This window comes from Leptospira terpstrae serovar Hualin str. LT 11-33 = ATCC 700639 (assembly GCF_000332495.1).
Classification (GTDB): domain Bacteria; phylum Spirochaetota; class Leptospiria; order Leptospirales; family Leptospiraceae; genus Leptospira_A; species Leptospira_A terpstrae.
On sequence record NZ_AOGW02000002.1, the window covers coordinates 173,015 to 230,685 of the forward strand.

The 57,671-nt window shown below is 38.0% G+C and carries 54 protein-coding genes and 1 tRNA gene (1 of these 55 cut by a window edge); 25 read left to right on the plus strand and 30 right to left on the minus strand.

The annotated features are described in order from the left end of the window. The first annotated feature begins 68 nt into the window (after window positions 1-68). From LEP1GSC203_RS00940 to LEP1GSC203_RS19900, 5 genes are read left to right on the plus strand one after another with little or no spacing between them, the layout of a single operon-like run. Window positions 69-1,919 (plus strand): adenylate/guanylate cyclase domain-containing protein, encoded by a 1,851-nt coding sequence (locus tag LEP1GSC203_RS00940; RefSeq protein ID WP_039936822.1) that lies wholly within the window; start codon window positions 69-71, stop codon window positions 1,917-1,919. After that, on the plus strand, window positions 1,916-3,820 hold the full coding sequence (locus tag LEP1GSC203_RS00945) for a FecR family protein (RefSeq protein ID WP_002971681.1): 1,905 nt from the start codon (window positions 1,916-1,918) through the stop codon (window positions 3,818-3,820). Before LEP1GSC203_RS00940 ends, LEP1GSC203_RS00945 begins: the two co-directional genes overlap by 4 nt. Beyond that, window positions 3,817-4,857: a hypothetical protein gene (locus LEP1GSC203_RS00950; protein WP_002971741.1), complete on the plus strand. Its 1,041-nt coding sequence runs from the start codon at window positions 3,817-3,819 to the stop codon at window positions 4,855-4,857. Before LEP1GSC203_RS00945 ends, LEP1GSC203_RS00950 begins: the two co-directional genes overlap by 4 nt. A 52-nt stretch (window positions 4,858-4,909) precedes the next feature. Next, on the plus strand, window positions 4,910-5,116 hold the full coding sequence (locus LEP1GSC203_RS19895; protein WP_232225698.1) for a hypothetical protein: 207 nt from the start codon (window positions 4,910-4,912) through the stop codon (window positions 5,114-5,116). 27 nt (window positions 5,117-5,143) lie between these two features. Then, complete coding sequence (locus tag LEP1GSC203_RS19900) at window positions 5,144-5,506, plus strand: hypothetical protein (RefSeq protein ID WP_002971676.1); 363 nt, start codon at window positions 5,144-5,146, stop codon at window positions 5,504-5,506. On the opposite strand, the gene LEP1GSC203_RS00960 is transcribed toward LEP1GSC203_RS19900, so the two are convergent. Genes LEP1GSC203_RS00960 through LEP1GSC203_RS00970 form a run of 3 tightly spaced genes read right to left on the minus strand, consistent with a single transcriptional unit; the run spans window position 5,479 to window position 8,566 of the window. After that, the gene (locus LEP1GSC203_RS00960) at window positions 5,479-6,576 is read right to left on the minus strand and encodes a DUF1574 domain-containing protein (protein ID WP_002971898.1); all 1,098 of its coding nucleotides are present in this window, start codon (window positions 6,574-6,576) and stop codon (window positions 5,479-5,481) included. The two genes, LEP1GSC203_RS19900 and LEP1GSC203_RS00960, sit on opposite strands and share 28 nt — an antisense overlap. A gap of 9 nt (window positions 6,577-6,585) precedes the next feature. Next, window positions 6,586-8,064 (minus strand): MBOAT family O-acyltransferase, encoded by a 1,479-nt coding sequence (locus LEP1GSC203_RS00965; RefSeq protein WP_039936825.1) that lies wholly within the window; start codon window positions 8,062-8,064, stop codon window positions 6,586-6,588. A gap of 1 nt (window position 8,065) precedes the next feature. Continuing rightward, the gene (locus LEP1GSC203_RS00970; RefSeq protein WP_269570661.1) at window positions 8,066-8,566 is read right to left on the minus strand and encodes an NYN domain-containing protein; all 501 of its coding nucleotides are present in this window, start codon (window positions 8,564-8,566) and stop codon (window positions 8,066-8,068) included. A gap of 51 nt (window positions 8,567-8,617) precedes the next feature. Here LEP1GSC203_RS00970 and LEP1GSC203_RS00975 point away from each other — a divergent pair, with 51 nt between their 5' ends. Together LEP1GSC203_RS00975 and LEP1GSC203_RS00980 are read left to right on the plus strand one after the other, a co-directional pair. Then, window positions 8,618-9,370: an SDR family NAD(P)-dependent oxidoreductase gene (locus tag LEP1GSC203_RS00975; protein ID WP_002971609.1), complete on the plus strand. Its 753-nt coding sequence runs from the start codon at window positions 8,618-8,620 to the stop codon at window positions 9,368-9,370. Between the two features lies 1 nt (window position 9,371). Continuing rightward, on the plus strand, window positions 9,372-10,817 hold the full coding sequence (locus LEP1GSC203_RS00980) for an FAD-binding oxidoreductase (RefSeq protein ID WP_002971842.1): 1,446 nt from the start codon (window positions 9,372-9,374) through the stop codon (window positions 10,815-10,817). Between the two features lie 131 nt (window positions 10,818-10,948). Here the strand turns inward: LEP1GSC203_RS00980 and LEP1GSC203_RS00985 are convergent, their stop codons facing one another. Genes LEP1GSC203_RS00985 through LEP1GSC203_RS01015 form a run of 7 tightly spaced genes read right to left on the minus strand, consistent with a single transcriptional unit; the run spans window position 10,949 to window position 17,215 of the window. Further along, complete coding sequence (locus tag LEP1GSC203_RS00985; protein WP_002971754.1) at window positions 10,949-12,085, minus strand: LptF/LptG family permease; 1,137 nt, start codon at window positions 12,083-12,085, stop codon at window positions 10,949-10,951. Further along, on the minus strand, window positions 12,082-13,365 hold the full coding sequence (locus tag LEP1GSC203_RS00990) for a PP2C family protein-serine/threonine phosphatase (RefSeq protein WP_002971917.1): 1,284 nt from the start codon (window positions 13,363-13,365) through the stop codon (window positions 12,082-12,084). Before LEP1GSC203_RS00990 ends, LEP1GSC203_RS00985 begins: the two co-directional genes overlap by 4 nt. Further along, window positions 13,362-13,787 (minus strand): acyl-CoA thioesterase, encoded by a 426-nt coding sequence (locus LEP1GSC203_RS00995; RefSeq protein WP_002971844.1) that lies wholly within the window; start codon window positions 13,785-13,787, stop codon window positions 13,362-13,364. The genes LEP1GSC203_RS00990 and LEP1GSC203_RS00995 overlap by 4 nt, the downstream gene beginning before the upstream one ends. A 6-nt stretch (window positions 13,788-13,793) precedes the next feature. After that, window positions 13,794-15,914: a penicillin-binding protein 1C gene (pbpC, locus tag LEP1GSC203_RS01000; protein WP_002971691.1), complete on the minus strand. Its 2,121-nt coding sequence runs from the start codon at window positions 15,912-15,914 to the stop codon at window positions 13,794-13,796. Then, window positions 15,892-16,506, minus strand: coding sequence for an RsmD family RNA methyltransferase (locus LEP1GSC203_RS01005; RefSeq protein ID WP_002971853.1), 615 nt, complete (start codon window positions 16,504-16,506; stop codon window positions 15,892-15,894). The genes pbpC and LEP1GSC203_RS01005 overlap by 23 nt, the downstream gene beginning before the upstream one ends. Further along, window positions 16,507-17,034, minus strand: a complete 528-nt coding sequence (locus tag LEP1GSC203_RS01010; RefSeq protein ID WP_039936828.1) for a hypothetical protein — start codon at window positions 17,032-17,034, stop codon at window positions 16,507-16,509. A gap of 1 nt (window position 17,035) precedes the next feature. Next, window positions 17,036-17,215, minus strand: coding sequence for a hypothetical protein (locus LEP1GSC203_RS01015; RefSeq protein ID WP_002971819.1), 180 nt, complete (start codon window positions 17,213-17,215; stop codon window positions 17,036-17,038). Window positions 17,216-17,372: 157 nt separating this feature from the next. On the opposite strand from LEP1GSC203_RS01015, the gene LEP1GSC203_RS01020 reads away from it, so the two are divergent. From LEP1GSC203_RS01020 to LEP1GSC203_RS01040, 5 genes are all read left to right on the plus strand, one after another. Further along, a complete protein-coding gene (locus LEP1GSC203_RS01020; protein WP_002971877.1) occupies window positions 17,373-18,302 on the plus strand; it encodes a hypothetical protein in 930 nt (309 codons plus the stop codon). Then, window positions 18,299-18,649 carry a hypothetical protein gene (locus LEP1GSC203_RS01025; RefSeq protein WP_002971767.1) on the plus strand — a complete coding sequence of 117 codons (351 nt, stop codon included), beginning with the start codon at window positions 18,299-18,301 and terminating at the stop codon, window positions 18,647-18,649. The genes LEP1GSC203_RS01020 and LEP1GSC203_RS01025 overlap by 4 nt, the downstream gene beginning before the upstream one ends. Further along, complete coding sequence (locus LEP1GSC203_RS01030; RefSeq protein WP_002971562.1) at window positions 18,642-19,055, plus strand: SufE family protein; 414 nt, start codon at window positions 18,642-18,644, stop codon at window positions 19,053-19,055. Before LEP1GSC203_RS01025 ends, LEP1GSC203_RS01030 begins: the two co-directional genes overlap by 8 nt. 73 nt (window positions 19,056-19,128) lie before the next feature. Beyond that, the gene (locus tag LEP1GSC203_RS01035) at window positions 19,129-20,313 is read left to right on the plus strand and encodes a serine hydrolase domain-containing protein (RefSeq protein WP_002971760.1); all 1,185 of its coding nucleotides are present in this window, start codon (window positions 19,129-19,131) and stop codon (window positions 20,311-20,313) included. A 4-nt stretch (window positions 20,314-20,317) separates the two neighbouring features. Continuing rightward, the gene (locus LEP1GSC203_RS01040; RefSeq protein WP_002971566.1) at window positions 20,318-20,629 is read left to right on the plus strand and encodes a hypothetical protein; all 312 of its coding nucleotides are present in this window, start codon (window positions 20,318-20,320) and stop codon (window positions 20,627-20,629) included. 3 nt (window positions 20,630-20,632) lie between these two features. Here the strand turns inward: LEP1GSC203_RS01040 and LEP1GSC203_RS01045 are convergent, their stop codons facing one another. Genes LEP1GSC203_RS01045 through LEP1GSC203_RS01055 form a run of 3 tightly spaced genes read right to left on the minus strand, consistent with a single transcriptional unit; the run spans window position 20,633 to window position 23,727 of the window. Beyond that, window positions 20,633-21,550: an energy transducer TonB gene (locus LEP1GSC203_RS01045; RefSeq protein WP_002971706.1), complete on the minus strand. Its 918-nt coding sequence runs from the start codon at window positions 21,548-21,550 to the stop codon at window positions 20,633-20,635. Next, the gene (gene ruvB, locus LEP1GSC203_RS01050) at window positions 21,531-22,556 is read right to left on the minus strand and encodes a Holliday junction branch migration DNA helicase RuvB (protein WP_002971864.1); all 1,026 of its coding nucleotides are present in this window, start codon (window positions 22,554-22,556) and stop codon (window positions 21,531-21,533) included. Before ruvB ends, LEP1GSC203_RS01045 begins: the two co-directional genes overlap by 20 nt. Window position 22,557: 1 nt before the next feature. Next, window positions 22,558-23,727 (minus strand): trypsin-like peptidase domain-containing protein, encoded by a 1,170-nt coding sequence (locus tag LEP1GSC203_RS01055; protein WP_039936830.1) that lies wholly within the window; start codon window positions 23,725-23,727, stop codon window positions 22,558-22,560. Window positions 23,728-23,850: 123 nt separating this feature from the next. Here LEP1GSC203_RS01055 and LEP1GSC203_RS01060 point away from each other — a divergent pair, with 123 nt between their 5' ends. Then, the gene (locus tag LEP1GSC203_RS01060; RefSeq protein WP_002971825.1) at window positions 23,851-24,408 is read left to right on the plus strand and encodes a DJ-1 family glyoxalase III; all 558 of its coding nucleotides are present in this window, start codon (window positions 23,851-23,853) and stop codon (window positions 24,406-24,408) included. 7 nt (window positions 24,409-24,415) lie between these two features. Here the strand turns inward: LEP1GSC203_RS01060 and LEP1GSC203_RS01065 are convergent, their stop codons facing one another. The 8 genes from LEP1GSC203_RS01065 to rpsT form a co-directional block, all read right to left on the minus strand. After that, window positions 24,416-24,772: an STAS domain-containing protein gene (locus tag LEP1GSC203_RS01065; protein ID WP_002971888.1), complete on the minus strand. Its 357-nt coding sequence runs from the start codon at window positions 24,770-24,772 to the stop codon at window positions 24,416-24,418. 43 nt (window positions 24,773-24,815) lie between these two features. Further along, window positions 24,816-26,417, minus strand: coding sequence for a carboxyl transferase domain-containing protein (locus LEP1GSC203_RS01070; protein WP_002971723.1), 1,602 nt, complete (start codon window positions 26,415-26,417; stop codon window positions 24,816-24,818). A gap of 1 nt (window position 26,418) precedes the next feature. Further along, on the minus strand, window positions 26,419-27,324 hold the full coding sequence (locus LEP1GSC203_RS01075) for an alpha/beta fold hydrolase (RefSeq protein WP_002971644.1): 906 nt from the start codon (window positions 27,322-27,324) through the stop codon (window positions 26,419-26,421). A gap of 2 nt (window positions 27,325-27,326) precedes the next feature. Further along, entirely contained in the window at window positions 27,327-28,358 is a 1,032-nt protein-coding gene (locus tag LEP1GSC203_RS01080) for a GlmU family protein (RefSeq protein ID WP_002971821.1), read from the minus strand. Window positions 28,359-28,361: 3 nt separating this feature from the next. Continuing rightward, window positions 28,362-30,197, minus strand: coding sequence for a glutamine--fructose-6-phosphate transaminase (isomerizing) (glmS, locus tag LEP1GSC203_RS01085; protein WP_002971728.1), 1,836 nt, complete (start codon window positions 30,195-30,197; stop codon window positions 28,362-28,364). Next, a complete protein-coding gene (gene glmM / locus LEP1GSC203_RS01090) occupies window positions 30,182-31,558 on the minus strand; it encodes a phosphoglucosamine mutase (RefSeq protein ID WP_002971894.1) in 1,377 nt (458 codons plus the stop codon). Before glmM ends, glmS begins: the two co-directional genes overlap by 16 nt. A gap of 104 nt (window positions 31,559-31,662) precedes the next feature. Beyond that, window positions 31,663-31,735: transfer RNA gene (locus LEP1GSC203_RS01095), tRNA-Val, on the minus strand. Between the two features lie 103 nt (window positions 31,736-31,838). Beyond that, entirely contained in the window at window positions 31,839-32,114 is a 276-nt protein-coding gene (gene rpsT, locus LEP1GSC203_RS01100) for a 30S ribosomal protein S20 (RefSeq protein ID WP_002971623.1), read from the minus strand. Between the two features lie 34 nt (window positions 32,115-32,148). Between rpsT and LEP1GSC203_RS01105 the strand changes: the two genes are divergently transcribed. From LEP1GSC203_RS01105 to LEP1GSC203_RS01120, 4 genes are read left to right on the plus strand one after another with little or no spacing between them, the layout of a single operon-like run. After that, window positions 32,149-32,520, plus strand: coding sequence for a hypothetical protein (locus LEP1GSC203_RS01105; protein WP_232225704.1), 372 nt, complete (start codon window positions 32,149-32,151; stop codon window positions 32,518-32,520). Then, a complete protein-coding gene (locus LEP1GSC203_RS01110) occupies window positions 32,517-33,644 on the plus strand; it encodes an LIC_10450 family protein (protein ID WP_002971923.1) in 1,128 nt (375 codons plus the stop codon). Before LEP1GSC203_RS01105 ends, LEP1GSC203_RS01110 begins: the two co-directional genes overlap by 4 nt. Further along, window positions 33,641-34,435 carry a hypothetical protein gene (locus LEP1GSC203_RS01115; RefSeq protein ID WP_002971705.1) on the plus strand — a complete coding sequence of 265 codons (795 nt, stop codon included), beginning with the start codon at window positions 33,641-33,643 and terminating at the stop codon, window positions 34,433-34,435. The genes LEP1GSC203_RS01110 and LEP1GSC203_RS01115 overlap by 4 nt, the downstream gene beginning before the upstream one ends. A gap of 15 nt (window positions 34,436-34,450) precedes the next feature. Beyond that, window positions 34,451-35,980 carry a thiolase family protein gene (locus LEP1GSC203_RS01120; protein WP_002971860.1) on the plus strand — a complete coding sequence of 510 codons (1,530 nt, stop codon included), beginning with the start codon at window positions 34,451-34,453 and terminating at the stop codon, window positions 35,978-35,980. 96 nt (window positions 35,981-36,076) lie between these two features. Here LEP1GSC203_RS01120 and pheS read toward each other — a convergent pair whose 3' ends face one another. The 7 genes from pheS to LEP1GSC203_RS01155 are packed head-to-tail and all read right to left on the minus strand — an operon-like array spanning window position 36,077 to window position 43,708. Beyond that, window positions 36,077-37,102, minus strand: a complete 1,026-nt coding sequence (pheS, locus tag LEP1GSC203_RS01125) for a phenylalanine--tRNA ligase subunit alpha (protein WP_002971852.1) — start codon at window positions 37,100-37,102, stop codon at window positions 36,077-36,079. After that, window positions 37,099-38,493, minus strand: a complete 1,395-nt coding sequence (locus LEP1GSC203_RS01130) for a UDP-N-acetylmuramate--L-alanine ligase (protein WP_002971896.1) — start codon at window positions 38,491-38,493, stop codon at window positions 37,099-37,101. The genes pheS and LEP1GSC203_RS01130 overlap by 4 nt, the downstream gene beginning before the upstream one ends. Then, window positions 38,490-39,104 carry a hypothetical protein gene (locus LEP1GSC203_RS01135; RefSeq protein WP_002971734.1) on the minus strand — a complete coding sequence of 205 codons (615 nt, stop codon included), beginning with the start codon at window positions 39,102-39,104 and terminating at the stop codon, window positions 38,490-38,492. Before LEP1GSC203_RS01135 ends, LEP1GSC203_RS01130 begins: the two co-directional genes overlap by 4 nt. A 1-nt stretch (window position 39,105) precedes the next feature. Beyond that, the gene (locus tag LEP1GSC203_RS01140) at window positions 39,106-40,179 is read right to left on the minus strand and encodes a hypothetical protein (RefSeq protein WP_002971587.1); all 1,074 of its coding nucleotides are present in this window, start codon (window positions 40,177-40,179) and stop codon (window positions 39,106-39,108) included. Beyond that, window positions 40,176-42,047 carry a motility-associated ABC transporter substrate-binding family protein gene (locus LEP1GSC203_RS01145; protein WP_002971809.1) on the minus strand — a complete coding sequence of 624 codons (1,872 nt, stop codon included), beginning with the start codon at window positions 42,045-42,047 and terminating at the stop codon, window positions 40,176-40,178. Before LEP1GSC203_RS01145 ends, LEP1GSC203_RS01140 begins: the two co-directional genes overlap by 4 nt. Window positions 42,048-42,050: 3 nt before the next feature. Then, window positions 42,051-42,782: an ABC transporter permease gene (locus LEP1GSC203_RS01150; protein ID WP_002971699.1), complete on the minus strand. Its 732-nt coding sequence runs from the start codon at window positions 42,780-42,782 to the stop codon at window positions 42,051-42,053. Beyond that, complete coding sequence (locus LEP1GSC203_RS01155) at window positions 42,779-43,708, minus strand: ABC transporter ATP-binding protein (protein WP_002971884.1); 930 nt, start codon at window positions 43,706-43,708, stop codon at window positions 42,779-42,781. The genes LEP1GSC203_RS01150 and LEP1GSC203_RS01155 overlap by 4 nt, the downstream gene beginning before the upstream one ends. A gap of 32 nt (window positions 43,709-43,740) precedes the next feature. Here LEP1GSC203_RS01155 and LEP1GSC203_RS01160 point away from each other — a divergent pair, with 32 nt between their 5' ends. Together LEP1GSC203_RS01160 and LEP1GSC203_RS01165 are read left to right on the plus strand one after the other, a co-directional pair. After that, window positions 43,741-45,252 carry a PAS domain-containing sensor histidine kinase gene (locus LEP1GSC203_RS01160; protein ID WP_002971714.1) on the plus strand — a complete coding sequence of 504 codons (1,512 nt, stop codon included), beginning with the start codon at window positions 43,741-43,743 and terminating at the stop codon, window positions 45,250-45,252. Beyond that, window positions 45,249-45,647 (plus strand): response regulator, encoded by a 399-nt coding sequence (locus LEP1GSC203_RS01165; RefSeq protein ID WP_002971897.1) that lies wholly within the window; start codon window positions 45,249-45,251, stop codon window positions 45,645-45,647. Before LEP1GSC203_RS01160 ends, LEP1GSC203_RS01165 begins: the two co-directional genes overlap by 4 nt. A 3-nt stretch (window positions 45,648-45,650) precedes the next feature. On the opposite strand, the gene LEP1GSC203_RS01170 is transcribed toward LEP1GSC203_RS01165, so the two are convergent. Continuing rightward, window positions 45,651-46,652 carry an adenosine kinase gene (locus LEP1GSC203_RS01170; protein WP_039936836.1) on the minus strand — a complete coding sequence of 334 codons (1,002 nt, stop codon included), beginning with the start codon at window positions 46,650-46,652 and terminating at the stop codon, window positions 45,651-45,653. Between the two features lie 82 nt (window positions 46,653-46,734). Here LEP1GSC203_RS01170 and LEP1GSC203_RS01175 point away from each other — a divergent pair, with 82 nt between their 5' ends. The 5 genes from LEP1GSC203_RS01175 (at window position 46,735) to LEP1GSC203_RS01195 (ending at window position 54,270) form a co-directional block, all read left to right on the plus strand. Beyond that, the gene (locus LEP1GSC203_RS01175; protein ID WP_002971633.1) at window positions 46,735-48,804 is read left to right on the plus strand and encodes a TonB-dependent receptor; all 2,070 of its coding nucleotides are present in this window, start codon (window positions 46,735-46,737) and stop codon (window positions 48,802-48,804) included. 173 nt (window positions 48,805-48,977) lie between these two features. Next, on the plus strand, window positions 48,978-50,138 hold the full coding sequence (locus tag LEP1GSC203_RS01180; RefSeq protein ID WP_002971762.1) for a hypothetical protein: 1,161 nt from the start codon (window positions 48,978-48,980) through the stop codon (window positions 50,136-50,138). A 35-nt stretch (window positions 50,139-50,173) separates the two neighbouring features. Then, window positions 50,174-51,826: a 2,3-bisphosphoglycerate-independent phosphoglycerate mutase gene (gene gpmI / locus LEP1GSC203_RS01185; RefSeq protein ID WP_002971564.1), complete on the plus strand. Its 1,653-nt coding sequence runs from the start codon at window positions 50,174-50,176 to the stop codon at window positions 51,824-51,826. A 15-nt stretch (window positions 51,827-51,841) separates the two neighbouring features. Then, on the plus strand, window positions 51,842-53,890 hold the full coding sequence (locus LEP1GSC203_RS01190) for a serine hydrolase domain-containing protein (protein WP_002971851.1): 2,049 nt from the start codon (window positions 51,842-51,844) through the stop codon (window positions 53,888-53,890). 44 nt (window positions 53,891-53,934) lie between these two features. Continuing rightward, window positions 53,935-54,270, plus strand: coding sequence for an STAS domain-containing protein (locus tag LEP1GSC203_RS01195; protein WP_084764875.1), 336 nt, complete (start codon window positions 53,935-53,937; stop codon window positions 54,268-54,270). Window position 54,271: 1 nt separating this feature from the next. Here the strand turns inward: LEP1GSC203_RS01195 and LEP1GSC203_RS01200 are convergent, their stop codons facing one another. Next, window positions 54,272-56,668 (minus strand): SpoIIE family protein phosphatase, encoded by a 2,397-nt coding sequence (locus LEP1GSC203_RS01200; protein WP_039936837.1) that lies wholly within the window; start codon window positions 56,666-56,668, stop codon window positions 54,272-54,274. A gap of 84 nt (window positions 56,669-56,752) precedes the next feature. On the opposite strand from LEP1GSC203_RS01200, the gene pgsB reads away from it, so the two are divergent. Then, window positions 56,753-57,671, plus strand: partial view of a poly-gamma-glutamate synthase PgsB gene (pgsB, locus tag LEP1GSC203_RS01205; protein ID WP_002971704.1) — the 5' portion only. The gene runs 278 nt beyond the window's last position; the window shows 919 of its 1,197 coding nt (coding positions 1-919); its start codon is at window positions 56,753-56,755; its stop codon lies beyond the right edge, outside the window.

The following is a 57,671-nucleotide window of genomic DNA, read 5'->3' on the forward strand; positions in this document are numbered from 1 at the left end:
GTTTCTCCATTCAATTTTACTTTTTTTTTACTCCCGTTTTTTGTGAACTTGGTAAAAGTACCAATCATATGAAAACGATATTGCTAAAACTACGTTCCCTTCTTTCCAAGGATTCCCTCCCACATGGAGAGTTGCAGTTTCCAATTCGATACAAACTTCTACTCATCACATCCGTTGTACTACTTGTTTCTATGTCTGGGATTATCTTTCTTGCTTCCTATTTTTTTAGAAAGGATAGTGAGGTTCGAGTCAAAGAAAACAATATCAAAATCAATGAAATCCTCTCCTTAAAAGTAAAATCAGACTTACATTCGATAAAACAAGATGTTCACATTACGGCTTCTGCCATTTTAAGAAATCCGACCTCAGCCAATGCAATCGCCAAAGAGTTGTTCGAGGAAGATCAAAACTTTCTTTTAATCGGAGCCTACGATGTAAGCCTTGAGCCAAAGTTTGAAGCTTTGAATGATGAGTTTTTACAAAAATACGACTACCAAAAATCAGAAGTAAAAGGATTACTTCGAAACATCCAACCCAAATTAAAAAAATCTTTTGGTGGGACCACAGTCATTTGGAATGCTAGTCCCCATTTTCGTCATCCTATCCTTTGCCTAAGTTTTCCACTTTCAGAATCTAAAGACACACATACTATCCTTGTCACTCTAGTAAAACTAGACAGTTTATTAGATGCTTTCCAAACCTCAGGGCCAGTAGAAACATTTCTTGTCAGTGAAGACGGAAGTGTACTTGCACATCCTGATGCTAAAGTTGTTCTTTCGGGAATTAATTTGAATGATCTTCCCATTGTAGAACGTATGAAAAAGTCTACCGTTGACAATGGACAGTTCCGTTATGAATCTAAAGACGGAGTATCACATCTCGGATCTTTCAAAAAACTTGGGTTAGGTGGTGTTGGAGTAGTTTCCCAAGTTCGCGAATCAAAAATTTTTGAAGAAGTAAATAACATCCAAAAACGAAATGTTTACATATTGATAGTTTCTTTAGCTCTTTCATTTATCGTTGTTTATGTTTTTGCAAAATCCCTATCAACACCCATTTTAAAATTAGTGGATGCTTCAGAAGAAATTAGGCGTGGGAACTATCATATTGAACTTCACGCCACTAGTCATGATGAAATTGGAACTCTCACCAAATCCTTCGTAAGTATGGGACGTGGTTTGGAAGAACGTGAAAAATTAAAAGATTCCTTCGGTCGATTTGTGAACCAAGATATCGCAGAACTTGCTGCCAAAGGTAAACTCTCAATAGGTGGCCAAAGAAAGTATTGCACCATTTTTTTCTCAGACATTAGAAGTTTCACAGCCATATCTGAAAAGTTACAACCAGAAGAAGTGGTAGAATTTTTAAATCAATATATGACCGAAATGGTAAAATGTGTACAGGAAACTGGTGGGACTGTAGATAAATTCATTGGTGATGCTATCATGGCCACTTGGGGAGCCCTTCGAGATTCAAAACAACATGCTAAGTCTACGGTAGAAGCTGCACTTAGAATGCGAGACAAACTCATTGAGTTTAACAAAGGAAGAGGTACAGTAAAAAAACCTATCATACAAATTGGATGTGGAATTAACACTGGCTATGTGATTGCAGGTCAGATTGGAAGTTCCGACAAAATGGAATATACTGTGATTGGAGATTCGGTCAATCTTGCCTCTCGAGTAGAATCTTTAAATAAAGAAACCCACACCGACATACTCATTACAGAAACAACTTACCAAGAAGTTAAATCCGATTACCATGTTCTAAGTATGGGAGAAATTGAGTTAAAAGGAAAATCCAAAGCTCAAAAAGTCTACGCAGTACTCGGGAGAAAAACAGATCCCAATTATCCAAAAAATTTGAGCGAACTACAAAAGTTAGTTGGAATTACTGTAGTGAAAAAGGGGAAAAAATGAATTTAGATAAACGAGACCGCCTCGTCCTATTCACGCTCTTAGGTGTTGCTATTCTCTTTTCTTTACTATTTTATTTGGATATCAATCGTAAAATTGGGATTGGAGATCGAGAAGTTGTAGGAACCATCTTTTTTAAAAATAATATTGTTCAAAGAAAATTTGAAGATGAAGTGATTTGGGAAAAATTAGAAAACAATAGCCCACTCACAAATAAAGATACAATTCGATCTGAAGCTTATTCAGATGCACTCATTCGATTAAAAGATGGAACGGAAATTAATATTGATGAAAATTCAATGTTTAACCTGGATTTAACGGGAGAAGAACCAAATCTCGAGTTCACTCAAGGTTCCTTAGAAGTTAAAAAGAACGATACTCAACCCAACCAACTAAAAATCACAAGTGCCGGTAGCGAAATTAATGTAGATTCCGGTAATGTGAAAATCGAAAGGTCCAAAGAAAGAGAACTAAGTCTTTTTGTTGAAAAAGGAAAAACTACTGTCAAACAACAAGACGGCAAGTCAGTTGCAGTTGAAGAAGGGAAAAAGGCCGAATTTAAAAAAACTGGAATTGAAATCAAAAAAATTCCCGTTGTACTAATTGCACCTTCTTCTCAGAAATTATTTTATGCGGAACCAGAAGAAGTTTCCGTTCATTTTCAATGGAAAATTGAATCAGGATACGAAAATCCTATTTTGGAAGTCTCAAGATCACCTAACTTTCAAATGACGTTAATCAACGAAAAAGTGGAAGGAACCCAAGCTGACTTTAAATTAAAAGAAGGCACCTTTTATTGGAGATTGAAGGTTAAAAACAAGGTAGGTTCTGGAAACGAATTCAGTGAAATCAATAAATTTTTCGTAACCAAACTAGAGTCCTTTCAGGGAGAATCTCCTGAAAACGGAACTATAATCCCATTCGTACAGACATACCCACTGACCACACTCACTTGGACCAAACTTACAACAGCTAACACTTACAAGTTGATCGTTTCCAATTCACCTAAACTCGTAAATCCAATCAAACAATTAGAAACGACTGCTAATCAAATTTCTTATGATGATCTAAAGGAAGGCACATACTATTGGAAGGTCATTGCAAAGTCTTCCTTTCCTGATACAAAGGATAGAGAAAGCCAAGTCCTTTCTTTTATTATCAAAAAACAAAATTCTGTTCCAGCACCAAAATGGTTACGACCATCTTCTGGAACAGAAATATCCGCAGAGGAAATCCAACAGAACCAAGCTATTTTGATTTGGGATGGCAATGCAGAATTAAAATCTTATCAAGTAAAAGTTGCTAAAGATTCTAAAATGGCATCGGTAGTTTTTTCCGAAGAAACAGCATCAAATTTTCTCGTACCTAACTGGAATCAATTGGGAAAAGGTACTTTTTTTGCAACGATCATTGGAAAATCAAAAGAAGGCAAAGAAACAGAGACTTCTTCTTTGCTCAGTTTTACCATTGTAGACAAAAAGAAAAAAACTGAACCAATAGAAGATCCAACGGAAAACAAACCAGATCGAAAATTAGAACCCAGGTTGGAAATGATGTCTCCGAATGGAACCATTGTCCAAATGAAAGGAAAATCTAGTTTAGACTTTCAATGGAAGGTTACTGGAGTGACTGGAGAAAAATATGATCTTGTTTTATACCAACACACAGGTGATAAAAAAACAGCTATTTATAAAATCTCCACTAAAGATTCAAAACATAGTTTGAAGGACTTAAGTATCTTAGACGAAGGTTCCTTCTCTTGGGATCTCAGTGTGTATAAAGATTCCAACCTATTATTATCCAGAAAAGGAAGTTTTATATTGGCACTTGATCAGTTTAAATCATTAAAACCTTCTGATATTGAATTCATTTCTCCAAAACGGTTGTATAAAGAAAAACGATGAAACTAAATACTAAACGATTTTTTATTTTATTTTGGTTTGTCACTTTTTCTATTGGGGCGCAAGACGGAACCAAACTCATTGCTTGGAAACCCATTCCAGAAGCAAGTGGATACCAAATTCAAATCAAAGAAAAATCTGGCAAAACTGTTATCGATAAAAAAATTGATACTGCCTATCATTCCATCGAAGAACTTCCATCAGGTGTATACCAAGTAAGAACAGCACCTTTAAACTTATTTAAAAAACCCGCTGTTTGGTCAGCATGGAAAGATTTGGAAGTTATCATATCAGAACCACCGAAAGTAGTGATAGAAGAACAAAAGCCTATTATACTTCCAAAGTCAGAATCTAAAGTTGAAAAATCTATATCGAATGTTACCATCGAAGGGGAACATTTTTTAGAAGCAACAAAGGTGGATTTGACTAAGAAAAATGAAACACTACCTATCCTTAGTAAGGAAGTAAAATCGCCGGAACGAATTGATTTAAAAGTTGATACAACGGATGCTAAATCAGGTCCTTATGATTTGACAGTGACCAATCCCTACCAAAAACCGAAAGTAATTTCCAATTTTGTTCAGGTAGAGGATCCAAAACACAACACAACCGATGCAGATGGAAACGAAGAACCCCAGAATAAAGGATCCAAAAAATCAAAAATCAATTTACCTAAAGGCAAACTCTTTCGGGATTATACATACGAAGAGATGTTAGCATTTTTAGAAACTGACGTTGCGGTCAATTGTAAGAACACAAAAATTCCTGCATTAACACTGAGCGAATGCCACAAAACATACGTTATATTAAATTTTTCGAGTGAAGACAATCATTCAGTTTTTGAATTCTATAAATTGATTAATGAAAATGAATCTGATCGAGTCAGTGCTTATCAGTATTTTAGCAAAAATTGTTCTCCCCGATTTCGGCCTGCTTTTGAACGAATGGAATTAGAATGGAAAAATCGAAACAATCTAGACCCCGATGAACGCCAATCGTTACTCCAAGATTTGACTAAATTTCGAAATTGTCCGAGGTAATTTCATATTCTTTTGCTTGTAAGGAATCCCTTTTTTTAGTCCTATTAAGAGAATGAGATACTCTTTGATTGCATCGGTTGGAATCACGCTTGTCACTTTCCAGGCCCTCCATTCCGAACCATCCGTTCTGAGCCAAAATGTGAAAGAAGTCACAACTAGAATTCAAGATTTGGCTCTTTACCCTACTCTATCTAAAAAAAGACTTTATGGTGCCGTCTCTAAAGGAGGCGCCATTCGATTTGATTTAAAAGCAGGGTAATCATCTCCGCAATCGATCGGGATCGGTGTGGCAACCGATGGCAAACTAAAAGAATGGGTTCTCACAGTATACTCAGGGAATGGTCAAAACGAAAATCCAACCATCCTAAGAAAAGAAAAGATCGAAGGGGAAACTCAGTGGGTCTTTGAATTATTAGCTCCACCGGAAGAGATTACAGTAGAGATTCAAAATGTAAGCTCAGAAACACCTGTGACTGTCGTTGAAATTGTACATGGATATTATTATGGTTATTCAATGGATAAAGAGAACAATACCAAACCTCAACCACAAAATCCGACTAAACCAAATCCTACAGATCCAGAGAAACTTTCACCCAATGATGTTCAAAATCGAACTGAATTTTACCGGGCACCTTTCACAAAAGACTGAAGTAGATTCTTAAAAATATAATCTGTATACTCATCATAACATGTCGGTGACATGTGACCTGCATCACTAAAGTTGTTGCAGGTATAATTTGTATCATCATTCATATTCCAAAACGGTATTCCATTCGATTTATGGTATTCTAACATTCTAGGATACCAATCATGATACACAGTATCAACCTTTCCATCACCTACTGAAACTTTTAAATTTCGAATGTGGTCCATATAAGGCAATGAAAGCCGAACCCAAATGACAGCGGTTGGAACTCCCAATTGTTTTGCAAGTTCCAATGATTCGTTTGTGAAACTCAACACTTGATCAGAAAAATGAAAGGGTACTAAATACGAGTGAAAGTCGCCAATCGCTGACTTTTTTAATAACTCTTGAGGAAGAACTGATTGGTGAGTCCCTGGGGTCATCGCAGAACCCTTCCCTTGATTCAAATTCTCCATTAAACTATTGCGTAGCTCACGATAAGGATATAAAAATGATTCCTTATTTTTTGCACGAGCAAGGATTACATCCAACTTAGGGCGGTATTGATAAGCCCGAAACATACGTTTTGCAATTAGTGTTGAAATATCTTCTGTTGAAAATAATGAAAAATGTTTTAATACAAAAGAAACATTGAGTCCATTGGTTAATGTTTCATCTACTTTTAAAGTAGCTGCCGAATTATACATTTCAACCGAATGGTCAAATAAAAAGAAATCTGGTTTTACGTTATCTTTACGAAACTCTTCCATCCATTGTAAAACATAATCAGGTTTTCCTCCTGGCACGGAGAAGTTAAACATCACCCAACCTGGATATTTTTTATGAATGTATTCATTGTCAAATAAAAGGGCGCGAGAATTACCAAAGTATACCAACACTTTGTCTCGATCTTTTTTTGATAAATAAACTTTTAAGTCTTCATATAACTGATGTTTCTGAATATAATTAATATCAGAAAGTGATTTTGAAAAATAGGTATGTATGTTTTCTAAAAGCAAAAGTTTGTCTAAACAAAACGTAAGGAAAACAACTAGGAACGGGACCAACAAAAATCGATTACGAATTAAATCCACAATTGTCTCCTAAAACTTATAGTAGATAAATTCTCCGCCATCTTGGGAAAGAGTAGCAAGAAGAAAGATTGTAACAATACCGAGCGCAGGAACAAGCCATATATCATGTTTACGAACTCGCTGCCAATACTCCGGAACATACTGGATATGATGGAAAAAAAGTAAGGCAACCGAAGTATAAAAAATTCGTTCCAAGTTTTCAATGTGTTGGAACCGAAAAGAAGAACCATTTCCCAAAAGAGAAGTCGCTGAGACCAACCACTCATTTTTATCTCCAATAAACATGGCTTCCAAACTATTTGAAAAGTGAGTAAAAATACCGTGAAAGTGATCCAGCATATTAGTCGCATTATTGGATCGAAACATAAGTCCGGAAATAGAAAATAATACAAAGACAATCAATGCTTTGAGAACAATAAGAAATTTATTTTTTTCAGGAGTTAACTTCCAACCCAGGTTATCTTCGAAATACCTTTCACCTGCCAATATAACTCCCCAATAAAAACCCCAACAGATAAAGGTATAATCAGCTCCGTGCCAAAAACCCCCTAGTGTCATGATGATGATAAGGTTTAAGTAAGTACGAAGTTCTCCTTTACGAGAACCGCCGAGAGGAAAGTAAATATAATCTCTAAGCCAAAAAGAAAGTGTAATGTGCCAACGTTTCCAAAGTTCTCTCCCTGATGTTGAGAAAAAAGGTGCCTTAAAATTTTCAGGAGTTTCAAATCCTAAAAACAAAGCAATGGAACGCGCCATGTCAGTGAGTCCAGAAAAATCACTATAAACTTGAATCGCATAACAAACACCAGCGATAAATAAAGAAAAAGAATCATACTCTGCTGGAGAACCAAACACTGGCGAGATGGTAAGTGACATTGGATCTGCAACGAGAACTTTTTTTACAAGCCCTGACATGAGTAAATAAGATGCCCGGTACATCTTTTCTTTATTCGGTGTGAGTTTGTCTAAGTTGGGGAAAAAGTCGGACATCCTCATGATTGGTCCAGCAATGAGTACTGGAAAAAATGCCACAAACAAAAAGTAATCTTCAACTTTAATGATAGGTTTTGTAGAATCTCTGTAAGTATCCACGGCAGCGGCAATCACTTGAAATGTGTAAAAACTAATCGCAAGTGGGAGAGCAATATGGATTAAATCAGGAACTTGTTTAAAGAACGGATAGTTCGTTAGATCAGCGAGAACCTTACTGAAAAAATATATATACTTAAAAAATCCTAAATTGATAAGGTTGAGAATAACTGTAAGTCCGATCCAAAACTTTGTTGGAGTGACTTTGATCTTCCGATAAAAAAGATAATTGATGCTAATGACTACAAGAAAGTGGACAGTCAATGCCAATGAGAAGTAGGCATAAAAGCAGATTCCTGCAATGAGTAGAAAGTATTTGCGAGCTACTTTGGGAATGGCCCAATAGAGCAAATAAACGATTGAAAAGAAGATTAAAAATGGGATTGAGTTGAACAACATATCAAGGAAGGAATTGTCTCTCCCAGTAATCGGTTTCCGAACTTGGTGTCAATCCTTCTTTCAGGTGGTTAAATTCGGTTTCGTCCTCATCTGCTTCCCTTTTGACCCAGTCTGCATAAAATTCTTCTGAGGTCATTCGTTTGGCCCGAAGCCTACGTGCAAAACTAACAATCTCTTTATCTGAAGTGATCACCAAACATTGAGAAGGTACAGGGCATAAATTGAGATAACCGATGATGAGTTCGTCAGCTTTTTTTTCATGACTATAATGAACCGAGAATTCACCAAAATCTTCCGAATAACAATCTGAGGTTAGATCCTTCTTCCCGTCGAAAAATACTAGAATCTTAGAATGTTTCTTCTTTGCGTAATATCGTTTTAGGTGGGCCAATAACCCATCCCGGGCATCTTGCAGGCGGTATTCCCCCAGACAAAATGCCAAATCGGGAAATTTATACATTAGATTCATCCCGTCGATCAGGATTCTCTCATTTACGGGCACAACTCTATTGAAACCACTTGCCAGATTCGATTAAACCAAAAAAACGTAAACATGGGGAAAAAAATAATCATCGTCGGTGCCTCGAGCGGGATCGGAAAAGCCATTGCAGAAGCTGAATTGAACGCGGGGAATTCCGTGGTTCTTTTAGCAAGAAGGGAAAAGTCCCTAGAGTCCATTTCCAAAAAAGCCAATTTAGGAAAAGAGAAAAGAGCCTTTCCTTTGGTCTTTGATGTGACTAAATTTTCCACTGCTGAAAAAACATTTCAAAAAGCACTCTCAATACTTGGTAATGTGGACGAAGTGTATTTTGCCTCGGGAGTGATGCCGGAAATTTCACCTAATGAATACAATACGACAAAAGATTTAGAAATGTTAAACGTAAACCTACTGGGTGCTGTTGCCTTCCTAAATCCAGTGGCAACTTATTTTACAAAACAAAAGTCTGGTAAAATTATTGGAATCTCATCCATTGCAGGGGAACGAGGACGTAAAGGAAATCCAGTTTACAATACATCTAAAGCTGCCTTTAATACATACCTAGAAGCACTTCGCAACCGATTGTCAGAATCCAATGTCCAAGTAACAACCATTAAACCAGGGTTTGTCATTACGGAAATGACCAAGGGTCTCAAACTTCCAGAAAAAGGATTACTCAAAGCAATCACGGCTGAAGTTGCTGCAGAAAAAATTCGTAACATCGTCGCGAGTGGAAAAGACGAAGCTTTTGTTCCAGGGATATGGGCACTCGTTGGTCTTATCATTCGGAACATTCCCAATTTCATTTTTAAAAAACTGAGTATATAACATGGTCGCAAAGAAAACAAAATCCGTTCTTGATGTGAAAGTTCCCAAAAAGGAAAAGGTCGAAGCATGGGGAATGAGTACTTTTTCTCAATCTCCTGTTTTTCGACCTGAGACAGAAGAAGAAATCAAAGATCTCTTTGTATGGGCAAACCAAACTGGCACCAAAGTTGCGTTACGTGGTGGAGGTTGTAGTTATGGCGATGCTTCCACCAATACAGATGGAATTGTTTTGGATTTAACTCATTTCAATAAGGTTTTAGATTTTAACTTAAAAACAGGCGTGATGACTGTACAATCCGGTGCTAGAATCAAAGACCTTTGGGAAACAGGAATTGAAAATGGATATTGGCCACCTGTAGTTTCTGGAACCATGATGCCAACACTAGGAGGTGCACTTTCTATGAACATTCATGGAAAAAACAACTTCAAAGTGGGAACCATCGGAGAACATATCAAAGAATTTACATTTCTAACTGCGAAAGGAGATATCTTGGTTTGTTCTCCTAAAAAAAATACAGATCTATTTTATTCTGCAATCTCCGGTTTTGGAATGTTAGGTTGTTTTTTAACAGTACAAATCAAAATGAAACCTATTTACGCGGGTAAAATGAAAATTGATCCGGTCTATGTTAGAAACTTTGATGAACTATTTGCCTACTTCGAAGAACATTATAAGTCTTCCGATTATTTAGTAGGTTGGATTGATGCCTTTGCTTCTGGAAAATCAATGGGTAGAGGGCAAATCCACAAAGCGACTAACTTAAAAGAAGGAGAAGATCCTGACTTTCCTGGTAACTGTTTACTGGAAAGACAACACCTACCTTCTCGCCTTTTCTATGTGATCCCTAAAAAATGGATGTGGATACTAATGCGTCCCTTCAGTTTTAATTTGGGAATGCGCCTGATCAATTTGGCGAAATGTATTGCGAGTATTTTAGTAAATCATAAAGCCTATTACCAAGGCCATGCAGAATATGCTTTTCTTTTGGACTATGTTCCCAATTGGAAATTTATTTATAAACCTGGGGCCATGATTCAATACCAAGTGTTTATTCCCAAAGAGAACGCCAAACAAGCATTTAGTGAGATATTCACAATTTGTCAAGAACGAGGGATTGTAAACTATCTATCGGTTTTCAAAAAACACAAACCAGACCCTTTCCTTTTAACACATGCAGTGGACGGATTTTCTATGGCTATGGACTTTCCCGTTACCAAAGGAAACAAAGAAAAACTTTGGTCTTTGTGCCATGAAATGGATGAGATAGTTTTAAAACACAAAGGTAGATTCTACTTTGCTAAGGACTCAACCCTACGCAAACGTGTGATGGAATCCTACTTTCCTAAAGACAATCTCAAAAGATTTTACTCACTCAAGAAAAAGTATGATCCAAAAGGAATTTTACAAACTGACCTTTACAAACGAGTGTTTTTAACAGAAAAATAAATCATAAAAGAAACTAAACGCGGATATTGATTATTTTTTGGGCTTAGACGAGGAGGTTAAACTCCTCGTTTTTCATTTAAACTTAAATAAGCGATAGGAATTAAAGATAAAAAATCAAGTTGAGTATTGAATTAAATATTCATTCGTCTGTATAGAAAATAGGCAGCCGATGTAAATATAACTGGTGTCATCCACATACCAATCCAAATCGGTAATGCACCATTTTCTGCCAAAGTTTTAGCCGTAGAATTTAGAATATAATACAATAACACTACTGCAATGGTAAGACCAAGACTTGCCACACCTGCCGAACGTTTAGTAATGGCACCAGCTAGTGCACCAAGCGTAACGACAACAAAAGACATGAGTGGCATTGCAAAAGCCATATGTTGTTGAATGATCACATTGCGAAAAGGAATACCTTTAGTAATCCTGGACTCAATCTCGTCTGCCAATTCGAAAAAATTCATCTCTTCTGGATTACGGATGGGTTTTGAAAAATATGCTAAATCTTCTGCAAAATCATAAGTTTTCTCTGGATATTTTATCCGAGATACAAGTTCTAAATTTTCATTGAATCTTACTTCTTCTGCATCGTATAAAACCCAACTATGTGGTGATGGAATGAATTTTGCTTTTTGAGAAGAAACAGTGTAAGTAGGATGTCCATCAGGAGTGATTTCAATATAATTGAAACCTCCTTTTACTGTGTTTTCTTTTTCATCTATCCAATATACGTAATAGAATCCTTTTTTGCCTTTGATATGTAATTGGTATACAAAATCAATCAGACGATTGGAACCTTTCGCCATAATACTATATTCTATCTGTGCTTTTTTGTTGGCTGGTATCACAACCATTTGGCCAAAAAGAGTCATGATTAACCAAATCGCAATTCCAAACAATAGAATGGGAGTGATGATGCGAATAAAGGAAACTCCGGCTACCATCATTGCCACAAGTTCTTTATTTACGCTAAATTGACCGATGACAAAACAAACGGAAAACATAAGTGCCGGTGCCACTACTTGGTCCACCATCGATGGCAAAGAATACAAAACATGCAAATACACATGCACTTGGTTTACTTTCGAAGAAACCAAATACTTCATTACATCTGTGAATTTATAAATCACGATCATGGATGTAAGCATGATGAGAGTACCTATAAAGGTTCTAAAAAAATCTAAAAATAAATAACGATCTAAAGTGCGAAAAGGAATGAACTCTTTTTTGAACCAAAGAAACGGTGTTAACAACAAATTCATAAAATTTCCAATAACAACATACTCATATCGTCGGAAATTCGTTTTGCCGAAAATGACATTGAGTCCTCATATAGAGCATTCAAAAATTCTTCACCTTTTTTGTCAGAATGAATTTTTACCGAGGATAGTAAATGTTCGTCTCCATAAATCTCTCCTGCATCGTCAAAAACTTCTAAAATTCCATCGGAATAGAGTAAAATTCGATCCCCTGGATTGGGTGTGAGTGTAAAATTTTTAAGACTGGGTTTTAAGTAGGATACAATGAGTGTTCCCATCCCTTCCATAAATTTGGGATCTGAATCTTTTTCCATACGGATGAGCGGAGGATGACCTGCAATGGAATACTGGATTTCTCTTGTGTTTGTATCCACAAATAATACGCATGCACTGATATGGTTATTTGGAACTAACGCCTGTAAGTCTTCGTGGATCGCTTTTAAACAGGCAGAGGGTTCTGTTTGGTTTCCATGAATTTTAAAAGCAAGAACTGCCATAGCAGAAACCATCGCAGAGGCAATCCCATGACCAGAAACATCTGCAAAAAAGAGTGCTAATTTTCCATCCTCTCTTTCTAAGTAACTGATCGCATCTCCTCCCACTTGCCCAAAGGATCGAAAAAAGGAATGAAGCCTTACTCCTTTTGTTTTAGGCCACTGGGTAGTTACTAAATTGGATTGGGTTTCATTTGCCATATCTAATTCGTTTAACATACGGTCTTGAAACCCTTTGAGTTGGGATTCTGAAATTCGAAGTTTTTCTACGGAACTGAGTCGAATGTTTAGTGTTAAATAGGAAACAAGGGCTGGTGTGATGATGGCAGAAAGATACAATGGCAAATCCACTTGCGGTTCTTTTGTATAAAGTCCAATGACAATTCCTGCGGAAGATACTGTTCCCAAATAGGATACAAGTGACCTTCTATCCACAAAACTAACCCCGATACAAGAAAGTACCAAAATCATTCCCACCAAATAACCAATGTAAAGTGAATTCCAATACAAAAGAATGAGAGAATGAGCACTCATGGTATAAAAGAAAAATAACATGATGGTTTGGATTTGTTTACGGACCCAATCGGAAACATAGGTGGCAAAGAAAAAACCTAAGGTTATGGAGGCGTGTAAAATACGAATCCATGTGGGATCATATAAACCTAATTCAGAAGTAGGGGCAAAAACACCAAAACCAATAAAACTAAAAAATACAACGAGGCAGATTCTTGAAATCTTCATTACCTCATCATCAAGTTTAAATCGTTCTTGGATGGATTGTTTTATCATACCAAATGGTTAGATCCAAATTTAGTTTTAAAATGTTCGGGAAGAGCAGATGGTTTTTGTAATTCAAAATCAAACCAAACAAAGGCTGCGTTCCCAGTCAAAACACATTCTTCGTTTTCATTCCACATCGAACAAATCACTGTGAATGCCCGAGAAGAAATAGAATCTACTTCTAAGGTGATTTCTAAAGTAGCTGGGAAAACAACTTGTTTGCGATAATCCATATCCAAATGGGTGAGAACTGGCCCTGCTTTAACAGGCTTTAGTGGAGAATCCCACAAACTTTCTTTGGTAAAATAATCTGCCCTCGCAGATTCAAAGTATCTGACGTAAGTAACATTGTTTACATGTCCGAAAGCATCCATCTCACCCCAAACGACTTGTTGTGTGAATTTATGTTTGTATTTGATTGGTTTTGACATTGTATGTTACCGAACTTCAAATAAGGAAAGAGACAAAACTTTTCCATCTCTATCTTTTACTTGCAAACGATACTCTCCCTTCTTTGGTTCCCAGAGGAAAGGCCCGCTAGCGGAACCAATCTTTTCATCGTTTAAATAATAAGAATACGAAACCTCGTAGGAACTGAAAGTAAAGAGGATTTTTTGACGACCCAAAGGAATATCTGGATCCAATGCAAAAATACTTCCATTCACAGGAGTAAGGATTCTTGTCGATTTTGTCTTTTCTATCGTGTTTTTTTTAGACGGGCGAAAACCTAGTTCTGAAGAATTTTCAAACTCAGGTGGAATTAATTTGGAATCTAGGGACTCATGCAAAATATCCATTGTCTCTCGCCAGACTGGGGCTGCACCCGTTATCCCTGAAACATCTAACATAGGAGCGCCGGTTGGATTTCCCACCCATACACCAACTGTATAAAATTCTGAATAACCGATACACCAATTGTCTCTCATGTCTTGGCTTGTTCCAGTTTTGACTGATGTATAATAGGAAGTAGATAAATAATTATCCCAACCGAAACCAAGAGAACGAGCCTCACGGTCCGAAAGAATTTCCGATACCATATAACTTACCGTAGGTGAGAAAACCTTTCGAGTAATAAGATTCTTTTTCGATGGTTGAAAAATAAATTCAGAATAAACACCTGCATTAGCAAGGGTTCGGTAGGCATTCGTTAATTCGAGTAAAGTAATATCAGCAGTTCCCAATGCTAAGGAAGGACCATAAAACTCAGGATACCTAAGGCCCGTGATACCCAATCTTTCTAAAACCGACACAAATTCATTAATATCTAAAAAAGATAAAGCACGAATGGCAGGAATGTTGAGCGAGGAGGCTAAACTTTCTCTTACCGTCACACTTCCTTTATAGGATTTATCATAGTTTAACGGACGATAGATTCCTTGATAAACCGGAATCCCGACTGGGGAATCGGAAAGAATCGAGTCCGGAGTGAGTTTGTTTTCTTGGAAGTTTTGGGCATACACAAATGGTTTTAATGTAGAACCCACTTGCCTCTTACTTCGAATGAGGTCTAGTTTACCAACGGAACTTTCTTCGCCAATATTGGGCACATAAACAAGAACTTGTCCTGTTCGGTTGTCGAGGACGATGGCAGCCCCATCATTCACATTTTTATCTGCAAGGGTCTTTACATTTCTTTTGAGGATCTCTTCCACTTTTCGTTGGAAGTTTAAAGATAAAGAAGAGGTCACTTTTAAGTTCCCATTCAAATTTCTATCTTCTTTCGAAAAATCCAAAAGAGCTTTTGTGAATAAAGGAACAAAGGAAGGATACTGTGGGTAGTCCAAATTACGAAATAAGGACTCTCTCACCAAACGAGAAATGGCGGAGCAGTCATCTACCCCATCTCTTTCCATTTTTAATAAACAAACGCGTTTCGCCACTTTTTCAATCGCACTTTGCGGCGAACGAATGAGGGCCGCAAGCACATATGATTCGTTAGGTGTCAATGCTTCAGGCGATTTTCGGAATAGTCCTTTACTTGCAGAACTGATTCCTTTCAATTCCCCTCGAAAGTAGATCAAATTGATATACGCAGTAAATATTTCTTCTTTCGTCCAATTTTCTTCTAGTTCCACTGCCCGTTGGATTTGTTTGAATTTTTGAAAGATAGACCTACGTTTGGATTCCTTAGGATGTAATTCCGGATCCAAAAGAGAAACCAGTTGCATCGTAATGGTTGATCCACCTCGGAGAGTGGACCCAGTGAAATTTCCGAAAAAGGAAGAAACAAGTGCATTCGAATCCACTCCCCCATGGACAAAAAACCTTTTGTCTTCCGCATGAATTACTGATTCAATTACAAATTTAGGTAGGTTGTTAAAATCAGTCCACTCTTCAGATCGGTAAACATTTTGGATACGATACCTTTGGACAAGTTCTCCTTCCCGATCAAACACCTGTATGTCGGAAGGTTGGTAAGCTGATTTTACTTCTTCATAAGTGGGTAAAGACCAAATGGGTGTGGCAACGGAAAATATAAAGACAGAAATTATAGAAACTAAATATGGATTGGTTCCAAAATTAAAACCGTTTTTTTTACCGATCACTTGTCTCGGCATTTTCATAACCTGTTTCGATGATGGAATGGCTTCCATACTCTCTCACCTTGTGAGGAACAGAAGCCCAAATTTTATCAATGGCTTGCCGTTCTGGAATTTGGCATAAAATTAAAAATGGTTTATTTGTAGTTATACAAAAGTTATATAATTGTTCCAACATCTCTTTCATTCTAGTAGGAGTTTCCGACCAATACGTGTAAGGTGGATCTAAATAAAAGATATAAGCCTCTTCCTCACCTAATTCCCACTTTAATGTATGTTTGGTTGCATCCTTTCGAAACAATTGGACATTAGTAAGACCTCGAAATAAAGTGTGAAGTTGTCTAAACCTTGTTTGGTCTAATTCGTATGTAAGGAGTCTTTTCACGGAAAGACTATAGGCTTCCGCAGAGATTTGCCCACTCCCCGAAAAGTAATCACAAAACAAAACAGATTCAAAACTAAGACCCCATGAAAGGAGACGAGAGTCCATAAGTGAGAAGATGGCTTTTTTCATCAGGCTATTGGTAAAATTTAAATGTCCTGATACGTCTGGTGGTGATGGAATTTCTTTTCCCTTCCACTTTCCTTGTGATACGCGTAATCCTTTCATCTATTTACCTGAAGATTTAATTTCTTCTAACTGAGATAACACGTGTTTGGAGGGAGAATTGGATTCTATTTCTAAAAAAACTTTCTTTGCCTCGGACTCGTTTTTTAAATCCATAAGCCCAAGTCCATACAAAAGGAGGGCATCGTTGTATTTGGGACTTTGTTTCCCAAACTTTTGGAATTCTTTTCCCCATTCAATGAGTAAATCCGATTCTCCAAAAACAAGGGCTCGCTCCATAAATAGATAAATGGCACTCCAATAGTGAACCGATGACTTAAAGTTAGGCGGAGATTCCCGAATTACCTTAGTTTTTAGTTGGGACCAATTTTCCTCAGTAGAAACATAAAGAAAAAAAATCCTTGGATCTTTTTCTCCCGAAGGCCCATTCAAATACTGAAGGGATCCTTTGGATACAGTCGCGTAATTTCCTTTTTTGAATTCTGTGTAAAGGGTCGAAAAACCGGAGGTCTCGCCCCAAAGGAGCGATGGTAGAATCAAAAAACCAAAAATATACTGAAAATAAGTCAAATTACAGTTCGGTGATATTCGCAGATCCGCACATAGGGCAGATCAGTTCCCAAGAATCGAGGTATTCGTCCTCCCCTTCGGCTTCCCAACGGTGGTCACAATCCTCACAAGCATACGTTACGACGTCTTCGTTGAGGCTATCCGCATCGAATTCGTCATCTTCTAAAAAGTCATCTTCCATACCCTTCTCACTAAATCACAAAGAAAAAGCCGTGTCAAGTGGGGAGGGCAAAAAAAAATGGGAACCAACGATGGCGATTTACTCCCGGTACGAACCGCACAGAAAGAAGAAATCAAAGACACCGCTAATTTTATTGGTTTTAGCGCTTGGTCTGTCCGTGTTAGGGTTTACCTATAGAAAAGAAATTTATTTTCTTTTTGCAAAAGACCAAAGTGTCAGGGCAGAAAAAACCAAAGAAAAAACAATCGAACTCTGGAAAACTGGAAATCTGAAAGAAAAAGATATAGAAGACTTCCAATCGATTGCCACTACCTATTCCGAAAAAGATCCAACGGATCCTGTTGCCTTTCATTTGATTGCGCGAAGTTTATTTTGGAATTTATATCGGCTTGGAATTTATTTCGATCACGACAGTTTGATTTTGCATTTAGGATCCGAATTCCAAGATTTCATTGGAACCTCTGTGCTTGCAGATTCTACTTTAGATTCTGTTTTTTGGAATGCAAGGACCGCGGAATCATTTTCTTCTTCTCCATTTTCGGATTGGGAAAACAATAAAGTCTTATTATTTCTTGGAGAAACACATCGTCAGGTAAAAAGACCCCAAGTTCTTATCACCGAATACGGAAATTTGGATCGTTCTAAACTTTCTCCAGAGTTTCAAACAGTTTATATATGGTTATTAACCTTCAATACCATGTTAGCTGGGGATGCAGCAGGACTCGATAAACTCATCACAATCACCAAAGATCCAAGTTATAAAGTTGGGATTCAATTTACACCTAGGGAAGAGAATTTTTTACGAGGCCTTGGCAAGTATTATAAAAAAGATTACGTAGGAGCTTTGTCATTACTTAGACAAGCGAAGTCAAACAATCCGGATAGGATTACCGAAACTTCAATTATCACCGAAGCTACAATCTTTCACTTACAAAATCTTTCACAAAAGGGAATTGATCTACTAGAAGAATTTTACCTTTCTTCTGGTAAAAAAAATCCAGAGATTCCGCTTCTCATAGCTAAGATGATTGTGGAGAAACCGGGAGCAAAAACGAAACTAGACCTAACTCCGGAAAAAAAAGAATGAAGGCTTTTGTTTCTCTACTCACTCTTTGTTTATTACATTGTGGATTGTTTTATAAAGGTGTTCCTAAGGCTGGTGAGTTTTGTTATGTGCTTACCAAACCTCCTGAATGTTTGTATGTAGATTTTGATTCCAAAAAATTAATTTGGAATGATGTAGAATATATTTTGGAAGAAAAACTTAGAATGGATTACTTTTTTAAATCCAATGGAGAATTGTATGAACTCACTGTATCTACAGTGAATCGCGTGGAATTAAAAAATCTTTCCACAGCAAACTTTAACAAGTTTTACATGAGAAAAAAAGAAAAGTTCACTGAGATTCCTACTTCGAGTACAAAACATGAGTAAGTCTATCGAAGAAATTCAAAAAGAAATCATCGCAGAATTTTCTGATCTAACCGATTGGGAAGAGAAGTTCCAATATTTAATTGAGTTAGGTGAAGAACTTCCCACTTATCCAGATGAAAAACGAACAGAAGAATATTTAGTGCCCGGTTGCCAATCAAAAGTTTGGGTAGCACCGAAACTGGAAGCTGGTAGATTAGAGTTTGATGCGGACAGTGACACGGCTCTCACCAAAGGTCTTATAGCAATTCTAATTCGCGTGTTTTCAGGACAATCTCCGAAAGATATAGCGGATGCCTCACTAAGTTTTATTGAAGAAGTGGGTCTTGCAAAATTTCTTTCGATCTCAAGAAGAAACGGCCTCTACTCTATGGTACAAAAACTAAAGGGATACGCAGAAAAAGCATAACCCCTTTCTTTTTTCCTTTGCAAACGAATAAGACTCGCATAGAATTCTGAAACGAATCTGAACCAGGAATTCTATGAAACAAAGATTTATCTTTATCCTACTTTTACTCGTTTTTGTCCAATGCGGCAAAGACCTTTCTCCTTTCGGTGGCGAACCAGAAGTAAACACACTGAAACCCCGATTAAAACCCGAATGGCCAAGTCCTAATTGGAAAGTAGTATCTCCTGAATCTGTAGGGGTATCTTCCAGCAAACTTGGATTAGTTGAAGAATATGCCTTCACAAGAACGGGAGATGAAACAGATAGAAAAGGGAGAAGGACAGACGCCCTAGTTATTTTAAGAAATGGGAAACTTATTTATGAAAAGTATGCCAGAAACTTTTCTGAAGACAAAGTCCATTTAACTTGGTCAGTCTCCAAAAGTATTTTACAAACCATGTATGGAATTGCGGTCAAACAAGGACTTGTTAAATTAGATGATCCTGGTTATTATCATTACGAACCACTAAGTCGTGATGAAGCCCATAAAAAAATTACAATCAGACACCTTCTTAATATGTCCTCTGGTCTTGCTGCGGAAGAGGGATACGAAAGTGGTCCTTTAAAATCTTCTGTAATCGCCATGTTGTATACAAGAGGCCGTAAAGATATGGGAGCTTTTTGTGCAAACCTACCTCTTCGTGCAGAACCTGGCACTCAAGTGTATTATTCCAGTTGTGATACCAATATTCTCTCCGCCATTTTGAAAAAAGTTTATGGCGCTGAAGAATATGACAAACTTCCCTTCGAAAAGATTTTTAAACCTCTAGGAATCACTAATGTCACTTTTGAGAGAGATGGATCTGGGACTTATGTAGGATCTTCTTACTTATATATGACTGCGCAGGACTTGGCAAAAATTGGATATTTGTATTTAAACGATGGAGTATGGAACGGCGAACGTCTGTTACCCGAAGGTTGGATTCAGTTCACTAGAACCCCTGCCCCAGGATACAAATCCACCCCCTACTCAGAAGATTTATCACAAGACAATTATACTGCCCACTGGTATGCCAACACGGGTGTTCCTGAGCGAGGAATCCACGAACCGTGGCCTGATGCTCCCAAAGATACCTTTGCCGGTCTTGGACACTGGGGACAAATGTTGTACGTGATTCCAAGTCTTGATTTAATCATTGTTCGGTTTGGAGATGATCGCGAAAAGGCATTCATCAAAAATGATTTTTTAAAATTAGTGAAAGAGTCGGTAATTCGGTAACCTTATGAAAAGAAAAATATCTGTTCTGCTTTCTTTGTTATTTTTATTTATTTTGTTTTGGGCTCAGTGGAACTGGAAACACCTTTCTAGTTTTCCCTCCATTATCTCCAGTTTTTATTCCAAAGAGTATTGTAGTTGTTACTTTGTTATGGAACTTTCAGAAAACCAGTGCCATGACTTTGCTCGCCAGTGGGTTCCCATAAGTGAATTCAAACTCGATAAAGAAAACAAGGCGGTTACAGTAAAGGGACTTGGAAGAACGAATACAGCTAAGTATCTTTCGAAAGAATATGGTTGTTCTTTAGTGACTGATTAACAACTAACGGTAGTAACGGATTCCAGGAAAGATGAAGTTGATTCCAAAGATAAGACCTTTGGACTTAACTTCTTCAGGTACGGGGCCAAAGTTTTGACCCCGAATGGAATCCATACACGCTTGGTCTACAACGATTTGTCCTTGAGAGGATACCAAACGAACATCCAAAACTTGACCTTGTTCGCTTAACATAAATAAAACTTTGGTTTCGCCTTCTTTGATTCCTTCTCTTGCCACAACACCGGCCATATCTCTATAAGCATAGTTTCCGCCACCAGGAGGAGCAAAAGATTCCTCAATTCGTTTTAACATATTTTTAAAATAATAATAACCTGCCAACTGTTTGGTGGGAATAGTGAGAGCCTTTGCTCCGTCCCATCGAAACAAAAAATCCTGTTGGAATCTGTAGTTAAAGGGAATTTTTGTCATCTGCCCGGCACTTGCCGATTGGTTTGGACTTTCTTCTGAATTCGAATTACTTTTAGGATCTGCTTTAAAAATACCTACTTCAAAAATTTCTTCTTCTTTGGATTGTTCCGATTTGGGTTGGGCTTTACTCGGAGTGGAAGCAGAACTTCCCATGATAAATTCCCGAAACTGGGTGAGAGTGTGAAATCCTTGTTTTTCTGTGAGCCCACCACCGCCAGACGAATCTTTGTTAGAGAGTGCTTTGTATTCGTCTTTTTTGTCTGGATTGATGAACTGTTGTTCTACGAGAACTTCGTAGATTTTTTCTTGTTCTTTTGGCCCTAACATTTCAGATGCCTGTTCGTCTGCCAACATCTTCCAAAGCATATTTCTTGTGATGAGGTGAGCAAGAACGAAGGAAGCTATGAGAATGACAAAGGTGAAGGCGAAGAAAAGTCTACGTTCCCCTTCTTCCTTTTCAGGCAATCGGAAATCAAAAGAGAGTTGGGCCATTTTCGCGATTTTCCCCGGTATTTCCAGTATACACAAGTCCCAAATGTTCGTAAGCCTTTTTCGTAGCCACTCTCCCTTGCGGAGTGCGATCCACAAGCCCAACGCGGACTAAAAAAGGTTCATACGTGTCTTCAATGGTACGTTCCTCTTCCCCGAGGACAACAGCAATGGGTTTGATTCCCACGGGTCCACCGCCGTAACGTTGGATCAGGATATCCAAAATTTGTCGATCCACAGCATCAAGGCCCAGATGGTCCACACCCATTCGGTCAAAGGCAAAACGACAAGTTTCTAAACTAACAGAAGTTTCATTCCTTACTTCGGCAAAGTCACGAACCCGTTTTAAGAGGTGGTTGGCAATCCTTGGAGTTTTGCGACTTCGTTTTCCAATTTCGAAAGCAACACCTTCCCCAAGCGAAACACCGAGTAATTTTGCCGAACGATCTACTATGATTTGCATTTCCCCATCTGTATAAAAATCCAATTTGAGATGGATTCCAAAACGTGACTTTAAAGGTTCACTGACGAGTCCCGACCGAGTGGTAGCACCTACGAGTGTAAAGGGCTGGAGTTGGATCTGGAGAGCATTGGCGGTGACTCCTTCGCCGACCACAAGGTCCACAAAGAAGTTCTCCATCGCGGGATACAAAAGTTCTTCCTGTTTTTTGATAAAGCCGTGGATTTCGTCAATGAAGAGTACTTCGTTGGATTTCAGAAGAGTGAGAAAACGAACCAAGTCTGCCCCTTTGGATATGGCTGGGGCGGAAGTAGGAGTGAAGGCAACTGCCAATTCATTGGCAATGATATTGGCTAGTGTGGTTTTTCCAAGGCCTGGAGGGCCGGAAATCAGAACATGGTCAAGGGGGCTCTTTCGTTTTCGAGCCGCCTCTACATATACGGAGAGATTGGCCAAAACCTCTTTTTGTCCTATAAATTCGGATAATTTGGTTGGCCGAAGGCTTGGTTCATCTTCGGCCGGTTGGATCCAATCTTCTCTTAAACTCACCTCAATTGGGTTTCTGCTCCGGAGTGATGGAAGTCAAGATTTCATTTTTATTTCGAATGATTTTTATCTCGATTCGTTTTCCGATTTTAGACGATCTCACAAAACCAATGAGTTCTTCTGGTGTTTGGATTTCTTTTCCGCCCATTTCCACAATCACATCAAACAATTTCAAACCCGCTTTATCGGCAGGAGAGCCTTTCATGATCTGGCGGACAATGGCACCTTTATTGTCTTTTAATTTCAGCTGTTCGATGTCTTCTTCATTGATGGCATCGAGTCCCACACCAATCCAAGGTCGGATGACTTTCCCGTTTGTTTTGATTTCTTCGGCAACGCGGCGAGCTTCGTTGATAGGAATGGTGAATCCAATACCCACTGAACCACCAGATTGAGAAGCGATCATACGGTTGATCCCAATTACTTCTCCGCGGATATTCAGAAGTGGACCCCCACTATTTCCTTGGTTGATGGCTGCATCCGTTTGGATGTAAGATAAACCAGAAGAATCAATTCCACCACGTTGTACGGCAGAAACAACACCCACTGTAAACGAATGTTCGAATCCAAGAGGAGCACCAATGGCAATTGCCCAGTTCCCAACTTTTACCTTATTGGAATCTGCAAGAACTATCGGACGAAGTGTTCCCTTAGGAGCATCTATCTTGAGTAAGGCGATATCCATGGTTTCATCGGAACCAATCACTTTGGCTTCAAAAGTTTTTTGGTTTTTGAACTTTACAGTGAGTTTGTCCATGTCTTTGATCACATGGTGGTTCGTCATAATGTAACCATCTTCATTCAATACAATTCCTGAACCAAGTCCGGTTTGTTTCTGTTTCATCACGCGACCTGAACCACCACCTGGACGTCCAAAAAAATGATCAAAATACGGATCTCCAGAAAATGGATGTTGTTGGACATTGACTGTTCGTTCCGTAGCTATCGAAACCACACTCGGGGACACTTTATCAAATACTTCTTGGAAGGCGTCTTCCAGAGCCACAGCTTGTGTTTGGGCCGGGGACAATTTATCACTGCCATCTGCTTTGAGTTGCAGAGGATTTTCGGAAGAATTTCCGCAAGTAAGGATGGGCGACAAAAATGTTCCCAAAAGTAAAAAACTAAAAGCAATCGCAAGGTAACGTAAAGGATTCGTTTTTTTATCAATCATAGACAATTAACTATCTCTCCTATAATATGAGACCCCGAAAGTTCCAGGAAAGTTCTCATTTCTTGGGATCGTTTTTTTACAAAAAAACTTGAACATTTTGTACAAAGTCAAACTAGTCTTTTTATGGCAAAACGAGTTTTCATTCCACTCTGCACCGGCTTCGAAGAAATGGAAGCCATCATTTTAATCGATGTATTGCGAAGAGGTAACGTCGAAGTGGTATCTGGAGGAAAAACCAAAGAGCCCATCCTTGCTTCCAGAAAGACCCTCCACCTTGCTGACAAAGTTTTTTCAGAAATCAATCCGGCTGAGTTTGATGCAATTTTACTTCCTGGTGGTCTCGAAGGAACCAAACATCTTATGGCCGATCCAGAAATTAGTAAGATTCTAAATTCCTTTCAATCCGAGAAAAAACTGATCGGTGCCATTTGTGCCGCTCCCAGTGCCTTACGTAATTTAGATATCATTTCAGGGAATGATCCTTATACGGCATTTCCTTCTTCCGAAGATTTGACTATAGGAAAAGGAGGAAAGTATACTGGCAAAAGGATTGAGTCGCATAACCATGTCCATACGAGTGTGGGTCCTGGTTCTGCATTTGAATTTGCTTTGTATCTATTGGAAATTTTGGAAGGTAAGAAAATTATGGAAAAAGTAAAGGCTGGTTTACAACTTCCTTAATGGGAAGTCACTCGGCAGATCCCCTTTCTTTGACTAATGAGAGGACTGCTTTTTCTTCGGTATCAAAGACTTCCAAATGACTTTCCATTCCGGTGAGTTTGAAAACTTTTGCCACCGATCCATGAACACTACAAACCTTTAAATTTCCATGGTATTTTTTTAGTTTGTACATGGCCGTCACGAGTGTCCCGATGCCAGAACTATCCATAAAGGGAACTTTTTCGAGATTCACAACAATCTCGTATTGGTGTTTACGCATTTTATCATCCAGAATGTCTTTCAATTCTTTTGCATTGTACAAATCAACCTCGCCTTCAATGGATATGATGGCAACTTGATTGGATGACTTCTCGTGGATGATCATTTGTAGTTAGTTTTCACCTCAAAAGGAAATGAAAAGTCAAAAATTACATTCGAAAGACACCAAATGGTTTTCTTTCTTCCTTCCTCTGACTTAAGATAGACAAAGCTCTACCTAAAACTTTTCTAGTGTCTGCTGGATCAATGATCCCATCATCCCAAAGCCGGGCCGAACTATACACGGCGGAAGATTTTTTTTCATAATCTTCTAAAATAGGTTTTTTAAAGATAGTCTCTTCTTCAGGAGAAACTGTTTCACCGGCTGCTTCTTTTTGGTCTTTTTTGACAGTCCAAAGAACATTAGCAGCTTGTTCACCACCCATCACAGAAATCCGTGCATTGGGCCACATCCATAAAAATTCAGGAGCAAAAGCGCGACCACACATTCCATAATTTCCCGCACCATAAGAACCACCAGTAACAATAGTTAGTTTCGGAACAGTGGTCGTGGAAACGGCATTCACCATCTTGGCTCCATCACGGGCAATCCCATTGTTTTCATATTTTTTCCCCACCATAAACCCTGTGATGTTTTGGAGAAATAACAATGGAATCCTTCTTTGGTCACAAAGTTCGATAAAATGAGAAGCTTTGAGTGCAGACTCGGAAAACAAAACTCCGTGGTTAGCAATGATTCCTACAGGATACCCATACACTTCTGCAAATCCAGTGACAATGGTTGTAGCATAGAGTCTTTTGAATTCATGAAACCTGGATCCGTCTACGATCCTTGCGATGATCTCTCTTGGATCATAAGACTTCCGAGAATCTCTTTCGATGATTCCATAAATTTCTTCAATGGGATACAAAGGATCTTCTGTTTCTTTGGGAACCGATTTTGTTTTAGAATTTATATTTTTAATAATAGAACGAGTGATTTCCAAAGCATGATAATCATCTTCTGCATAATGGTCAGTCACACCAGAAACGCGGCAGTGAACATCAGCACCACCTAACTCTTCACCGGTGACAATTTCACCCGTAGCCGCTTTTACAAGTGGAGGCCCACCAAGAAAGATAGTTCCGTTTCCTTTGACTATGATTGATTCGTCGGACATAGCTGGAATGTAAGCACCACCTGCCGTGCATGACCCCATAACTACTGCTATTTGAGAAATTCCTTTAGCACTCATCCGTGCCTGGTTGAAAAAAATCCGACCAAAGTGGTCTTTATCAGGAAACACTTCATCCTGCATGGGTAAAAAAGCTCCACCAGAATCCACCAAATAAATACAAGGGAGCGAGTTGTTTTCGGCAATCTCTTGCGCGCGAACATGTTTTTTTACTGTGAGTGGATAGTAAGTTCCGCCTTTGACCGTTGCATCATTGGCAACGATCATACAATCTACCCCTTCTACTTTTCCAATACCCGTGATGATTCCCGCAGAAGGAACTGGATCGGGATAGACACCTTCTCCGGCCAAACCACAAATCTCCATAAATTCAGTTCCCGCATCGATGAGTTCGACAATACGTTCCCTTGCCGTAAGTTTTCCTCGAGATTTATGTTTTTCGAGAGCTTTTTTACCTCCACCTAACTTCACTTGTTCGATGGTTTTACGAATGGGAACTATGGTTTCTAAATATGCTGTTCGATTGGCAACAAATTCGGATGTTTGTGGGTTTGCCTTAGAGATGATTCTTTCCATATTAATCCTTATTCTGTTTATTGAAATGAAAGGTTTTTGTTTTTTTATGTGAGAAGGAATCTACGAAGTAGTGAAGTTTTTCATAAACCACTTCCGGACATTCTTCCATAGGAAGGTGTTTGGAAGGAAGGAACACAAGACTACTGGTTCTTAAAGTTTCTTTCATATATTCTGTTTGATTTGGGGAAATTCGAAAATCCTCGTCTCCCAAATAAATTTGACGAAGTCCAACAAAGTTTTTGGCACCTTCTTCGATTTCACGAAGAGCATGTGTAGATCTGTCGACATTACGAACAAATTCCAATGTGTTTTTTCGCGCCTTTCCTTCGAATAACAAATGATACATGGTCTTTTCCCATTCATAAGTTAAGTGGTGTGTTTTTTTAACTAAAAACAATTTATAAAACAAACGAAGGAGTGGTGGACGAAAGAAAAAGGAAAACACTTCTCCAATCAGAGGTAACCGTAAAAAATGTAATGGGAAATAAAAATGAAATTTTGGCAAATTCATAAATCCACCTAAAATGGATAAGGATTTGTATTGAATCGCATGTTCTTTAAAAGTAAAACAAAGAATAGGGAGTGCATAATCAAATGCAACTACATGGACTTTTTTGTCCCCCACAACCTTTTCCAAAAAAGGAGATAAATAATGCGCTTGGAGTCTGTGGGAAAGTGGACCGTCAGGCCTTGTGCTAAATCCAGTTCCTAAAAAATCGAGAGCAATCACCCGGTAGTGTGTAGATAACAAATTCACCAATTTACGATAGTTATATGATGTTGTCAAAAAACCAGGAAGAAGAAGAATGATCTCTTCTCCTTTTCCTTCATCCAGATAGAAAAAACTCAAATTGTCAATTTCTACTGTTTTACCAGAATTGATATGTTCTAACAAACTGGGTGTCATGTTTACTCCGCAAAACTTCCGTATAATTTTCTTAAATACTCTTCTTCAAACTCAAAAAGATTCATTCCACGGCGAGCCATGATTTTTTTTGTATCAAACAGAAACTCTTCCAATCGGTACCGACCCCCTGGTTTGATCCAAGTGAAAGCAGGTACATAACCTTGGATTCTGGATTCAACAATGTTACTAGCAATGTCAAAGACAGTTCCTGTATTGGACATCACACCAATCGCAAGTTTTGTAAAGGGACCGAAAAGAGATCCAAATTTGATGGTTCCCGTATTGATTGTATTATCACCTATCTTAAGTTTCACGATCCCATAATTGTTTTTTAAATCACTAGTGGTAGATAAAGCACCTAAGTTAACCCAAGACGATACAAAACTATGGCCCAAAAAACCTTCGTGGTGTTTGTTGGTAAAATCCAAAATAATTGAATTTTCTACTTCCCCACCAATCCGGCACTGGTTACCGATAAGGCAACCGCCTGTGATCCGAGCATTGTCAATTTGAGTGTTTTTCCCGACAAAAAGAGGACCTTCTAAAAAACTAAAGGATGAAATTTTGGCTCCATCTTCAATGAGAATGGGACCATCCGTTGTATCGAATACTACACCTGGATATACAGTGGCCTGAGGATGGATGTAGAGATGTTTTTCCTTTCCTACGATATGAAATCCAGATTGTTTTGCTTTGTACTTTTGGCGAAACCTTTTCCAATCTTTTTCTAAAGTGAGTATTTCTTCAATGATAGAAGTCACAGTTCCTAAAAGTTCCCAAGGTAAATATGAATCGGAACTGTATATAGAGTCATAGGTTTCTAAGTTAGCAGGGAGTATATGAGGGTATCTGTGAAAGATTAATTTTTCAAAGGATCGGTTTGGGCCTTTATAAAAAAACTTTGCCCCTGGGTATTTACGTTCTATTTTTTCAAGTAAGTTGACACCACCCAAATTCCATTCGAAAAAAGAATGAAATCTGGATAACGGTTCAAGAGACGGATTTCTTTGGGAATCGTCAAATAAGATGTTCACTGTTTACTCCACAGTTACAGATTTCGCTAAATTCCTTGGTTGATCCACATTACATCCCCTAAGGATTGCTATATGATAGGATAAAAGTTGTAATGGAATGACAGCAAGTAATGGAACGAGTGCATCAGCAGTTTTAGGAATTTCAAATGTAAAATCTGCCATAGACTTTATATCGGTATCGCCTTCTGTCACAATAGCTATGACCTTTCCTTTCCTGGCCTTTACTTCCTGGATATTGGAAATGACTTTTTCATAAGAACCATCTTTTGTTGCAATAAACACAACAGGCATATCTTCATCAATCAAAGCAATTGGGCCATGTTTCATTTCTGCTGCAGGATATCCTTCCGCATGGATGTAAGAAATTTCTTTTAGTTTCAAAGCGCCTTCTAGAGCCACAGGAAAATTAAATCCACGTCCCAAATAAAGGAAGTTAGACGCACGATAAAAACCTTCAGCAATAGTTCGGATGTCATCATCTTTCGTTAAAATCTTTGCTACTTTATCAGGAATCGAATCCAATTCCAAAAGTAATGTTTGGTAATCGGATAAAGAGATAGAACCTTTTTTTAAACCCAAATACAAAGCCATCATCGTAAGAATCGTTACCTGGGATGTGAATGCTTTGGTAGATGCCACTCCAATTTCAGGACCTGCATGGAGGTAAGCACCAGCATGAGAAGCACGCGCAATTGACGAACCCACAACGTTACAGACTCCAAAAATCAAAGCTCCTTTTGACTTTGCGAGTTCAATCGCAGCCAATGTATCAGCGGTTTCTCCTGATTGGGACACAGCAATGATTACATCTCTTTCTGTCACGATAGGATTGCGATAACGAAACTCAGAAGCATATTCTACTTCCGTAGGAATCCTTGCCAAGTCTTCAAACAAATATTCACCAATGAGGCCTGCATGCCAAGAAGTACCACAACCAACTAGGATCAAACGATCTGCATTTAAAAATCGATTTAAGTATTGGTCAATCCCACTTAAGAAAAGATGATGTTCTCTTGAAACCAATCGTCCACGCATGGCATCACGCACAGACTTCGGTTGTTCAAAAATTTCTTTTAACATAAAGTGTGGATATCCGCCCTTTTCAATGTCTTCCAAATCCAGTTCTAATTTTTGGATGAATGGAGTTTTAGTAACGTTTTCCAAGTTTTTTACCACAAGACTACCATCTTTGATGATAGCCATCTCTTGGTCATTGAGGTAAGTTACATTGTTCGTATATTCAATGATAGGTGTTGCATCCGATGCCACAAAGTATTCATCTTCTCCAATTCCGATAACAAGGGGAGAACCTTTCCTTGCCGCAATCATTGTTCTTTCGTTTTCTTTCGAAAGGATTACAATGGCATAGGCGCCAACTACTTCATTCAATGCAAGACGCACTGCTTCTTCAATAGAACAATTGTTTTGTTTTTTAATTTCTTCGATAAGATGAATGAGAACTTCAGAATCAGTATCCGATTTGAAGATATGACCATTTCCCTCTAATTCTTTTTTGATGGATCCATAGTTTTCAATAATTCCATTATGAATGATTGCTAATTTTCCATCAGAACTTGTATGGGGATGGGCATTGCGGTCATTGGGTTCGCCGTGAGTGGCCCAACGTGTGTGGCCAATTCCAAGAGTAGCAAGTAATTTCCGATCACCGATTTCTTTTTCTAAATCGGCAACTTTCCCTTTCTTTTTGACAATCTCAAGCCCGCCATTTAACAAAGCAACGCCGGCACTATCATAACCACGATATTCTAGTCTTTTCAGACCTTTGATGATGAGAGGGAGTGCCTCTCTTTTTCCTAAATAACCTACGATTCCACACATTGTTTTACCCTCTTTAAGGTAGCATCCAAATCTGATTTGGATTTAGTTTCAGTAATGACACGAAAGATTGGTTCTGTATTGGAAGGACGAATATGAATCCAAGAATCGGATACATACATCCAAAGTCCGTCTTTCTCTGAAATCACCTTCGGAGAAAATGTAGACTGAAATTTTTCATAAAGACTTTCTAAAGACATTCCCTTTGCTAATGGAAAGGATTGTTTTTCCATATAAAGTTCGGGAAGTTCCGCTAAAAGGGCATCGATTGATTTTCCGGTTTCTGCCATTAAATTTAGGATATGAGCAATACCGGACAAAGTGTCCCGACCAAAGGAAGGAATGTTAGGATCAATTACACCACCGTTTCCTTCTCCACCAAACACTGCTTTGGTTTTAAGCATTTCTTCAACAACGTTTGCTTCACCCACTTTACTGCGGATTACTTCCGCCCCAAATCTTGAACTCACGTCTTCATTTAAAAAAGAAGTAGATAAGTTCACAACAACTTTGGCTTTTTTCTTAGCTGAAGAAAGAACATTCATCAGTGCCAATGGCAAAGTGTATTCTTCAGAAACTGCTCCCCGTTTGGGAGAAAACAAAACAAGTCTATCTGCATCCGGATCTAAAGCAAAACCAATATCTGCTTTGGATTTTCTAAAATAAGGTTCTACTGATTTTAGGGCAGCTGCTGTTGGCTCTGGCGGTCTTGGGAAAGTTCCGTCAGGATTGCAGTTATGTGCCACAACCTTACAACCTAACATTTGTAAAAATCTAGGAACCACGTAAGAGCCGGCACCGCCAACTGCATCCACAAAGACTGTGAATTTTTTCTTTTTGATTTTTGTTACATTCACTCGTTTCAGAACAGAAGACAAATGAAGATCAATATAATCCTCACCGGAATCAATGTATCCTTTGGGTGAAATTTGTTCTTTGGCGTAAGAGCTGTTTTGAATGATAGAAAGAAGTTTTTTGTTTTCCTCAGCAGAAAAGAAAAATCCTTTTTTAGAAATAAATTTAAATGCGTTCCAATCCATTGGATTATGAGAAGCAGAGATCATAATTCCGCCATTGGCTTTGGAAAGATTCACAACCGCTTTAGTGGTTGGTGTAGGAACAAGTCCTAAAGTTAAAACAGAATTTCCAGAAGCTAACAATGCTGAGGTGAGAAGGGATTCTAAATAAGGTCCACTCGGTCTTGAGTCTCGGCCGATCACGACCGTTCCTCCATTCATCATGGAAGCAAATGATTTAGAGAATGCTAAAGCTTCCTCTAACCCAAAGCCTTGTCCAATTTTACCCCGAACGCCGGAGATGGAAATCATCAGGGAGGACAGATCATACTCTTTCGTAAATCGCATACAATACTATCAAAGCTCGTGGATTCCCACTGCAAGTCTATCTTTTTGCTTTTTGGAATGTGTCAGTGAAATAGAATAAAAGTGAAGATAAAAGAAAAACGGTTTGGGCGATGACAGGATTGAACTGCCGACCCGCTGCTTGTAAGGCAGCTGCTCTCCCAGCTGAGCTAATCGCCCGTTGTAATGACCAGTGAACCGGAGTAGAGATTTTTGTAAATAAGATTTAGAAATAAAAAAGGGCACCATTGGTGGCCTCATTCCTACTAGCTAAAAGCGAATGTTAGGCGGCTTTTGTCTCGATGGAGTTGATGCGAAGTGCCATACGTGATTTTTTACGATCTGCATTTTTCTTATGAATCAATTTTGTTTTTGCTGCTCTGTCCAACTTGGATGCAAGTTTAGAGAACACAGTAAGTGCTTCTGTTTTGTCTCCAGCTTTAATTGCCTTAATGAGAATGCGAGCATAAGTGCGCAACTCAGTGCGGTCCTCACCATTTCGCTCTTTTCTACGAGCGGTTCTACGAATGTCTTTTTTAGATGATTTTAAATTAGCCAAGGAATGTCCCCTACGAGGAATTTTTACTTATCTTTTGAGTACCACTCTGCCGGTCAAGGCGAAAGAGAAAAAAATAGGAGCCAAAGCAAAGGTCCAAAACCTCTCTTTTGAGGAGACCACCATGTTCCCCATACTCATTTGGATCGATTCTGAACTCTACGAAATCCTGAAACAGAGACATTTGGATCTAGGCCTTGTCACAAAAATGGCTATATTATCCCTAAAAGTAGAAGGAATGGAACCGGGAACCTTTGAGAAACGAGAATCTGGCCATTATGAACGGATGGAACTTAGTCGTTACGATTTTTTTACCTTAACTTTGATTTCTCGGGAGAAGGAAGTTGACCCGAACGTATTACTCTCATATGCTTTCACAGAAGCTTTGTTGGAAATTCTAAGACTGTGACTCCAGAAAAATCAAAATATCATTATATAAAAATTGAGTCCATTTCAGAAATTGATCCCATTAAATTATCAATTTCCCAAATCCAACAAAGATATATTGATAAGGATAACAATCGTTATGCCCTCCGTTTCAACAAAGATTCGCGTAGAATTGAAATTTTAAAACTAGTTGGTAATCATTTCGAATTAGTTCCACATTCTCCAACACCAACTGATGTAGAAGATTCAAAATCGTTACCAGTACAAAATCCACAAAGCACTCCTCTCATTACGCCTATCTCAGAAGATCTAAAATCCAATCCCATTTTAGGAAAGTTAGTGGGTACCTTGGGAGCAAAAAGCAATCCTTCCGAAAAAACTGTGGAGATTCAAAAAGAAAAGCTGAGTCCTGTGGCTGAAGAAAATCTAATGCGTGAAGATGTGGATTTGAATATTTTTGAAGGGGAAGAACCACCATCAGCCCAAGAAACTTTTTCTCATGCAGGCCTACTCAACACTCCTGACTTACCCACTCCCACAGAAGCCGAAGAAAAAGAAAATTCAGAACCCAACTTACAAGTAGGGGAGGATTCTGATGACAGAACTGCTTTCCAAAGGATTGAAGACTTTCTTAAATTATTAACGACTTACCGAGAACGTGTCACTGCCATCATTCGTAACTTACAATCCTCAAGAATTTTTGAACTCACTGGTGATCCTTCGGAAAACAAAAATATAGTAGGGAACTTTGCAAGAGAAATGGAAGCCCAAGTGTTTGAAGCCATTGACAAAATGGTCGACCTACACAAAGAAATGACATCCTATCCACGTCCTATTACGTATTATATTTCAAAAGCTCCCCTAGAAAAAAGGGAAGAAATGAAATTTATTGAATCAGATAAGGAAAAATTAAACAGACTACATCTGTTTGAAATGCAAAGACATTCCGATACAATTGTTAAAGACTTCAAAAAGCTGAGTTTGCAGTTATTAAATATTTTAAATCTGAAGAATGATATTCAGGTTAAACAATTACAATATGCAAACCAGTTAATGTATGTTGATGCCAAAAATGCATCCCTATATTTTGCACAAGATTTGGATAAAACCATACTTGATATAGAACACTGGAAACAATCGAAATGAAAGAACTGTCGGAAGCAGAAACAAAAGCAATTTTAGAAAAAATTAGATCAGAATATAGAGAACACGGAAAGTTGAATCCTAAAGCCTTTGATCAAACAGGATTTGAACAAAGGTATTTACAAGTTCTCAAACTTCGTGGAAATATCACAAAATTTCTAACTGAAGAAGTAACATTTCTTGAACAATTAAAATCAAAATTCCAAGAGCTCGCGGCGAAAAAAGAAGCAGCCAAAGCTCAAACGTTAAACCGAATTATGGATGAGTCAATAGAAAAGTTAGCAAACTATAAAAAGGTAGATTTCCATCCACTGGCAAAAGTTGAAACAAGATACTTCTATGGAGCTATGTTGGATTTTGCAGAAAATGAACTTCCTGTTCTTATTTATATCTTCAAAGGAACACCTGAGTATTCTTTTTTACAAGACGCTGTTTTACAAGTGGAGCGGATTGGAATGACAAGACGTGGCCTTCCGTCTTTGAAAATGCAAGAATTTATCAAAACCTTACTTGATGCGAATGGTAACAATATCGTCATCGAAAAAGCCTCTCAAAATCTTTTGAAAGATGGTTGTATTGCGCTAAAAAATATCACAGTGGCCGTTCAAGATTTGGTCAGTAAAAACAGGATCAATCCTGATATGATTGTCCAAGTCAATGAAAAAGATTATCCCTATGCTCATACTTCTTTTGGGGGAAAAAAATTTGGAGAGAGCCTCACTCGGATCACTGAACGCTGCAAACAAATCATACAAGATTTTCGAATGAATGCGTTGATGAATATGGAAGGTTGATTCTAATTTGGCGGTATGGACCCAATTTTACTCGGTGTCAGCGACACCATTGAATCAGAATTTGATTCGGAAGTTTATAAAAACCTTTCTCCTTTAGAAAAATACCATTCCTTACTTTTTCGTTCCGTAGACAAACTGTTTGGTTTTCTAGGAACGGATCGTTCCTCCATTGCACCCTACCTCACTGACTTTGTTTCCATTGAAGCCCAGTCCCTCGGCCGCGAAGGGTATGGATTCACTGTCAAAGATGCTAACGATTTAGGGTTTGGTGGTCTTGCTTGCCATACTGTGGACTTAGGGGGAGCAAGTGTAGGTGGTGCCATTGGGCAAGCCCATACGATAGTCAAATCAAATCCCTACGCTGTAGTTCTTGTGGCGGCTGCTGATATTCCCAAATCTGTATTCAAACAAGTATCAGATTTAAAAAGACTCACTGCCACAGTTTGTCATAAGGATTGGGAAATGCCATATGGTGCCACACTCATTGGCCTCTATTCATTGTTATGTGAACGAATGATGTTTGATACTGGTGTGACTAGCGAAGATTTAGAAGAAATCACAAAACACTTTCGAAAATTAGCAGAAACCAACCCGCGTGCCTTTCAATACCAAAAACCAATCAATGAAAAACAATTAAAAAAACCACTTTCTGGTGTATACAGCACTCCTATGATAGCCATTGTCACCGATCATGGATTTGCCACTCTAGTGACTTCTGAATTCATGAAACAGAAGTTAATCGATAACAATATCATTAAAAAAGAATCTCAACATATTTATTTGGTGGGTTCTGGTCAAAGTGCCCATGCAGAATACTTCATCCAAAAAAAGGATTTAAAAAGCCCAGCGGCACTGGCTTGCGAAAGAGCAGTGGCATCCTCTGGTCTCAAACGGTCTGACATTGAATATGCATGGATATACGATTGTTTTACCGGAATGATCATTCATGAAGCCGGATTGTATTTTGGAGTTTCACCAAAAGACACTGCCACTTCTCTTCGCAACGGAAAAATATCCAATGGTGAAAAAGAGATACCTATCAATTTAGGTGGGGGAATTTTGAATTACCAAGCCGCTATGGCCCTTTCGGGAGCTACTGGTCTTGTGGATGTAGCAAGCCAATATGGTCTTGCAGTGAATCCCATTCCAGAAAAACTATCAAGTCCACCTAAGGTGAGTTTACTGGGAGGTAACGGTGGAATTGATAGCATCAACACTGTGATTTTATTTGCGAAAGACAAACCAGGAACTGCGACTAGAGAACCTATGGCTTTAAAAACTTTAGAAGTCAATGTCCCAAGTCCCAAAGTAGGAGAGATAGCAACAATTCTCACGGCAAGCACCATCTATTTTAATCCAGGAGGAGAAAAAAAGCCACCTTACCTCATCGTCTGTTCGAAAAAGGAAAATGGTGAGATGGTTCTCACTAATCTTTATGACAAAGAGGGAAGAGAGATTGTTTCAAAAGAGGGATTGGATCTTGGAAAATCAAAAGTAGAGTTTCAAGAGAAGGATGGAAAGATTCAAAGTTTTTTACTGGATTAAAAAAACTAAGGCCAGAAAGAAAATCTGGCCTTTTGATTTGATTTTAGAAATGTTTGTCAGTTCACGAAACTTTTGTTAGTCGCCGTAAGCCCACAATCAAAACTGTTTCAAAAATCTTAAGTTCCCCGATTGGAAATACCGAATGTCATGGATTCCGTAACGCATCATGACAAGTCGGTCGAGGCCAAGACCAAAGGCAAACCCGGTCCATTTTTTGGAATCAAGTCCTGCCGCTTCCAAAACATTGGGATGCACAAGACCACAAGGAAGTAATTCCAACCAACCAGAATGTTTGCATACACTGCAACCATCGCCATTACAAACCAAACAATTGATATCGAGTTCAAAACCAGGTTCCACAAAGGGAAAGTAACCAGGGCGGAGTCTAGTTTTAATTTCTTTACGAAACACACGAGAAAGAAGGGTTTCCATGGTATAGATCAAATGGGCCACAGAAATGTTTTCTCCCACAACCATCCCTTCCACTTGGTAAAAAGTATTTTCATGAGAGGCGTCCACTTCTTCATAACGAAACACACGACCGGGTGCAATGATACGAAACGGAGGTTTCAGTTTGCGAAGGGCACGTACTTGAATGGCAGAAGTATGAGTTCTAAGTAAGTTCCCATCTTCTGTATAAAAGGTGTCTTGCATATCCCGCGCGGGATGGTCTTCGGTAAAATTCAGGGCACCAAAATTGTTTTCATCGGTTTCCACTTCAGGCCCATCCATCACTGAAAAACCCATAGAAGTAAAGATGTCTTCGATTTCATATTGGATTTGTGATATAGGATGAAGGCTTCCTCTTTCTTTCGAAGCAAGTGGACGCAAACTATCAAAAAACTCTTTGCCGAGCTCGTTTTCATAAAAACTTTCTTTTAAGGAAGAACGTTTGGTTTCTACAAAACTTTCGAGCCGGCTCTGGGCTTCGTTGGCTTCTTTTCCCACTGTTTTTTTCTCTTCCACAGAAAGGGTAGCAAGACCTTTCAAAACAGAAGTGAGTTTTCCTTTTTTACCCAGGAACTGGTTTTTCAAAGTATCCAATTCTTGTTCAGAACTTGCAGATGATAAAACAGTTTCAGCCTCTTTGACTAAAGTTTGAATTTCTTGGGATAGGCTCATACAGTTTCTCGCAATTGGATTAATGATTTTAATTCAGGATAAATTCCACCAAAGGCACCATTGGACATCGCAAGGATGATGACTTTATCTTTTTGGAATTTTGGTAGAATCTTTTTTAAGAGAGTGGGAATTTCTTTTGGATCTTTTGCATACAAAGCTTCTTTCTTTGTATTTTTTGAGATGTCTTTCACCAATTTTTTTACATTCAGACGAAGGGATTTGTTCACCTTGTCCACTTGGTAAACTTCGGTAACGATGCTTACATCACTTCCTTTAAAACATTTGGCAAAATCATCTTGGAATACATTTCTGTGAGAAGTGGCACTCCTTGGTTCAAAAAGAGAAATGATTTTATAACCGGGATAAGCTTCCTTGTGGGCTTTGATGGTTTCTTGGATAGCCACAGGATGGTGAGCAAAATCCTCTACAAGCAAACTCATGTTGGAAACAAAAAGATTTTCTTGTCTACGTTTGACCCCAGGGAAGGAAACAACCGCTTCCAATATTTCTTTTCTTTTTTGAGGAGCAATCTCCAAACAAATACGCACCGCCACTTCCACATTGCGATAGTTATGTGAACCAATGAGAGATGGTTTTAACTTTGCTTTAGTTCTGATTTCAGACAATACACCTTTTTCATATTTAAAGATGGAATTTTTATCTCCTAAATCAAAGGATTCCACTGGTGCATGTTTGTATTCTTTAGTAATCTCTACTAGATTTTTGGATCCTTTCCAATAAAAAACCTTACCACGCCCTGGAACCAAATTTAACAGGCGTTTGAACATTGTTTTGATCGCATTTAAATCAGCAAAAATATCAGCATGATCAAAGTCTAATGCGTTCATTGCCAAATAGTAAGGTCTATAATGTAAAAATTTAGAACTTTTATCAAAGAAAGCAGAATCATATTCATCTCCTTCGATTACAAAATAATCCCCTTCCCCAAGGGCAAAACCTGGGTATCCGTCTTTTCGAATTCCTCCCACAAAGAGTCCCGGTTTTAATCCAATCGATTCCAAAATCCAATGAGTTAAAAAAGTCGTCGTGGTTTTGCCGTGAGTTCCAGAGATCACAATTGGTTTTTTGTTTTTAAGAAAAAAAGTTCCAATTGCTTGTGCCATACTCATGTATTCCATTCCGGTGTTCAGAACTTCTTCCACTTCTGGATTCCCACGAGAGATTGCATTCCCGATGATCACTAAATCAGAACCTTTCACATTTTCTTTACGATAACCAGATTTAGGCGAAAGGCCCCACTCCACCAATTTATCAGACATCGGTGGGTAAAGATTTTGATCTGAACCTGATACGTCATGACCTTGCTGTTTAAGCATATAAGCCAAATTGCCCATAGCAATCCCACCAATGCCGACCATAAAGATTTTCAAAAGAGTACCGTCCTAATCAGGTTGTAAACAAATAGAGGAACAGAAAGGAGTACCAAAAAAAACAAAACTACTTTCATAAGAAAAAACAAAAAATCAAACGAGGACCATTCTCTTCTATGAGAAAGGTAATAATATGCTAAATGTAATGAATAAAGAAAACCCACACCTAACATCAACAAGGGGATGGGTGCCGGAAAAATCCAAAAGATTGCAGTGGATGTAAACGGCAAAAAAGAAATCATAAAGACATGAGGTTCTGGACCTTCCCAATCTTTGGTGCGATCACGCATTTGGTGGTACATCCGAAAACTATCCACAAGCCTTACTACAATATAAAACCCTAAATAAAAAAAGAACAAAGTCCCCATACCTTGGGTGTAGGTAAGTCTTGTTTCTTCATCAACAGTAGAAACCTTAAACAAGAGGATTTGTAGAACGTTACCAAAAAACTTAGCAACTGGTGCGAGGAGGATGAGTTGGAGATGGGCCAACCATAAATCACGTCCACCCAAATCCGTTTTATGAAAGTAGGATTCGAAGGCGGACATGGGAGAATAGAATAAATCTCGGATCATTTCCATCCGAGATGCGACTGTAGAAACTTTTTGCACCTTATTGGATTTTCTGGTTGGGACGCTCGTAACGGGAAGCATTTTTCACTTTCATGACCGCATTCACCAAATTTTGGAAGGATTCTTCTTTGATCCAAGTGATGGACTCGGAAAAATATGGCACTAGTTCCCGACGAACCGGCCGCCATTTTCCGGAATTCGTTTCCCATAAAGGGTAAAAGGAGAGTCGGTATTTGATTCCTTCCGATTGGACCACATCCAAAACTGCTTCTGGGTTTTGTGTGAGAGATACTTCAGGAAACTCTGGCGCACCGACTTCATCAGTATAAAATTCTACTTTTAAACCTTTGGTCACCGATTCCCACTGGTTTCCTATATCGGGTGGCAAGACAATCCGTTCACCCGTGGTACGACTCCAATCATTCACATAAACATTGTATTGGTTCTTTTTGGCACGGTTTTCTGCTTTTACCGAAAGAATTTGCCCAGAAAAAGAAAGTTCCTTCAGATAACCATCGTTAAATGAGACGTACATCTTTTCACGAAAATTTGTAGAAGGTGTACGAAACTTTTCAATCAAATAGTTATAGGGAGCTATGATTTCTTCATGAACCAATACGGAAACACGACCTTCATCTGAGCCAATTTTTTTACCGAAAAACAATTGTTTGTCTTTTGAAAATTCAATGGTAGGCCCATTCTCTTCTGACAAAGATAAGGAAGGGGAACTTTCCCCTAAACAATAGGATTTCTGAATCTCTGGTGTTGCCTTTTCAATGAGTTTTGTTTTTAGAACACTGAGTTCCGAAAAACTATTTTTAACATTATAATTGGCTTCATAAGATATGGATTTTCCATTTTTTGTGGAAGTCACTGTGTACAATGGAGTTTGATTCCATCCACGAGGGATCTTACGAAATACCATAGCGTCTTCCGCAAACTTTGGCTCTTGTGTTCCACACCAGTCAGCTTTCGGTGGATTGTAACCAATGGATTTCCAATCTTCTTTCCAATAATTTGTTTCGGAAATATTTTCAGGATGGTCTTCCATCCAATAAAAAAGTAAAAAAAGTCCAACAAACGCGATAACTACTAAACTAATTTTCTGTTTCATACTTCAATCATGGAACTTTTTCGTCTGGAATACACAAAGTAGGAACCCACTGCCAATATAAATCCAGGGAATAAAAACACACCTATCACCCACGCGATCAACTTTTGGTTGTCTGATAAAGATATGGTATCGAGTTCTTCTTTTTTCAATGGAATTTCGGCAACGGCAACATCTTGAAACAAACCAGTGATAGAAACCGTCGAAAATTGTGAATTCATTGCGTACGGAATGAACTGATCTGTTACCCAAGAAGTTCCTGAATGCAGAATGATTTTTCCTGATTTGTCATTGTTTAGAGAGTTTGGAGTTAATACAATGGAGAGAATTTTACTTTCTCTTTTTTCGTTTGGATCCAATTTCCCATTTTTGTTCTCATCGGCAAATGCTTCAAACCCAGACTCGAGCAGAGTTTCTGACTTAAATGCATAAGGGGAAGGAATGGTTGTGTCAGTTTCCAAATAACTACCGTAAGGAAACAAAATCCCCATGTCTTTTTTTTGTAATAAGTCAGTGAGTCTATGGTCAGGAAACCGTTTTGCCACAACAAATCCTGGTTTTTCTTCTCGTTCGATTAACTGTGTGGATTTGGATTTGAGTCCAGCAGCTGAAAGTAACCAACCAAAGTCTTCGTTTCCTTTTGGTTCCATGGTGATAAGAAGTTTTCCATTTTTCTCCAAAACATATTTTGTAAGTTCTTCTTTTGCTTCTTTAGAAAAAGCAACTGTTGGTCCAAGAACCACAAGCATATCTGCATCATCCGGCAATTTGGATGGCCAACCTTGACCAAATCCTAACTCTGCTACTTTAAAATTTAAAAACTGCAAAGAGGAAACAAATCGGTTTACCTGTTCGTTCGGAAGAGCCTTAAAGGACATTCCGTACCTTTCCCCATTGGAAACTGTAAAATATACTTTTTTCTGTTCTGTGGTGACATTGAGAAGTGCACCCACTAACTTACGTTCGAGGTCTTCTAAATCTTTTGTTTCTTTAGCAATGACTCTTTCTTCTGCAAAAGGAGTGCCTGAGGTCAAAAGGGATTGTTTTTGGGAACGAACAAAGATAGTTCCGTTCGAAACCTGGCCAAATTCTTTGAGTAAATCCACTTCTACGTCCGCATTGATGAATTGAATAGAAATGTGCGAATTCTCTGATTTGATTTGGTCCAAAAGAATTTCGATGTCTGGACGAATGCGAGTGAGGGCAAAAGCGGCAAGTTTATCTCCATTGGCAGGTCCATCGGCTTCCAAGGGACGCGGGTAAAACGCAGTAATGGTCACATCTTTTGTAATTGGTTTGATGAGATTTCTTGATGTTTGTGAAAGGGAAAATTTACCCTGGCTACTCAAATCAAAGTTATAGTTTCGTTTGATCGCAAAATAATTTACCGCCACCAAAATCGGTAAAACAAACAAAAATCCCAATACAGCATTTTGTAAAAGAGAACTTTTGGATTTTGCTAAATTACTCTGTGCTTCTAATGAAGATTTTCCAATCTCTAATAAAATGATTTGGAGTAAAAATACGATAGATAAGAGAACCACACAAAGCAAAAGAAATTCTCTGACTTTCGGTATGGCACTCACTTCCTCATTGAATCCAGCAACTGGTTTCAAATCTAAAAAGTCACGTAACACCGATAATAAAAAAGCACCGATTCCAAAACCGGCAGCAATATAACGGTTTCGATCTTCTTTTCGTAATCCTTTCGAAAAAGCACGAACGATAGTGTCCGATGCTAAAAATAAAAAGACCACTCCAAAAAAGAGGAACCTTTTTTTGGGATCAACGACCATTCCATCAAACAGGAAATAGGCGAAAAGGGAAAGTAAACTAATAAATGGTAAAACTCTATCTGCGGTTAAAAACATGGTCTATCCCCTCCATCTCCTGGATTCCAAGACCTTTACGGTAAGATATAAGAACAAAAATGTTCCGCTAAGGAAAAACACAATTCCAGTCAAAGGAACCACACCCTTTGCAAAGGCAGCAAAGTGAGAAAAAATATGCAAATGAAAGAGAACCTTTCTTGTGGTTGCTTGGAATAGATGAGAAAAATATCCCACTACCCAAAGTGTCAAAATGATAAGAACTGAAATCAAAAGTGATATCATTTGGTTTTTTCCAAGACTGGAACCAAACATTCCAATGGTAAAGGTAAATACACCTAACAAAAACACTCCGACACTGCCAGAAGCTACCATATAAAACGGAGCTTTCCAAAAGGAATACAAAAGTAAGGGAAACAATCCATTGATAAAGATGGTGATGATCCCACAAACTGTGACACCAAATAAAAATTTACCAAATACAATTTCCAAATCGGTAATGGGAGATGTAAAAAGTAATTCTAAAGTTCCTTTGTTTCTTTCTTCTACAATTGATCCCATGGAAATGATCACCATAGCGATGAGGATGGTTGTCATAAATGAAATGAAAGTGATGTAGGTTGCAATTTCATAATTTGCTGTACCATTAAAATTCAGAATCATTACAAAAAGTGCATTGAGAAATGCAGTTCCACCCAGAACCAAAGGTCCCATATAGGTTCCAAAAAATAATCGTAATTCTTTTTTATAGATCCAAACAGCCGATTGCCAGTTCATATTCTCTCCATAAAAATCTGTTCTAAAGACACTTCTTGTTTTTTTAAAGATTCAATTTGAATTCCAGAAGCTAATGCTTTGGAAAACAAAGATTCTTTAAATTGTTTTTGATTTGTAGTTCGCACCAAAAATTGAATTTCTTCTTTATTGGCTCCGAGTTCAGTCACAGAATCACCTTCACCTATCACTGATTTCACGAAAGTATGAAGCTCATCTGCACTTTTTCCAGAAAGACCAACTTCCCAGCCAGCCAAACGATTCATCTCTTCTTCTAACCTTGATAATGAAAGTTCCTGTTTCAGGCTTCCTTTATGCAAAAATAAAAACTTATCACAAGTTTTATAAATCTCAGTTAAGATATGACTGGAAATGAGAACGGTATGATCCCCCGCCAAACTTCGAATTAAATTACGAATTTCGACAATTTGTTTGGGATCGAGGCCTGAAATCGGTTCGTCCATAATGACAATCTCAGGATCACCGAGGATGGCTTGCGCAATTCCGACACGTTTGCGGTAACCAAGTGATAATGTACCGATTAATTTATCTTTAACAGTTGTAATGTTAGTTTTAGTCAGAACCTTTTCAATTTCCGAACCAAGTTTGGGTTCCTCAATTTTTTTGATTCGACCTACAAAAGTAAGATACTCTGTGATTGTCATGTCTTCGTAGAGAGGTGGGGTTTCGGGAAGGTAACCTATCTTCTGTTTGGCTTCCAATGGAAAGTCAAAGATAGACTTTCCATCAATGGACGCGTCCCCTGCACTAGGAATCAAATACCCGGTGAGGATTCGAATGGTAGTGGTTTTCCCGGCACCGTTCAGTCCTAAAAGACCGACGATTTCGCCTTTTTCTAATTTGAAATTAAGCCCTGAGATGGCTCGTTTTTCGCCGTAAAATTTTGATAAATTGCTGACTTGAATCATAACTCTGGTTTAGTTTTCGTATACCTGCACCTATGAATGAATTTCTGGAAAAAATCAAAAGCTTTTTCAAGGATGAAGACAGCTTTTTTGATGCAAAGCAACTTCTGCAACAGAATTGGCACAAATTTGTACCTCAATACCTCGATAAAATCCTGGAATCCCGCTCGAACGCCGTCTTTGTCTTAGATAAGGATGGAAATTACACTTATGTAAATTCATCGGCCGAAGCGATGGTGGAAAAATCGGCAAAAGAGATGCTCGGACAAAGCATTTGGAATTTGTTCCCGAACATTGATAAGACCGAATTTGGTAAAAAATTGTCCCATGCCATCAAAAATAAGGAAACATTCCGGTATGGAGAATTCTTTTTGGAATCCAAAGGGTGGTTTGATACCCAAGTTTTCCCACAGGAAAACTTCACCATTCTCATTGCGACAGAAGTCACTTCTGAAAAAAATGCGAAAGACAATTATAGCCAAGTTCTCATCAAAAACAATGCCATTTTAAGTTCCCTACCGGACAAATTGTACGGAATTCGGAAAGATGGATCCGTCATCGATCATAAAGAATTTCCCGAGTTTAAAGGTTGGGATTCTCACAATGAAGGCAGTATACGATTTACAAAAATTCAGAATCTTTTCCCCACAAGAAAATTATCCGATATTGAAGCGATTATAGAACAAGTTTTAGAGGTGGGGGGAACAAAAACTTACGAATATTCCATCGAAGATTATGATGGTGAAAAATACTTTGAAGCCAGGTTCACGAAAACTGGGGAAGAGGATGTCCTTGCCATAGTTCGAAATATCACCGAACGGAAAAAAGCAGAAGCTTTGAAAAACGAATTCATAAGTTTAGTTAGCCATGAATTGCGCACCCCTCTCACTTCCATTAAAGGTTCCATAGATTTGTTGCTTGCGGGAGTTGCTGGAGAACTATCGAATCAAACCAAATCTTTACTTAACATTTGTCGTAAAAACACACAAAGGCTAGTACGTTTTGTCACCGACTTACTCGACATTGAAGCTTTGGATTCTGGAAATATCAATTTCAAATTTCGCACCTACAGGTTAGAAGAAATTTTACAAAGTTCAGTCGATGGAATGCGAACTTTTGCAGAACAATACCACGTGTTATTAAATTATGATCAAAACTTTCCTTCTACCTCTGTTTACGTAGATGAAGATAGGCTAAATCATTGTATCACGAATCTTATCTCCAATGCAGTTAAATACACTCCTAAGTTTTCAGAAGTTTATATTACTGTAGTTCCCACGGACACTCACGCGCAAATTTTGATTAAAGATAACGGTCCAGGAATTGATCCCAATTTTGCGCCTAGATTATTTCACCGTTTTGCACAAGGGGCACCACCTAAAGATAAATTGGTGGGAGGTTCGGGACTTGGACTATCTATCACTAAAGGTTTTGTCGAAGCAATGAAAGGTAAAATATTTTTCACTTCTGATGACAAAGGAACTGTATTTACCATTGAATTTCCCATAGTAAACCCTGGATTTGTTCCTTCTGGATACAACCAATGATAGAATCAACCCTGAAACACGTGTTAATTGTCGAAGATGAAGAAGATATTGTAGAAATACTTCGGATTGCATTAGAATTCAACTCACCCTACCAAGTAAGTTTTGCTAAAACTGGCCCGGAAGGATTACAAAAAGCTATCATACTACAACCCGACTTGATCTTGTTAGATGTTTTGATGCCCGGAATGAATGGAATGGAACTTATCGAAGAGTTAAAAATATTTCCAGAAACTAAAGAGATCCCTGTTGCCTTTATGACTTCTCGTGTTTTGAAAAATGAAATTCTGGAATACCAGAAAAGAGGGGGCATCGGTGTGATTGAAAAACCCTTTGCCCCTCTGGAAATTGCGGAGAAAATCCAAACCCTTTGGGAAGATTCGAAAAAGATTTATTAAATTCTAATTCTCTTTAAACCCTTCCAAAATTTCGTCCTGTCTTCCCATTAGGCGAACAGACAAACGAGGTCCCACCTCACAAACAATGCGAGAAGCCACATAGTTTCCCCAACGTGCTGATTTTTGCGAAGAATACCCTTGTGTCAGTCCGTACAATACTCCGGCAGCAAAGGCATCCCCAGCTCCCGTTGTATCAATTGGTTTTACTGGAAATCCAGGAACTAATGTGATTTTACCATTTTCTGCCACATAAGCCCCTTCTTTTCCTGCAGTCATAAACACTAATGGGCAAAGTTTAGAAATAAATTGGACAGCTTCTTCTGCTGTTTTTGCACCACTGAGTGCTAAACCTTCTTCGGTGTTACAAAAAATAACATCTACATATTCTTTAGTTAGGTGGATAAATTCGTCCCTAGAGCGATTAACACAAAATGGATCACTATAAGTAAAAGAAACTTTTACTTTGTTTTCTTTTGCTACTTTCATAGTGAGTTCACTTGCTTTTTTTGTAGAATCGCCATCCCACAAATACCCTTCCACATAAACAAACTTACTTTTTTTTAAGTTTTCTACATCGATATCATTTGGTCCGAGAGATATCGAAATGGCAAGATTGGTAAGCATAGTTCTTTCGGCATCAGGAGTGGTTAATACAACACAAGTTCCCGTATGACCGTTAACATCAGGAGTGGTTTCAAATAAAACGCCTGCATCTTCCATATCTTTTTTATAAAATTCACCATACGTATCATGAGTGACTTTTCCCGTATAACAACAAGTACCCCCTGAGTTTGCAATGGCAATCATTGTGTTTGCGGCACTTCCGCCAGAGCGAAGTTCTTTCTTTTCATCGTGTAGGTCGGCAAGAATTTGACCTTGTCTAGACTCATCTACAAGAGTCATCACACCCTTGGTAATATTTTGTTTTTGTAAAAAATTGGGATCAATAAAGGCAATGATATCTACCAGGGCGTTCCCTACACCGAATACGTCGTAATGCTTCATGGGGACAATGCTTTTTTCCTTTAGGGAATTGACACTCAATTTTCATGCTCCAGCTTGGCAGGTACTGAGAAAATAAAGCTCCATGATTTCTAATTTCAGATTCTATTTTCTCCTTTGTCTCAGTTTAGTACCCCTCACTCTGTTCGCACAAAACAAAGAACCGAAAGAGGTAGAGATTCGAGCTAACGTAGACAGCCAGTCAAAAAATTCTAACTTTGCAAAAAACCCAACTGGTTTCCAAAAGGAAATTGATTTAACACAAACAAACACGCGCTACATGAGCCTACCTGATGTATTGAACCGAGAAGCAGGAGTTCGGGTTAGGCAATACGGAGGCCTAGGCTCTTATTCTACGTTATCATTGAGAGGAACCAACCCCAACCAAACAAAGATCTATTGGAATGGTGTTCCCATAAACAACTCTATGGGTGGAGAAATCAATTTAGCTGACTTACCCTTTGATAATTTAGAGAAAATTGAAATTTATAAGTCAGGAACTCCTGCCGGTTTTTCTGGATCCTCAATTGGAGGTTCGATTAACTTAGTTTCCAAATCTAAAATTGATAAACCTGTGACTCGAATTAATTTGATGGGAGGAAGTTTTAGAACAGCAAAAGCAAGTGTCACTCATATGGATCAATTTTCAAATGGTTCTTATTTTGTGCAGGCACTCCAGGAAACTTCGGACCAAAACTTTAGTTACTTAAACAACAAAGGTACTGTTTTATTCAATACTTATGATGATTCCATTGACACTCGTAGGAATGCACAATTTAGAAAGACAGGTTTTACTGGAAATATCTCTTTTGAATTCGGAAAAACCAAAATCAATTTACTAAATGATTACATCCACAGAAAACAAGGATTACCTGGCCCAGGGAACAGACAAACTGTTGCCGTAGAACGTGTGTTTAGTAAACTTTCCTCTGCTATCACAACAGAAACCAATGAATTTCTTTTTCAAAATTTAACACTAGAAACAAAAACGTATGGTAACTTTTCAAAAGATGATTTTTTTGATCCGAAATCAGAATTTAGTTACGGAACACCTAACGCATTTACCAAAACAAACCAATACGGATTCCAGCTAACACCAACTTTATATTTATTAGAATACAATCAAGTCATCCGAACTTCTTTCCAAACAGAACAAGAGTTTTTTACAAGATATGAAAAACGATACAATCATGAAACAGAAAGGAAAGAACCAAAAAAACGGAGAGATACTTTAAGTGCTACCTTTCAAGATGAAATTAGACTATTTTCAAACCGACTTTTTTTAGTCCCCCAAATTCGATGGGAACGATACACGGACAGGTTCGGGAAAGATGAAACGAGTGTCAGAAACCAACTTCTTGATCCTTTAAGTGATGTTTTTTATGTAAAACAGGCATTCACCAATCCAAGTTTTGGGATAAAAATTATTTGGATCAAAAAAGAAAATTTGGAATTTGGTTCACTTGCCAATATTAGCAAAGACTTTCGAATTCCCACCTTTTTAGAGTTATTTGGAGAACGAGGAAGTATTGTAGGGAATACTAAGTTACGACCGGAACAAAGTAGGAATGGTGATTTTGGATTTTATCTCCATATAAAACCTTATACCAACTGGAAAATTCAATCAGATGTTTCTATTTTTCAAAAACGAATTTATGACATGATTTTGTTTTTGCCAAACTCCCAATTTACGCTAAGACCAGAAAATGTCGACCAAGCACTCATTCGCGGATTAGAAACTAGCCATAATTTAGTTTGGAACAAAGGTGTAAAATTTAACTTTAATTATACATACCAGGATGCTAAAAATTATTCCGAATCACCGGCGTTAAACGGAAAGTATCTTCCGCTTCGTTCAAAAAGCCAAGGAAGTGCCTTACTTTCTTTTTTCAACGACTTTGGAGAGATTGGATTAGAATACCAATACATTGGTGCTAACTTCAGAGACCGAACTAATGAATATTTAGGTTATTTACCAGCTAGGCAGTTTTGGAATCTCTATATCCAATACGTGCCTTATAAAAATACAGAAACAGGAAACGAATTGATTTTAGGATTTGAAGTTCGTAACCTATCTGATAAACGCGTGGAAGATTTGGTAGGGTATCCTTTGCCTGGGCGCAGTTACTATGTTACCGGGAGTTATAAATTCTAATGAATACATCGATCGTTGGATATAAACCTTTCCTGGAGTTAATCGCATTGCGTATATTCGCGGCGCGCTATTTGAATTTCCCTTACGAATCTAGATGGGGAATAAACGCACTTCGTATATTCGCAGTCCGCTTTCTAAACTTCAAATACAAACCTAGGCGGCTGAAATACGTATTGCAGATATTTCCCGTACTCCTCTTCCCATTCCATTGTGCCCAATTGGAAATCGAAAAACCAAGTTTATTTCAATTTTTATTTTTATCTGCATCCCCCACTTCGGTCGGTGTTGTCACTTCGGATTTTGCCAGTGGAGGAAGATTCAAAACTTTTGAACCAAACTCTTTTACAACATTTCCTACTTCTATTCCCATCCATTCTGATGCGGTGGGCAGATATACAAATGATAGAGTGTTTATTGTAAATCGCTTGAACCGCGACAGCATTCAAGTACTGAATCCCCAACTAGGTTTTCTCACCGAACAAGAGTTTAGTGTTGGACAAGGCAAAAATCCACAAGACATTTCTGTTTGGAACGATAAATATTTTGTGAGTCTTTATAATTCTGATGAATTAGCTATTTACTCAAGGTATAATGGAACGAAAATCGGAGGAGTTTCCTTTACTTCTCTAAGAGAGACTTTTTCCACTTCTGGAATACCTGATAGTTCGGTTGAATCTTCCTATATGGTTCAGGAGGGATCAAGTTTGTTTGTACTTTTACAACGACTGGATAGAAATGATGTATCGGGTTATCTACCACCTAACTCCGACTCATATTTAGTGGAAATAGATATGGATCTAAACCAAATTAGAGCAGTATACACTTTACCATATCGAAATCCTAGTTCCAAAATCCAAAAAGTAAATTTGTTTGGTGAACCACATTTAGTCTTTTCTTGTGTAGGGCGAGTTGGTTTTATTTCGCAAATAGATGCAGGCATTGTCGCCTTTCGTTTGAGCACTCGTCAATTTCATCCAAATCGACTTTTTGCAGAAGAGATAGCAGGCGGGGACATTCTCGCTTTTCAAATTAAAAATGAGGAACTTGGATTTGCTGCTGTACTTGATGCAGGATTTACAAAAACAGTTCAGGCATTTCGACCGCGAACTGGTGAACGTATAGGAACCCTTTTACAAATTCCAGGAAATATTGGAATCAGTCTTTCTGGACTTTTGTTAACGAACGAAGGGAAACTACTGGTTGGTTCTACAGATTTTTCCAGACCAGGAATTTATGTTTACGATTCTAACCTTGGAAATGTCCTTTTAAATCCAATTCCAAGTTCTGTAGAACTAACACCTTTCGATATCTTCCAGTTGCAAAATCTTCCGTAAATTTCAAAATGGAAAAAGACAGGAGAATCTAATTTATGTTAACTCTTAAAAAACACCAAAGTGGTCCTTTGACCAAACAAGTTTTATTAATCATCTTAGATGGAGTTGGGTTTACAGAAAAAGGATTTGAAAATGGGAACGCAGTAGCCAAAGCACAAATGCCTGTCTTAAAAGGGCTTTGGAAAACTCATCCTACAGTATTATTAAAAGCACATGGAACTGCCGTAGGAATGCCAAGCGATGAAGATATGGGCAACTCAGAAGTGGGGCATAATGTTCTAGGTTCTGGAAGGATTTTTGATCAAGGTGCAAAATTAGTTTCGCAATCAATCGAAAATGGAAGTTTATTTGCCGGTCCAATATGGAAAAAATGTATTTCCAATTGTATATCTAACCAATCTACTTTTCATTTCCTTGGATTGTTCTCTGACGGAAATGTCCACAGCCATATCGACCACCTAAAAGCACTCATAGACAACGCAATCAAAGAAAACGTCAAAAAAATACGATTACACATCCTCCTTGATGGAAGGGATGTTCCCGAAAAATCAGCGTTAGACTATTTAAATCCATTCGAAGAATATTTAGATACCTATCGAAAAGACGGAATCGATATTCAAATCGCATCTGGTGGTGGACGAATGGAACTTACTATGGATCGTTATGACGCTGACTGGTCCATGGTGGAAAGAGGTTGGAATCACCACGTGGAAGGTGAAGGCCGTACATTCAAATCAGCAAAAGAAGCCATTGAAACCTTTCGACTAGAAAATCCATCAGTCATCGATCAGTATCTACCTGGATTTGTCATCGGTGATTCCAATGGCAAACCAATTGGAAAAGTAGAGGATAATGATTCAGTAGTATTTTTTAACTTTCGTGGTGACAGAGCAATTGAAATCTCAAGAGCATTTACAGAAGAATCATTAACCAACTTCAATAGAAAACGATTTCCGAAAGTTGAATTTGCAGGAATGATGCAATACGATGGAGACCTATTTATACCCAAACAATACTTAGTTGCTCCTCCTGCGATAGACCGAACAATGGGAGAATACTTTGCCAATGAAGGTGTAGCACAGTATGCACTTTCTGAAACACAAAAATATGGACATGTGACTTTTTTTTGGAATGGTAACAAGTCAGGATACTTCAATCAAAAGTTAGAAACGTACGAAGAAGTAAAATCCGACATCATTCCTTTTGATCAAAAACCAGAAATGAAAGCAAAAGAAATCACGGATAATTTGGTCCTTGCTTTAACATCTCATAAATTCCCATTCTTAAGAGTCAATTATGCTAACGGAGATATGGTGGGTCATACAGGCAATATGGATGCCACTGTTCGTGGACTGGAATACCTTGATGTATGTTTAGAACGAGTTAAAAAAATCTGTGATGAAACTGGAACTGTTTTGTGTATCACAGCAGACCATGGAAATGCAGACGAAATGTATCAGTTAACAAAAAAAGGTATAGCAGAAACAGCTAAAGATGGGAAACCAGTTCCCAAAACAAGTCATACATTAAATCCAGTTCAATTTGTTCTTTATGATCCAAAAGGAAAAATCAAACTCGATCAAAACTTAAAAGAAAAAGGTTTAGCAAACGTAGCAGCAACCATGATGGATCTTTTAGGATTTGAAGCGCCGGAAGGATACCATCCAAGTCTAATTCAAAGGAACTAAGTTCCCAATAAAATTATGCACTTTCGGATTATCATAGGGTTACTTTTCAGTTTTATTATTTGTAACTGTTCAGAACCCGGGATCGGTTCTTTTTCTGAAGAAACAAAAGAAAAAATCCGAAAGAAAATCAAACAAGAAGGTTTTCATGGAGTTGTCCTAATTTCCCAAGATGACAACATCCTATTTCGAGAATCAATATATGCAGGTAAAAAAAGAAAAAGATTCCAACTCTACAAAAAACATAATTTCCCGTTAGGTGAGTCTACCAAAACATTCACTTCGTTTGTTTTACATAAATTAGAAGAAGAAAAAAAATTATCTTTGGCCGATCCAGTTTCAAAACATCTGAATTGGTTTCCCTATTCCAAAGTTACAATAGGTCATTTGTTGCGTCATACTTCAGGGTTGCCAAAAATCATTGAATTTCTTCCAAATTTTGATACTGAAAAATCGCACCTTAAACGAGATGAAATCAAACGGCTTTTTTTGGAATCTAAACTTAAACCCGCATTTCCGCCTGGAGAATATTGGAAATACAGCCGACTCGACTATCTCATTCTATCTTACATTATAGAAAAAATTTCCGGAACGTCCTATTCCAATTATTTGAAAGAAAATATTTTCACTCCCCTTGGAATGCAAAATACAAATGTAGATTCCAATGAAGTGTTGATCGGTAATAGCGGAATTTATTCCACTCCCGAAGACCTTGTGATTTTTGGGAAAGAACTAAAAAAACCAAAATTAATTTCACAACTATCTCGAGATACAATCATCAATAAAACCATTTTGTCTGATTCTATATCTGAAGATCCTATTGCCTTTGGCGAAGGGATTTTTGTAGGTGATTACTTTTATTGGACCTATGGTAAAGAAAAGGGAATATCCAATTTTGTTTATCATGATTTAAAAAGTAGGATCTTCATTACGATCGTAAGTCCTTACGGCAGTAGTAAAGGTGATTTGTCTTCGGTTAAATCGGCTCTTACCGAAATCATTTTTGATGCAAAAAAATTAAATCTAAGAAAAAAATCAAATCTTCCAAACGAAGTTTCCATAGAAGATTTAATGAAAGAAGAAAAAGTACCTTCGCTTGGAATTGCGGTATTCAGGAATTATGGATTAAGTTGGAAAAAAATGTATGGTACTAAATCTCAACACACCCTTTTTCGAGCTGGCTCTCTTTCCAAAACAATGACTGCTACCGCAACATTACGGTTAGTTGAAACAGGGCAACTAGATTTATACTCCAATTGGATAGGAAAACTAAAACAGTACAAAGTGTCCGTACCAAAAGGCAAAAGAAGGTCTATTGTTAATCTAGATTTGTTACTCTCTCATACAAGTGGACTTACAGAAAAAGGGAATTGGGACGATCCTATCAACTCAGGAAAAAAACATTTACGTGAGCTAAAGGATACAAACACAACAAAGGGGAATGGTTTAAAATTGTATTACAAACCTGGAACCAAGTCTCGGTATTCTGGTGGTGGGTATAGTATTGTCCAAGAGATTCTCACAGAACGAACGGGAAAGTCATTTCAGAACCTTATGGCAGAAGTTGTATTCGAACCTTTACACATGACCCGCAGTACATTTCGCCAAAATCTTTCGGTCAATGATGACCGTTGTGATGGATATGATGAACAAGGTATTGTACTTCCGCAAAAATCTTTTGTCACCCCAGAACTATCCTCTGGAGGACTTTGGACTACTCCAGAAGAAGTAGGCCTCTTGTTTTCTGAAGTGGCAAAAGCAAAACAAGGCAATTCTAATTTTCTTTCAAAAGAATCAGCAGAGTATTTACTTTCACCCAAAATGAGTGCCGCAAACCTCACAGTTCATGCGCTAGTGGCTCATGGTTTTTTTCTAAACAGAACGGGCAAAACAGAATATTTTTTTCATGGAGGCCACACGAAGGGACATAAGTCTCTAGCCATTTTTAACACGGAAAAAGGGTATGGAGTGGTCATTATGACCAATTCAGAAAACGGTTCCAAACTCATTTGGCGGATCCTAAGGTCCATTTCTGTGGAAGAAAAATGGGATAAGTTCGTCAATTAATCTATTGACCAAATGCTAAAATTGGCTATTCTCAAAGCGGTTCAATGGAATATACAGAATCTAAATTCGACGGCATTGTTGTTTTGAAATTATTCGGCAACTTAGACATGTTAAATGCCGGTATTCTTAAAGAACGGATCAAAGAATCCGCGTCTCAAGAAGAACATCGGTTTATCTTTGACTTAGAAGGCGTAAGTTTTATTGATTCTTCCGGATTTGGACTCATCATGTCGCTCAATGATAAACTATCAGAGTTAGGTGGAGGTTTACGCATTGTAAATGTCTCCAAAACCATCCGACAAATCTTTCGAATTTCTAAAATCTCTTCCGTGATTCAAATTTTTGAAAGTACGGAAGAAGCAATCAATTCCTTTAAATAACTTAACTCACCGAAGTAGTCACCATTTTCTTCCAAAAGTTTTTTAACTTCTGAACTTTTGGATTTTCAGGAGCCATTTCTTGCAAAGCAATGAGTACTTCCTTGGAACGTTCAATATCCCTTCTATGCATTAAAATTTCTGCAAGTAAGAGCAGGTTATTGAAATTTTTTGGATCTCTAAAACGGAGTCTTTCTGCAAAATCAGTTGCTAATACAAAATCTCTTCTTTGTTTGTGAGCATAAGCAATATAAAATAGAAAGTCAGTATCTCCCGGATTCAATTGCAGATAACGATTTGCAAGTTCGATCGCCTTCTCGTAATCTTTGGATTTCATATACAATTTTGATAATTCTCTTAAACAATAGAGATCATCTGGTTCAGAATCCAAAGCAAGTTCTAAAGCAAAGATTGCATTGTTCCATTCTCCATCACGGTAGGATTGAATCCCTTCTCCCAACATCTGATAATACACATTTGGTTTTGTGGATTCTTTGGCAGCGTAAGCTACTTCTTCTAAAAATGCAATACGCATCAAACTCAAATCATCTGTGAGATCTCCAAATTTTAACATGACCTTACAGATTTGACTTAAGTCTCCGGCTCCTTCAGAAACATGCCGTAAAAATATGGTTTCATCATCATTGATCACACGATTTCCACCAGATTGACCAACAAATAAATCGTCGCGTCCATCTGAACCCAAAATGATTACATCGCCTGGACGTAATGGATAAATTTGAATTACCACTTCGTCTCCACTCATTTCAGTAAATCCAATCTTTCTTAAAGAATGTTCATTCTCAAGAAAACTCGCAATTCCATCCCGATACAAAACAATCCAAGGATGTTCTGCGTTGATGTAATACAATGTTCCTGTTTCTTCATCTACTAAACCCAAGATAGCAGAAAGTAACATATGTCCATCAAAACTGATAAAGACATTATGAACTTCTTGAAAACATTCTTTCAGCCAACGTTCGGGATGCCTATCTTGCATATAACGCAGCTTTTGTGTTCTCGTAATAATGGATTTAAAAACAGTTCCCATAACAAGGGCACCGCCAGCTCCTTGAATAGATTTACCCATGGCATCAGCATTTAAGAATACTGTATATTTTTTACCCATCAAATAAATAGAATCGGAAACAGAAAGGTCTCCTCCGATTTCCGATTGTTTGTTTCTAAATCGAAACTGTTTCATCTGACGTTCAAAAATTTTAACGGAAACAGTTTCAGATTTGGAAAATGAACCTTTTAAAGGTTTGATAAGAAGTGAAGTTAGAAAATAATCTCCATCTTGTTTGTCTTGGAGTTTCTGCATCTCTGATAAAGTGTCATTCAGTTCCCTAGTTCTTAAGTTCACCATTTCTTCTAAATGATTTTGGTGTTCTGCTAACTCTTCTTTCATTTCCACAAAAACTCTTCCCATCTGTCCGATCTCATCACTTCTGTGAGTTGGCAAACTTTCCGGTTTCCACTGGTCTAAATCCACCATTGCCGTTGTTAAAAGTTTTATGGCTTCAACCATGTCTCTGGAAAACAAAAAGGAGATAAGGAAAATAACGCCACATAGCACAAGTGAGGCGACAACAAAAAACGACCAAATTCTCCAAGTTTTGGATTCAACTTCGTTTTCATCGATCATTACATGAAAAACTAGTTGTTTAACTGATTGCGAATTTCCTACATAAGGAATTTTCACTAAATAATAAGGTTTGTCTTGAAAATGAAATCGTTGTTCTTCCATTAACAAACTTGCGTTTTCATTCATCACCAAACGAATCATATCCGAACCGATGGTTTTGACCTTTCCTTCTTGAAAAATAGCTAAATGGATTCTGTTATCTTTAGAGATTGTTTTTGTAAAATTGTCATCTACTACTTGTCCGATAAGAAGGGTGCCACGACCAAATAGAGGTGCTGCCAAACGAAATCCAAGCCCACTATGTCCGTCTTCCAATGCCGCAGTCGATTGGCCGTTCAAAGCATTTCTAATGATCGGTTGGTTTTTTTTGTCATCTCCAAAGTCTTTGGGACGATGGACGCGAAACAAAACTTTTCCTTGGTTGTCTCCAATTTCAAAAATAGAAAGACCATATCTTTTCAAAATTTGCTGTAAATAAGGAAGTTCTTTCGAAAGCACAGAACGGTCTGCAAGCCCTCGTTCTAAAATTCCTCGAGTTTGAGAGTTAAAAGTGATTTCCTCGAGTAATAAACGTAGTTTTTCTTCTTTAAATTCTAATTCTCTTTGAAAATTTCGAGACAAGTCCTCCGCTCGCTGCGTCTGAGGTATATTTTTAACCGACTGCAAAAGATATGCGAAACTGGTAGTGAGAGCAATTACAAGAAGAATTTGACTCACACTTAATATTAATAAGAATTTGTATCGTATGCTCATAGAAAACTACGTGAATATTCTCAGATTTGAGTTACAATCAAATGACATTCCCTTGAAGGAAATGTATCATCCAGAAAATTTAAGATGAAACCAAACGCCTTTCTATTTTTCCTCATAATTCTTGTTTTGGTAATCTATTATACATTTGAATACATATTACATATTCGTACATTAAAATCATTCAAACACAGAATTCACATAAATGGTACTAGAGGAAAATCGAGTGTAACAAGACTCATACGAGCGGGTCTCTCCGCCTCAGGAATGTCCGTCTTTGCAAAAACTACGGGTACGATGGCACGAATGATTTTTCCCGATGGATCAGAAGAATCAATATCTCGATTTGGAAAACCATCTATTTTAGAACAAATTAAAATTCTAAAGAAAGCAGAACGTAAAGGTGCTGAAATTGTAGTGTTAGAATGTATGGCTTTAGAACCGCGTTACCAGTGGGCCAGTGAAGGACAAATTTTAAAATCTGACATTGGAGTCATTACAAACATTAGAGAAGACCATCTGGAAGTAATGGGGCCAAGCTTAGTTGACGTCGCAAAATCCTTGTTATCAACTTGTCCCATAAACGGTACTCTCATAGTGGGACCTTCAGAATTTGAATCGTTAATCGTAAAAGTTTGTGAAGATAGAAAATCTAAATCGCATATAATTAAAGAAAATTCAGTACAAACCATCACAGATGAAGAGATGGCAAAATTTTCCTATTGGGAACATAAAGAAAATGTTTATCTTGCTCTTCAAGTTTGCGAATTACTCGGAGTAAATCGAAAAATTGCACTGGAAGCTATGTGGAAAGTAAATCCAGATCCTGGAGCATTGTCTGTATCACCTATTCATTTTTTTGGAAAAGAATTTATTTATGCAAATGCAATGGCAGCAAACGATCCAGATAGTACAAAACTAATTTGGTCAAGTGTCATAGAACGTTACCCACAGCATAACAAACGCTACATTTTATTTCATACAAGAGAAGACAGGCCGGAAAGAA

Bases quoted from the DNA above. Each gene is read 5' to 3' on its own strand.
- LEP1GSC203_RS00940 (WP_039936822.1), top strand. From the start codon at position 69: ATGAAAACGATATTGCTAAAACTACGTTCCCTTCTTTCCAAGGATTCC.
- LEP1GSC203_RS00945 (WP_002971681.1), top strand. From the start codon at position 1,916: ATGAATTTAGATAAACGAGACCGCCTCGTCCTATTCACGCTCTTAGGT.
- LEP1GSC203_RS00950 (WP_002971741.1), top strand. From the start codon at position 3,817: ATGAAACTAAATACTAAACGATTTTTTATTTTATTTTGGTTTGTCACT.
- LEP1GSC203_RS19895 (WP_232225698.1), top strand. From the start codon at position 4,910: ATGAGATACTCTTTGATTGCATCGGTTGGAATCACGCTTGTCACTTTC.
- LEP1GSC203_RS00965 (WP_039936825.1), bottom strand. From the start codon at position 8,064: ATGTTGTTCAACTCAATCCCATTTTTAATCTTCTTTTCAATCGTTTAT.
- LEP1GSC203_RS00975 (WP_002971609.1), top strand. From the start codon at position 8,618: ATGGGGAAAAAAATAATCATCGTCGGTGCCTCGAGCGGGATCGGAAAA.
- LEP1GSC203_RS00980 (WP_002971842.1), top strand. From the start codon at position 9,372: ATGGTCGCAAAGAAAACAAAATCCGTTCTTGATGTGAAAGTTCCCAAA.
- LEP1GSC203_RS00985 (WP_002971754.1), bottom strand. From the start codon at position 12,085: ATGAATTTGTTGTTAACACCGTTTCTTTGGTTCAAAAAAGAGTTCATT.
- LEP1GSC203_RS00990 (WP_002971917.1), bottom strand. From the start codon at position 13,365: ATGATAAAACAATCCATCCAAGAACGATTTAAACTTGATGATGAGGTA.
- LEP1GSC203_RS00995 (WP_002971844.1), bottom strand. From the start codon at position 13,787: ATGTCAAAACCAATCAAATACAAACATAAATTCACACAACAAGTCGTT.
- pbpC (WP_002971691.1), bottom strand. From the start codon at position 15,914: ATGCCGAGACAAGTGATCGGTAAAAAAAACGGTTTTAATTTTGGAACC.
- LEP1GSC203_RS01005 (WP_002971853.1), bottom strand. From the start codon at position 16,506: ATGAAAGGATTACGCGTATCACAAGGAAAGTGGAAGGGAAAAGAAATT.
- LEP1GSC203_RS01015 (WP_002971819.1), bottom strand. From the start codon at position 17,215: ATGGAAGATGACTTTTTAGAAGATGACGAATTCGATGCGGATAGCCTC.
- LEP1GSC203_RS01025 (WP_002971767.1), top strand. From the start codon at position 18,299: ATGAAGGCTTTTGTTTCTCTACTCACTCTTTGTTTATTACATTGTGGA.
- LEP1GSC203_RS01030 (WP_002971562.1), top strand. From the start codon at position 18,642: ATGAGTAAGTCTATCGAAGAAATTCAAAAAGAAATCATCGCAGAATTT.
- LEP1GSC203_RS01035 (WP_002971760.1), top strand. From the start codon at position 19,129: ATGAAACAAAGATTTATCTTTATCCTACTTTTACTCGTTTTTGTCCAA.
- LEP1GSC203_RS01040 (WP_002971566.1), top strand. From the start codon at position 20,318: ATGAAAAGAAAAATATCTGTTCTGCTTTCTTTGTTATTTTTATTTATT.
- LEP1GSC203_RS01045 (WP_002971706.1), bottom strand. From the start codon at position 21,550: ATGGCCCAACTCTCTTTTGATTTCCGATTGCCTGAAAAGGAAGAAGGG.
- LEP1GSC203_RS01055 (WP_039936830.1), bottom strand. From the start codon at position 23,727: ATGATTGATAAAAAAACGAATCCTTTACGTTACCTTGCGATTGCTTTT.
- LEP1GSC203_RS01060 (WP_002971825.1), top strand. From the start codon at position 23,851: ATGGCAAAACGAGTTTTCATTCCACTCTGCACCGGCTTCGAAGAAATG.
- LEP1GSC203_RS01065 (WP_002971888.1), bottom strand. From the start codon at position 24,772: ATGATCATCCACGAGAAGTCATCCAATCAAGTTGCCATCATATCCATT.
- LEP1GSC203_RS01070 (WP_002971723.1), bottom strand. From the start codon at position 26,417: ATGGAAAGAATCATCTCTAAGGCAAACCCACAAACATCCGAATTTGTT.
- LEP1GSC203_RS01075 (WP_002971644.1), bottom strand. From the start codon at position 27,324: ATGACACCCAGTTTGTTAGAACATATCAATTCTGGTAAAACAGTAGAA.
- glmS (WP_002971728.1), bottom strand. From the start codon at position 30,197: ATGTGTGGAATCGTAGGTTATTTAGGAAAAAGAGAGGCACTCCCTCTC.
- glmM (WP_002971894.1), bottom strand. From the start codon at position 31,558: ATGCGATTTACGAAAGAGTATGATCTGTCCTCCCTGATGATTTCCATC.
- LEP1GSC203_RS01115 (WP_002971705.1), top strand. From the start codon at position 33,641: ATGAAAGAACTGTCGGAAGCAGAAACAAAAGCAATTTTAGAAAAAATT.
- LEP1GSC203_RS01120 (WP_002971860.1), top strand. From the start codon at position 34,451: ATGGACCCAATTTTACTCGGTGTCAGCGACACCATTGAATCAGAATTT.
- pheS (WP_002971852.1), bottom strand. From the start codon at position 37,102: ATGAGCCTATCCCAAGAAATTCAAACTTTAGTCAAAGAGGCTGAAACT.
- LEP1GSC203_RS01140 (WP_002971587.1), bottom strand. From the start codon at position 40,179: ATGAAACAGAAAATTAGTTTAGTAGTTATCGCGTTTGTTGGACTTTTT.
- LEP1GSC203_RS01145 (WP_002971809.1), bottom strand. From the start codon at position 42,047: ATGTTTTTAACCGCAGATAGAGTTTTACCATTTATTAGTTTACTTTCC.
- LEP1GSC203_RS01150 (WP_002971699.1), bottom strand. From the start codon at position 42,782: ATGAACTGGCAATCGGCTGTTTGGATCTATAAAAAAGAATTACGATTA.
- LEP1GSC203_RS01155 (WP_002971884.1), bottom strand. From the start codon at position 43,708: ATGATTCAAGTCAGCAATTTATCAAAATTTTACGGCGAAAAACGAGCC.
- LEP1GSC203_RS01160 (WP_002971714.1), top strand. From the start codon at position 43,741: ATGAATGAATTTCTGGAAAAAATCAAAAGCTTTTTCAAGGATGAAGAC.
- LEP1GSC203_RS01165 (WP_002971897.1), top strand. From the start codon at position 45,249: ATGATAGAATCAACCCTGAAACACGTGTTAATTGTCGAAGATGAAGAA.
- LEP1GSC203_RS01170 (WP_039936836.1), bottom strand. From the start codon at position 46,652: ATGAAGCATTACGACGTATTCGGTGTAGGGAACGCCCTGGTAGATATC.
- LEP1GSC203_RS01175 (WP_002971633.1), top strand. From the start codon at position 46,735: ATGATTTCTAATTTCAGATTCTATTTTCTCCTTTGTCTCAGTTTAGTA.
- gpmI (WP_002971564.1), top strand. From the start codon at position 50,174: ATGTTAACTCTTAAAAAACACCAAAGTGGTCCTTTGACCAAACAAGTT.
- LEP1GSC203_RS01190 (WP_002971851.1), top strand. From the start codon at position 51,842: ATGCACTTTCGGATTATCATAGGGTTACTTTTCAGTTTTATTATTTGT.
- LEP1GSC203_RS01195 (WP_084764875.1), top strand. From the start codon at position 53,935: ATGGAATATACAGAATCTAAATTCGACGGCATTGTTGTTTTGAAATTA.
- LEP1GSC203_RS01200 (WP_039936837.1), bottom strand. From the start codon at position 56,668: ATGAGCATACGATACAAATTCTTATTAATATTAAGTGTGAGTCAAATT.